The following is a 55690-nucleotide window of genomic DNA, read 5'->3' on the forward strand; positions in this document are numbered from 1 at the left end:
GGCGGGCCGCTGCGCGCGCATCACGCCGATCAGCGGTGACAGGAACCCGCCCAGGCCCCCGAGCAGCAGCGACAGGCGGTGGTCGAGGGCCAGGCCGAGCAGCAGTACCGCGCCGAGGCCGGTCAGGGCCAGCCACAGGGCGATCCGCTGGAGCTCGTACTCCCGCTCGAACGCGTCGTCCTCCTGCCGGGACAGCTGCTCGGTGACGGCGATCAGCAGGGCCCGCCCGGCGGCGGGGTCACCGGAGGCCGCGGCGAGTTCCGCCGCGAGGGAGCGGTGCGCCGGGTCGTGCTCCGAGGCGAGCCGCAGCCGCAGGGCGGTGACGCGCAGGGCGATCTCCTCCGGCCCCTCCAGCCGCAGCAGCTGGCTCTCGGCCTCGTGCAGCACCCGCCAGGCGGAGGCGAGTTTGGACAGCGGGATGGCGACCACCCAGCGCCGGGGCAGCAGCCGCCAGACCACCTGCCCGTTCCTCTCCAGCCGGTCCAGCCGGTCGCCGACCGCCTTGAGCGCGGCCGACCCCTGGGCCGCCCCGGCCGCGCACACGTCGATCCGGGCGCGGCAGTCGTGGATGCGTGCCTGGAGCAGGCGGTAGCGGGGAGCGGCGATCAGTCCCCGGCTGGTGATGTACACCACCACCAGATAGCAGCCGCAGACCAGCCACAGCGCCCAGCGCCCCTCCCGGACGAGGTACTCCGCCATGCCATCCCCCCTTCGGCGCCCGGCCGTTGACCATGGCCGCCGCCCCAGGGGCATCTTCCTACGCGCGGCCGACCGCTGTCAGGGTTTCCGGACCGGCGGGCACGTGGACTTCGGGCAGGTCCCGCATCACCGGCCCCGGGAGCGAGCGATGCGCGGCGGCGTCGGCGGCCAGGCCCTCGAGGACGGGGTGCACCGTCCGCCCCACCGTTCCCCGCCCGGGTGGCGTTCCAAGGGGGTTGCTACCGCCGAGTTGCTCACACTGAAGGTGACGCTCCCGGCTCGGTACCGGTCGTCCGACCACTCGATCGGGCGCCCCGTGCGGGTGGCCGAGACATGTCGCTGACGCAGCAGGGGGCTGCCGCGCCGGATCTCCAGCAGGCGGGCGTCCTCGCTGCCCGCCGGGAGGGCGTCGATGAGGTGTTCGCCGCCAGGCTGTCCATCACCGAGCGGCAGTCGGCCGGGAGGGCCTCGACGGCGGCCTCGACCCAGTCGGCGTAGACCCGTGCTCGTCGAGGCGGCCACCGCGTGAGGGCGCCGGCCGCCGTCCTCTTCGACATGGACGGCACCCTCGTCGACACCGAGGTGCTGTGGTGGCGGACCACCGAGGAGACCGCCGCCCGGCTCGGCCACGCGCTCGGACCGGCGGACGCCCCCGAGGTCGTCGGCCGGGCCGTCGCGGACACCGCCGCGCACCTCGTACGGACCGCCGGCGCCGGCGCGGGAGCCGCCGGCGCCGTGGCCGCGGAACCCACCGAGGGGTTCTTCCGCCGGGTCGCCGCAGGGGCCCCCGTCCGCCCCGGCGCCCGGCGGCTGCTGGCCGCCCTGGAGGCCGAGGGCGTGCCCTTCGCCCTGGTCAGCGCCTCCCCCAGGGTGGTCGTCGACCAGGTCGTGACGGGTGCGCCGGCCCAGGTGCCCTTCGCCTTCACCCTCTCGGCCGACGACACGGACCGGACCAAGCCGCACCCCGACCCCTACCGGGCGGCCGCGGAGCGCCTGGGACTCGCGCCGGGGGAGTGCGTGGCGGTGGAGGACTCCCCGGACGGCGCCGCCTCGGCCGAGGCCGCCGGCTGCCCGGTTCTGGGCGTGCCCTCGCTGCTCGGGGTGCCGTCCTCGTCGGCCCGGACCTTCGCGGCCTCCCTGGAGGAGGTCACCCCGGCCCTGCTGGGCGGCCTCACGCGCACAGCGCGATGAGGTCCACGATCCCCTCGGCGTAGGCCGCCGACACCGAACCGGGCGGGCCGGCCAGGCCGCCGCGCAGCAGCGGCAGGCCGGCCCGGACGTGGGCGGCGCACTGGCCGTAGAGCCCCGCCTCGTACGGGGTGCCGTCGTCCTCCGAGTTCAGCAGCGCCAGCAGCGTCCACAGCAGGGCCTCGCGGGTCGCCAGCCGGGGCGGCCCGGCCGACCAGATCGCCATCAGCACCGCGCAGGCCGCCGGGGCCGGGGGCCACAGCCGCGACCGGGCGAAGACGTGCCCCTCCAGCGCGTGGTACGCCGCCGGGTGCCCCTCGGCCGCGTCCCACAGGGTGCCCTCCAGATGCCCGGCCGAGCGGCCGCAGCCGCAGACGACGGACTCCCAGTCGTACCGCGCGATGGTCTCCAGCACGGCGCCGGGCACCAGCGGGCTGGTGCGCGGCGGTTCCTTCCCTCTCATGGGGCCCAAGTATGGGAGTGCGGGGGGAACCGGTCGAGATCCGGCCACGTCTGAGAGCCCGTGTGGATGAAGAGAAGAATCCTGGGCCTGCTGTTCGCCCTCCTCGCGACCCAGTTGGGGTCCCTGATCAGCCCCGCGTACGCGTGCGGCTGCGGGGCGATGATCCCCGAGGAGGCCTACCGGATCGGGGTCGACCGGGAGAGCTCCGTGGTGCGCTGGGACGGCCGGTCCGAAGAGATCGTCATGCGCTTCACCGTGGGCGGCGACGCCCGCCGCGCCGCCTGGATCATGCCGGTCCCCGGCCGGGCCACCGTGGAACTCGGCGATCCCGCCCTCTTCCCCCAGCTGACCGAACTCACCCGGCCCGAACGCAGGACCCGTACGTACTTCTGGCCGCGGGACAGGGACTGGCCCTTCTCCTCCGGGCCGGGGGACCGCGAGGCCGGCGCCGCCCCCGGCGCGGGCGCACCGGTCGGCGTGGTCGGCCGCGAGCGGCTCGGCGACTTCGACGTGGCCCGGCTGACGGCCACCGACCCGGAGGCGCTGCGCACCTGGCTGGAGGCCAACGGCTTCAAGATGCCCGACCGGCTCGCCCCCGAGCTGAAGCCGTACGTGGAGCAGAAGTGGGAGTACGTCGCCGTCCGCCTGGTTCCCCGGGAGCAGGACCGGAGCCTGCGCGGCGAACTCGACCCGCTGCGCATCCGCTTCGACAGCACCCGCTTCGTCTACCCGATGCGGCTGTCCCGGCTGGCCCGGACCCCGCAGTCCCTCGGCCTGTACGTCCTCGGCGACCACCGGATGGAGCCCGCGTCCGCGATCGGCGGCGCGACACCCGAGGTGACCTTCGCCGGGAAGATCGCCCCGGAGGGCGCACTCGGCGAGCTCACGGGAGGCAAGCCGGTGTTCCTGACCGCCATCGACCAGCGGTTCCCGGACCCATCCCGCATCGACGGGGACCACGAACTGCGCGCCACCGCCCGGGACACCCCCTTCCGGCGGGCCGTCTACCACGACGAACTCCTCACGGCGGGCGGGGTCCCGGTCTGGCTGCTGACGGTGGGCGGCGTCTCGGCGGCCGTGGCGGCCGGGGCCGTCCTGCTGGCGACGCGCCGGCGCCGGCCGGCCCGCTCGCACGGCCGGGGAATACCGCTTGACCTGCCGGAACGCGGCTGACAGGGTCCCGACCGTGATCACCTTCTCCGCATTCGACGGAACCCGCCTCGCCTGCCACGTCCGTGGCGGCGACGGGGCCCCGCTGGTCTGCCTCCCCGGCGGCCCCATGCAGGACTCCGCCTACCTGGCCGGCCTCGACGGCCTCTTCCCGCACCGCCGCCCGGTCCGGCTCGACCTGCGCGGCACCGGCGGCTCGGCGTCCTGCGAGGACCCCGCCGCCTACCGCTGCGACCGGCTCGTCGACGACGTCGAGGCCCTGCGCGAGCACCTCGGGCTCGACACGGTCGACCTGCTCGCGCACTCCGCCGGCGCGAACCTGGCCGCCCTGTACGCCGCCCGCCACCCCGGACGCGTCGGCCGGCTGCTGCTGGTCACGCCCAGCGTCTTCGCCGTCGGCATCCCCGTCACCGGGGAGGACCGGCTGGAGGCCGCCCGGCTGCGCGCCGCGGAGCCCTGGTTCGCCCCGGCGTACGCGGCCCTGGAGGAACTCGTCGCGGGCCGGGCCACGGCCGGCACCATGGGGGCCGTCGCCCCGTTCTGGTACGGCCGCTGGGACGACGCGGCCCGCGCCCACCGGGCCGCCGAGGCGGGCCAGAAGAACCAGGAGGCGGCCGCCGCGTACGGAGCCGAGGGCGCCTTCGACCCGGAGGCCACCCGCGAGGCCCTCGCCGGGCTCGCCGCCCCGGTGCTGCTGCTCGCGGGCGAGGCCGACCTGGCGGCCCCGCCGCGCGCGATGGCCGCGTACGCCGCCCTGTTCCCGAACGCGGAAGTCACCGTCCAGCCGGGAGCCGGCCACTTCCCGTGGCTCGACGATCCGGCCGCCTTCGGCGACGCCGTCGCCGAGTTCCTCCGTTAGACCAGAATTCCGGATCCACCGCTCAGGCGGCCCGGTCCTCCCAGGTCGCCGTCAGCCCGTCGAGCCACGAGGGCGGCAGTTCGGCGGCGTCCCACTCCTCGCGCAGCGCCGACGGTGACGCGGCGAGCCGTTCCAGTACGGCGATGCTGGTGGGGGAGTGCAGCAGGGAGTAGCGGCCGTGGAGGGTGATGGTGCTGCCCGGGCCGTACTCCGCGTACAGCCGGGCCAGGTGGGGACGGTGGGAGTCGGCGAACCGGGTGAGCCGGCCGGCGTAGGCGGCCCGCTGCCGGGGGCTCATCGTCCCGAGGACGGCGGTGAGCACCTGCTCGGTGACCTCCGGGTCGAGGTCGGAAACGGTGCTGAAGGACAGGTAGAGGGGTGTCACTGCCACCTTCGCCCGTTCCACCTCCATCCTGCGGACGGGCGGCCAGGCTCCGGGGGAGTCCTCCGCCGGCCCGGCGCCGACGGCCCGGCCCAGGGCCCGTTCGGCGATGTCACCGAGTTCACCGGTGAGGGCGCGGGCGCCGTCGAGCCAGCCCGACGCGTAGAGCTCGCCCTTCCCGCCGGGGGCGGTCGTCGTGGACGCCTCGATCTCCCGGTGGGCGGTGGCGAGTACGCCGGCCTCGACGAGCCCGATCAGCTCCTCGGCGGAGCCGGAGGGAACCCCCGCCCGGCCGAGGAGCTGGACGATCGTCGTCCTCGCGTTGTGGAGGCTGGCCGGGTCCAGCCGCTGCGGGTCTTCGTCGGCGGGGTGCATGGAATCCTCGTCGTCATGGGTCGCGCCGATGCGAGTCTACGCACACCGCCCCCCGGACCGGCCGTCCTCCGGCCGGCCCGGCCCGGCCGTCCCGCCGGCTACCCGGCGCGGAGCAGGGCCAGGGCCGCGAGGGCTTCCGGGGCACCGGACTGGCCGCGGATGCCGGGGAAGGCGTTGACGTCGACGATGAGCGGTCCGCCGCCGTCCGTGGCGATGACGTCCACGCCGTACACGTCCAGGGCGAAGACGGCGCCCACCCGCAGGGCCAGTTCGGTCCAGCCGTCGGGCAGCGGCCCGGGCGGGCGGGCCGGCTCCTTCTCCCCGGCGGCCAGTTCGGAACGCCGCAGGCCCGCGAAGACCCGGTCGCCGATCACCCACAGCTTGTGGTCCCAGCCGTCGTTGGGGGCGAACGGCTGCACCACCACCGGCTCCCGCTCCCAGCCCGCGGCGGCCAGTGCGCGCAGCTCCCCGGGGCCGTCCACGCGGGCGACCAGGTCGTGCTTGCGGCTGAGCCGGCTCTTGACCACCACCGGCCGGCCGGGCCGCACCTGCGCCCCCAGCGCGGCGAGCGAGGCGTAGGTGCGGGTGGCCGCGAAGGGCAGTCCGGCCCGCAGCGCCAGCCCGGCCATGCCGGTGCGGTCCTGGCAGCGTTCGGTGGCCGCCGCCGAGTTCAGTACGGGCGCCCCGCGCCGTTCCAGCTCCCGGGCGAGCGCCAGGGCCGAGGGGGTCCGCGCCTTCAGCAGGTACACGTCGGCCCGCGCCCCGGCCGCCGCGGCGGCCCCGGCCCCCGGGTCCAGCACCCGTACCTCGTGCTCGGGCGCGAGCAGCGCGGCGGTGGCCGCCAGCAGCGGGTGTCCGGCGTCGGGGGTGATCAGGCCGACCCTCACGCCCCGTCCCCCGCCCCGGCCGCCGCCTGCGCGGGAACGGCCACCGGCCGGGGGTACGGGCGCACGGGCGGGAGGGGTGCGGCGGCCGGGCGTTCGCCGCCCGAGCGGGCCAGGTCCAGTACGGCGCGCGCGACCCGCGCGGCCGCGTCCGGCACCTGGCGGAAACTCGGGAAGTCGTTCACGTCGACCACGACGGGCCCGTCGGGACCCAGCAGCACATCGACCCCGTAGAGGTCCAGCCCGTACACCTCGCCCACCCGGGCGGCGATCCGCGCCACCTCGGCCGGCAGCCGCACCCGGCGTTCCCGGACGGGGGCGTCCGGGTGCAGGGGGGAGCGGCGCTCGGTGGCGTACAGCTCCCCGCCGACGCAGTACACCTTGAGGTCGGTACCGGAGTTCGGTACGTAGGGCTGTGCGATGAGCATGCCCTCGCCGGCGAGTTCGGGGAGCAGCGCGGCGAGCCGGTCGGGCGAGGGCACCAGGTGCACGCCCCGCCCGGAGCTGCCGTCGGCGGGCTTGACCACGAGCGGGTACGCGCCGTCCGGTACGCCCGCCAGGAGTTCGGGCCGGGCGAGGGCGTAGGTGGGCGGCAGCGGCAGCCCCCGGGCGCTGCCGAGGGCGGCGGCCAGCGCCTTGTCCCGTACCCCGCGGATGGAGCGGGCGTCGTTGACGGTGGTCGTGCCCGCGGCGGCCGCGGCTTCCAGCAGGGTGAGCCCGGGGCCGCCGGACACCGTCTTGAGCACCCAGGCGTCGTGCGCGCCGGCCCGGACCAGGCCGTCCATGCGCAGCAGGGAGCCGCCCGGGCGGATCACGTCCACCCGGTGGCCCCAGGCGGTCAGTTGCCGGACGACTTCATTGGGCATGCCGTCGTGGCGGTAGTGCTCCTCCACCAGGAAGCAGAGCCTCATGGACCTTCCCCGTTTTCCCGGACGTCCGCCGATTCCGTCCGGCGAGTTGTGACGTCACAGGATGCCATGGCATCGCCCCGAAACCGCTCCAGAAGGATCCTAAGTGGGCACTACTCAACGTAATGTTTATCAAGGCCGTTCCTAAACGATCACCAATCCTCTTATAGTTGTGCCCCGTTGCCACGGGAACCTTCTCTTCCATTTACGCCCGGTTTGAGGCCTTGATTGATGACGGCGTCGCCCTCCCCCCTCCGCCCCTCCGCACTCGCCCTGCTGGTCACCGCAGCGGCCGCGGGTGCTCTGTCCACGGCGGCGGTGGCCGCGGCCCCGTCGGCCGTCCGAACCCCCCTCGCCTGGTTCTCCTTCTCCGGCTCGCTGCTGCTCGCGGTCGCGGCCTGCGCCGTCACCTGGTGGGCGCGCACGGCCCGGGAACTGCGCGGCCGCCTCGCGCACCTGACCGGCGAACTCTCCGCCCGTGACGCCTACATCGGCCGGCTGTCGGCCGACGGCGCCCGCGACGCGGCGGCCCGCACCGCCGCCCACACCCGGCTCACCACGGACCACGCCGCCGAGGTGGAGCGCCTGACGACGGCCCACGCGGCCGAACTGCTCCACCTCACCACCGCCCACGCCGCCGAGCTGGACCGGCTCGCCGCCGCCCAGCAGGCCACCCGCGAGCGGCTCGGCGAGGAACTGCGCCGCGCCCAGTCGGGCCGGGCCGCCGCCATGGCCGCCGCCGCCAACGCGGCCGGCCGGATGCAGGCCCTCGCCACCGGAATGCTGGCCGACCTGCGGGAGATGGAGCACAGGCACGCCGACGAGGAGGTCCTCGGCGACCTGCTCCACCTCGACCACCGCACCGCCCAGGCCGGCCGCCTCGCCGACTCCATCGCCGTCCTCACCGGAGCCCGCTCCGGCCGCCGCTGGGCCAAGCCCATCGTCATGGAGTCCATCCTGCGCGGCGCCATGGGCCGCATCGGCGGCTACCAGCGGGTCAGGCTGCACTCCACCAGCGAGGCCGCCGTCGCCGGGCACGCCGCCGAGGGCGTCATGCACGCCCTCGCCGAACTCCTCGACAACGCCGCCAACTTCTCGCCGCCCACCGCCGAGGTCCACGTCTACGTGGAGGAGGTGCCGGCCGGGGTCATCATCACCGTCGAGGACAGCGGCCTCGTCATGAGCGAGGTCCAGCTGCGCCGCGCCGAACAGGCCGTGACCGCCGAGTCCCTGGACCTCGCCGGACTCTCCGGCACCCGCCTCGGCCTCGCCGTCGTCGGCCGCCTCGCCCGCAAGCACGCCCTGACCGTCTCCTTCCGCCCCTCCGCGCGCGGCGGCACCGGCGCGCTGATGATGATCCCGGAAGAGCTGATCAGCCACGCCCCGGCCGAACCGGTGCCCGCCCCGGCCCTCCTGACGGCCCCCCAGTCGGCCCCGGCCCCCGCCGTGGCGGCCGTACCGGCGCGGCGGACCGGGGCCGAGCCCGTCCACGACACCCCCGTAGACTCCGGGGCGTCCGAGACCACCGGCCGCAACCCGGTGCTCGGCGAGAGCGGACTGCCCCAGCGGCGGCGCGGCCGGACCCTGGCAGCCGCCCAGTCCCAGTTCGGGCCCGCGCCCGACGCCGCGAGCGCGGCGGCCCCCACCCCGGCCGCCCCCGGCGGGGCCTCCCGGTCCGCCGCCCGCTTCGGCAGCTTCCGCCAAGCCGTGCGTGGCAACACGGCCCCGGCTCCGCAGCAGCCCACGAACCCCCCGCACCCGGAAGGCAACGACACCCCATGACCGGCCCCACCACCGACGAGACGCTCAGCTGGCTCCTGGACGGACTCCTGGAGCGCACCCCCGGCGCCCGGCACGCCCTCGTGCTCTCCCGCGACGGCCTCAAGCTGTGCCGCACCCCCGAGCTGTCCGTCGACCAGGCCGACCAGCTCGCCGCGATCTCCGCCGGCATCCAGAGCCTGTCCCACGGGGCGTCCATCGAATTCGGCGACGGCACCGGCGGGGTCCGCTCCGCCATGGCCGAGTTCTACGGCGGGATCCTCTTCATCGTCGAGGCCGGGGAGGGCGCGCACCTCGCGCTCGTCGCCGCCGAGGACGCCGACGCGGGCCTCGTCGGCCACAACATGTCCGAGCTGGTGGAGCAGCTGAGCGAGCATCTGATCGCCAGGCCCCGGGGATGAGCCGCGTCAGGCCGGGCCGGGACGACTCCCCGGACCGGCTGTACACCCTCACCGGCGGCCGCAGCAGCTCCGGGAGCGACGCCTTCGACCTGGTGACCCTGATCGTCGCCGAGTGCGACCCGGTCCCCGGCATCCAGTCCGAGCACGCGGCGATCCTGCGGATGTGCCGCTACCCGGCCGCCGTCGTGGAGGTCGCGGCCGAACTGGGCCTGCCCGTCTCGATCGTACGGATCCTCCTGGCCGACCTCCTCGCAGCCGGGCGCATCAGCGCCCGGCACCCGCGCGTCACGACGTACCGCCTTCCCGACCCCGACATCCTGGAGCAGGTGCTCGTTGGACTCCGCAACCTCTGACCCGGGCGAGCCCCGGCAGAACCTCAGCAGCACCGCCGACAACGGCCTCAAGATCGTGATCGTGGGCGGCTTCGGCGTCGGCAAGACCACCATGGTCCGCTCGGTCAGCGAGATCCGCCCGCTGAACACCGAGGAGACGATGACCAAGGCGGGCGAGGCCGTCGACGACACCGACGGCATCGGTGCCAAGACCGCCACCACCGTCGCCTTCGACTTCGGCCGGATCACCCTCGACGCCCACAACGTGCTCTACCTGTTCGGCGCCCCCGGCCAGGAGCGGTTCTGGTTCCTGTGGGACCGGCTCTTCTCCGGCACCCTCGGCGCGGTCGTCCTCGTCGACACCCGCCGCCTCGCGGACTCCTGGTACGCCATCGACCGCCTCGAACACCACGGCACGCCCTTCGTCGTCGCCTGCAACGACTTCGGCGGGCCCGCCCACACCGCCGAACAGGTCCGCACCGCCCTCGACCTCCCCTCCGAGGTGCCCCTGCTGTTCTGCGACGCCCGCTCCCGCGAGTCCAGCAAGCAGGTCCTCATCTCGCTCGTCGAGCACCTCCAGCACCTCCCGCACCTCCACCGGCCCGACCGGCCGGAAGCCGTCCCGCACCCCATCCCGGAGCCCGCCCCGTGACCACCCCCGAGCCGCAGCCCGTCTACCTCGGCGGCCCCCGCTTCCAGAGCGATCCCGTCGAGCTCTACCGGGAGATGCGCCGCGACCACGGCCCCGTCGCCCCGGTCGTCCTCGACGGGGACGTGCCCGCCTGGCTGGTCCTCGGCTACCGCGAGCTGCACCAGGTCACCAGCGACCCCCAGCTCTTCTCCCGCGACTCCGACCTGTGGAACCAGTGGGACCGCATCCCGGCCGACTGGCCGCTGCTCCCGATGATCGGCCGCAAGCAGCCGTCCATCCTCTACACCGTCGGCGAACGCCACCGCGAGCGCGCCGCCGTCATCTCCGACGCGCTGGAGTCCGTCGACCCCTTCGAACTCAAGGGCCACGCCGAGCGCTTCGCCGACGAGCTGATCGACGGGCTCTGCGGCAAGGGCGGCTGCGACATCGTCGGCGAGTACGCCATGCTCCTGCCCCTGCGCGTCCTCGCCCGCATCTACGGGTTCCCCGACGAGCAGGGACCCGGCCTCGTCACCGCCATGAACGACATGATCAACGGCCGGGAGGGCGCCCTCGACGGCCAGCGCCACCTCGCCGAGTCCATGTACGCGCTCCTCGCCGCCAAGGCCGCCGAGCCCGGCCCCGACGTCGCCTCCCGGATGCTGGCCAACACCGCCGGCTTCACCGTCGACGAGATCGCCCAGGACCTGATGGTGATGATGGCCGCCGGCCACCAGCCCACCGCGGACTGGATCGGCAACTCGCTGCGCCTGATGCTCACCGACGACCGCTTCGCCGCCTCCCTGGCGGGCGGCCGGCACAGCGTCGGAGAGGCCATGAACGAAGTGCTCTGGGAGGACACCCCGACCCAGAACGTCGCCGGCCGCTGGACCACCCGGGACACCAACCTCGGCGGCCGGCGCATCGGCAGCGGCGACCTGGTCCTGCTGGGCCTGGCCGCCGCCAACGGGGACCCGCACGTACGCACCGACGCGGGCGCCCTCACCGGCGGCAACAACGCCTTCTTCTCCTTCGGTCACGGGGAACACCGCTGCCCCTTCCCCGCCCAGGAGGTCGCCGAGGCCATCGCCCGGACCGGCATCGAGGTCCTCCTCGACCGGCTCCCCGACGTCGACCTCGCCGGGCCCGCCGAGGGGCTCACCCGGCGGCCCTCGCCCTGGCTGCGCGGCCTCACCGCCCTCCCCGTGACCTACACCCCGACCCCCGCGCTTGGAGCCACCCCGTGACCTGCCCGATCGACCACGCCGGCCCCGCCCCCCTCACCCTCGACCCCTTCGTCACCGACCTCGACGCCGAGAGCGCCGCACTGCGCGCCGCCGGCCCGCTGGCCCGCGTCGTCCTCCCCGGCGGCGTCGCCGTGTACGCCGTCACGCACCACGCCGAGGCCCGCAAGCTCCTCACCGACCCCCGGGTCGTCAAGGACATCGGTGTCTGGGGCGCCTGGCAGCGCGGCGAGATCCCCCTGGACTGGCCGCTCATAGGCCTCGCCAACCCCGGCCGCTCCATGCTGACCGTCGACGGCGACGAGCACCGCCGGCTGCGCACCCTCGTCGCCCAGGCCCTGACCGCCCGCCGGGTGGAGAAGCTGCGCGCCGGCATCGAGGCCCTGACCGCCCGTTCGCTCGACGAGCTGGCCGCCCTCCCCGCCGGCGAGACCGTCGACCTCAAGGCGCACTTCGCCTACCCGCTGCCGATGAACGTCATCAGCGAGCTGATGGGCGTCGACCCCGCCGAACACCCGCGCCTGAAGGCCCTCTTCGAGAAGTTCTTCTCCACCCAGACCCTCCCCGAGGAGGTCCCCCAGATGATGGCGGACCTCGGCGCGCTCTTCTCCCGGATCGTCGAGTCCAAGCGCGCCAACCCGGGCGACGACCTCACCAGCGCGCTGATCGCCGCCTCCGAGGACGGCGACCACCTCAGCACCGAGGAGATCACCAACACCCTCCAGCTGATGGTCGCCGCCGGACACGAGACCACCATCAGCCTGATCGTCAACGCCGTCGTCGCCCTGGAGACCCACCCCGAGCAGCGGGCCCTCGTCCTGAAGGGGGAGGTCCCCTGGGAGAACGTCATCGAGGAGACCCTGCGCTGGTCCACCCCTACCTCGCACGTGCTGATCCGCTTCGCCACCGAGGACATCGAGGTCGGTGACCGGATCCTGCCCGCCGGCGAGGGCCTGATCGTCTCCTTCGGCGCGCTCGGCCGCGACGAGGCCCAGCACGGCGAGGACGCGGGGGAGTTCGACATCACCCGCACCCCCAACCGGCACATCGCCTTCGGCCACGGCCCCCACGTCTGCCCCGGCGCGGCGCTCTCCCGCCTGGAGGCCCTGGTGGCCCTCCCGGCCCTGTACACCCGCTTCCCCGGCCTCACCCTGGCCGTCGCGCGCGAGGAGCTGCGCAACAAGCCGGTCCTCACCCAGAACGACCTGCACGACCTCCCGGTGCGGCTGGGCGCGTAGGGCACCCGGCCGTTCGGCCCGCCGCCCGGGAACGGAACGCGTTCCCGGGCCCGGCCGGCCTCAACCCCCCCTGCCTCATGCGGCCGTACGATTTCAGGCAGGGCGCACTGCGACCAGAGGCTGACGCCGGATCAGCCCGCGAGCGGACGAGGGGCCGGGGCCGCACGCCTAGCGTTGATCACATGAAGATCCGACGCCGTACCGCGGCCGCCGCGGCCGCCGCGGCCCTGAGCACCCTCCTGCTCGCCGTCCCGCCGGCGGCGGCATCCACCGCCTCCGCCGCCACCGGGGCAGCCGCCGGGACCCGCACGACCGCGGCCCCCGAACTTCCCGCGCCCACCGGCCGGTTCGCGGTCGGCCAGGAGGACATCCACCTGACCGACCGCACCAGGACCGACCCCTGGGCGCACACCGGCCCCCGCGAGCTGATGGTCACCCTGCGCTTTCCGGCGCAGCGCGGTACCGGCCGCGCCCCGGCGCCGTACCTGAGCACCGAGGAGGCCCGGCTGATCCTCGCCGACAAGCACCTCGACCAGCTGATCGACCCCGCCGTCTTCGCCGCCACCCGGTCCCACGCCCGGGTCGGCGCCCGGCCCGTCCAGGGCCGCTACCCGCTGATCGTGCTGTCGCCCGGCTTCACCGTGCCCCGCGCCACCATCAGCTCGCTCGCCGAGGACCTGGCCTCCCGGGGCTATGTGGTGGCCGCCGTGGACCACGCGTACGAGAGCGCAGCCACCGCCTTCCCCGGCGGCCGGATCCTGACCTGCCTGGCCTGCGACCAGTCCCAGGGCCCGGGGGGCCACGCGGCCGTCGCGAAGGTCCGGGCCGAGGACGTCTCCTTCCTCCTGGACCGCCTCACCGGCCGCCACCCGGCCTGGCGCCACGCCGGGCTCATCGACCAGCGCCGCATCGCCATGGGGGGCCACTCCATGGGCGGCACCGCCGCCCTGACGGCCATGGCCGCCGACCAGCGGATCCGTGCGGGCTTCGACATGGACGGGGGCCTGCCCGATCCCCTTCCGGCCGCCGGGACCGGCGGCCGCCCCTTCATGCTGTTCGGCTCGGCCGCCAGCGTGCCCGGGAGCCCGTTGAACGGCGACTGGTCGCGGGCGTGGCCGCACCTCGACGGCTGGAAGCGCTGGATCACCGTCGACGGCACCGACCACTTCGGCCCCACCGACTTCCCCGCCATCCGCGACCAGCTCGGCCTACCCCACCCCGAGGCGCCGCTGTCCGGCTCCCGCACCATCGAGCTGACCCGGACCTACGCGGCAGCCTTCTTCGACCGGCACCTCAAGGGGCAGCCCGGGCCGGTCCTGGACGGCCCCCGCGCCGACACCCCCGAGGTCCGCTTCCACAACCCCTGAGCGGCCGGTACGGGGACCCGCGCGGGACCCCGTACCGCACCCGGCGGCTACACCGGGACGGACACGTACGTCCGGCCCGCCTCGTTCACCACCAGGACCTCCTTGACGTCCGAGGGGTCCACGGCCGCGGAGCCGTCCAGGGCCGCGCCCTTGCCCTCGCCGTGCTCCGCCGTGCCCACCACCCAGCCGCCGGCCGTGGACCGCGTACCGTCCCGGGAGACCACCACCAGACGGCACCGCTCGCCCGCCGGCACCCCGGTGACCGCCGCGTGCAGCCGCACCCACTTGGCGGCCGGCGTCAGCTGTACGGTCATCCGCGCGCCCGTACCCGCGTCCGTCGCGGAGGCCACCCGGGTCCCCGCCACCGGCGGCGAGGGCACCGCGGACGCGGTCGGCGCCGGGGGCGGGGGCAGCGCCCCGGTGCTCCCGGTGTCCGCGCCCACGCGGGCCCCGGCCCAGAACACGGCCGCCAGCGAGGCCGCCGCCGCCAGACCCACCACACCGGCCCGCCACCGCGCGGCCGCCGCCCGTTCCCCGCGCACCTGCCGCAGGGTCCGCTGGAGCATCAGGTCCCCGCCCTGCGGGGGCCCGTCCAGGAACGCCTCCTCCGGCACCTCCCCGAGCGCCCTCTCCATCTCGACCAACGCGGCCACCTCCTCCCGGCACCGCACGCAGTCGCCGAGGTGCTCCTCGACGCGCCGTACCTCCTCCTCGTCCAGGACGCCGAGCACGTACGGGCCGAGCAGTTCCACTTCCTCCTCGTGCCGCTGCCGGTTCACGCCACCACCTCCCGCAGTCCGCCGGGCTGCTGGGGCGGCCGGCCGGTTCCTCTCCTCCTGGCGCCGTCACCGACGCCGTCCCCGAACACCTCGCGCAGGGCCTTCAGCGCGTAGTGCGAGCGCGACTTGACCGTGCCCGCCGGGATGCCCAGCCGGTCGGCCGCCTCGGCGACGCTGTGCTGGCGGTAGTACAACTCCGTCAGCACGTCCCGGTGTTCCGGCGACAGCCGGTCCAGGGCGCCGAGCACCGTCATGGTGTCCACCACCGAGTCCGCGTGGTCCCCCTCGACGGGAGGAGCGGCCGCGGAGCCGGAGACCTCCGGCGGCCGGGCGGCCTTGGCCCGGTACCGGTCCGTGATGATGTTGCGGGTCACGGTGAGCAGCCAGCCGCGCACCGAGCCCTTCCCGTTGACCAGCACCTCGGAATGCCGCCACGCCCGGATCAGGGTCTCCTGGACGACGTCCTCGGCAGCGGCCCGGTCCCCGGTCAGCCGGGTGGCGTAGGCGAGGAGGGCGTTGCCGTGCTCCTCGTACACCGCCCTGATCAGCGCCTCGTCGGTCGAGCCCCGCCGGTTGCGGGGCCGCAGTGGTCCGGGCATACAGGTTCTCCGTCCGCCTCGTGTCGCGTCGTGCGGTCGGAACACGCTCGCGGGGCCCGGCCGGTTCATGTGACCCGCGTCACTCACTTCCGGCAGGTGCGGCCCTCGTTGAGGCAGGCGACCAGTTCGCCCATCTGCCCGTCGGTCATCACGTCCACGAACATCGCGTGGTCCGTCCTCGGGCTGTGCCGCTGCTCCGGGAAGGAGTCGAGGGCGATCGGCACCCCCGGCCCCACCGCGTAGGCCAGCGAGAGCCGCAGCTCGGGCACCGCGAACATGCCCTGGGGGCACACCCCCTGGGCGGAGGGGAACGCGAGGTGGGAGCGGTGGTCGGCGGCGGCCGTGTCCAGCCCGTTCCAGCAGGAGGGGAAGACGAGCGTACGGGTCACCAGCTCGCCGGCCGGGCAGCGCGGGTAGCTCGTCGTGGACCGGCCGGGGGAGCCCGAACAGCCCCAGCGGGCCCGGACGGCGGCGTCCGTCGCGGCCGTGTACGCCACGGCGTCGCCCGTCATCGCGCGCAGGAAGCGGGGCATCGCCACCACCTTGCCCACCGGGCTGCCCCGGAACTCCACCCGCACCGAGGCCTCGGGCAGGATCTCCCCCGTGTTGCCGTGCCCGGCGGCACCCTCGTGGGCGCGGCCGCCCGGCCGGTCGGTGCGCCGCAGGACCGGCCAGTAGTACGTGGAACGGTCGCCGCCCGCGCAGCTCGTGGCGGCGGCGGACAGCGAGGCGTCGGTGGACAGGGCGTCCGTGGACAGATTGCCCACGTACGCGTGGGTGTGGTGGGCGCCGGCCCGCAGTCCCGGCGAGACCACCAGGTTGTCCTCGTTCCAGTGCCCCTGTTCGTTGCGCCCGCAGTCCACCGTCACGGTGCCCGTGGAGGCGTCCGGTCCGGGCGGCGGCGGGGCCGGTCCGGGCGGGACGCCGGCGGGGTCCACGCGGTCCCCGGCGGCTGAGGCGAGGCGCGGGCCGGCCGCCCGGGAGGCGCCCAGCACGGCGGCGGCCAGCCCGGCGCCCAGCACCAGGCAGACCAGCAGCACCAGCAGGCGGTTTCCGTTCCCCATGACGGTCACGGTCGCCGCTGCCGCGCCGGAGAGTCAACCGGGCGTCCGCACCAGGGCGCTGCCGCGATTTCGGAGGTGTCCCGCGGTTCCCTGCTCAGCGGGGCCCGGCCCCGGAGCGCGGTCCCTGCGTCCGCCCGGAGTCCGGTCCGGAGTCGGCCCCGGAGTCCGGTCCGGAGTCCGGTCCGGGCGGTGTCCCGCTCCCGGCGTTCCGGCCCGGATCCCGGCGCAGGTTGGCCCGTCAGGTGCTTGTCCGGCCGCGGGCCCGCCCCCGAGAGTTCTCGTATGACACCGGAAGAGCTCCTGCACGCCTTCGCCCGCACCCGCGCCTCCCTCGACGGCGGGGACACGGTCTTCTGGTGGACCGGCGACATCCACTCCTGGGCCCCCGGCGAGCCCTACCGCCGCCTGTTCGGCTTCGAGGGCCTCAACGCCGCCCGGCTGGAGGCCGACGAGGAGGGCGGCGGCTACCGGATGCTCTCCCGCGAGGCCGCCTTCTACCTCGACCCCGCCAGTCGGGACATCCTGGAGACCTGGCAGGGGAAGCCCGTGGTCCACGTCTGGAACGATCCGGCCAACCAGCGGTGGCGGCCCTTCCCCGTCCCGCGCACCGAACTGGGCGACCAGGTCTGCTTCAGCCTGGAGATCCCGCTCGCCTACCCCTCCCCGCTGCCGGTCGCCGACTACCCGCTGAACTCCGCCGACGACACCTACCGGGCCCTGGAGCTCTTCCAGTTCTTCACCTCCGCCGCCGCCCTGGCCGGTGACGCCCCGAGCGTCCCCGCCACCATGTCGTGGACCCGGATGTCCCCCTGGCTGCCCTGGATGGAGCAGGGGCAGCGCCCTGGCGGCCTCACCTTCCACTGCCGCGGCGTGAAGCTCGCCTCCTACGCCGAGGTACCCGAGCGCACCCGCGCGTACATCGCCGCACACCACCCGGAGTTCGCCGGCGCCCCCGAGAAGTGGGCCGAGCCCAACGAGTCCAGCTGGACGTACTTCCGCAGGCTCAACCCGCGCTGACCCCGCTGACCCCGCGGACCCCGCTGACCCCGCGGACCCCGCCGGCCTCCGCCGACCCCCGGTAACCCCCGGGCGGGGGAGGGGCCCACAGGGTCCGGACAAGGGTTTTCCCCGTATCGGGTTCACTCCCGCGTTGCCTACTGTCTGCCCACCGGCGATCTTCCGCGCCCCGGGCGGCCCCGCACCAACCCCACATGGTGTGAAACGACCGCGGACGCGCTGACCGCCGGGTACGCCGTCGCCCTGCCCCGCCGTTGCGGCCGGGCGACGTGGCGCGCGGCGGTGCCGGGGCGGGTTCGACCAGCCCGTCCAGGCCCCGCTTCCGCCGGTTCCACCTCCCACACTGCACCGACCGGCCGCTCCCGTCTGCCCGGAAGCGGCCCGTAAAGGGGAACAACGTGCACGCACCCAGACGTCGGCTCATATCCGTCGTGGCCATGTCCGTCACCCTGCTCGCCGGCGCCGCCACCTCCGCGGTGGCCGTGACCCCCGCGAACGACCCGGCCGCCTCCACCCTGCCGGCCGCCGCGGCCCCCGCCGCCCCCGCCGCCGCTCCGGTCGAGAACCTGATCGTCGGCTACAAGTCCTCGGCGTCCGAGGCCAGCTCCAACGACGCGGCCGCCAACGACGCCGCCGCCAAGGCCCAGAAGGCCGGCAAGAAGGCCAAGTTCGACCGCCGTCTCGGCACCGGAGCCGCGCTCGTCAACCTCGGCGGTGCGACCGCCCCGGCCGACGCCGCGAAGGTGATGGACCAGTTCCGCGCCGACCCGGACGTCGCCTACGTCGAGCCGGACTCCCGCGCCTACGCCATGGCCACCCCGGACGACACCGAGTACGCCAAGCAGTGGGACCTCTTCGAGCCCACCGCCGGCATGAACGTGCCCGCCGCCTGGGACAAGACCACCGGCTCCGGCGTCACCGTCGCCGTCATCGACACCGGCTACGTGGCCCACTCCGACGTCGCCCCCAACGTCGTCGCCGGCTACGACTTCATCAGCAGCTCCACCGCCGCCCGTGACGGCAACGGCCGCGACAACAACCCGGCCGACCAGGGCGACTGGTCCGCGGCCGGCGAGTGCGGCACCGGCTCCAAGGCCAGCGACTCCTCCTGGCACGGCACCCACGTCGCCGGCACCATCGCCGCCGCGACCAACAACGCCAAGGGCGTCGCGGGCATCGCGTACAACGCCAAGATCCAGCCCGTCCGCGTGCTCGGCAAGTGCGGCGGCGCCACCTCGGACATCGTCGACGCCATCACCTGGGCCTCCGGCGGCACCGTCTCGGGCGTCCCGGCGAACGCCACCCCCGCCAAGGTCATCAACATGAGCCTCGGCGGCTCCGGCGCCTGCACCGCCACCTACCAGAACGCCATCAACGCGGCCGTCGCCCGCGGCACCACCGTCGTGGTCGCCGCCGGCAACAGCAACGCCGACGCGTCCGGCTTCTCGCCCGCCAGCTGCAACAACGTGATCAACGTGGCCGCCAGCAACCGCACCGGCGACCGCTCCTTCTACTCGAACTACGGCGCGATCATCGACGTCGCCGCCCCGGGCGGTGAGACCCGCCGCGCCACCGACACGCCCGGCACCGTCACCACCCCCGAGAACGGCATCCTCTCCACGCTGAACGGTGGCACCACCACCCCCGGCGCCGAGATCTACAAGCCGTACCAGGGCACCAGCATGGCCGCCCCGCACGTCGCGGGCCTCGCCGCCCTCCTCGTCGGCGCCAAGCCCTCGCTCACCCCGGCGCAGATCGAGTCGGCCATCAAGGCCAACGCCCGCCCGCTGGCCGGCACCTGCACCGGCGGCTGCGGCTCCGGCCTCGCCGACGCGGCCGCGACCGTCAACGCCGTGACCTCGACCCAGCCCACCCCGGCCTTCGAGAACACCGCGGACTTCGCCATCGGCGACAACGCCACGGTCGAGAGCCCCATCACCGTCACCGGCGTGACCGGCAACGCCCCGGCCGCCCTCCAGGTGGGCGTGAACATCACGCACACCTACATCGGTGACCTGAAGGTCGACCTGGTCGCCCCCGACGGCACCGTCTACACCCTGCACAACCGGGCCGGCGGCAGCGCGGACAACATCAACCAGACCTACACCGTCAACGCCTCCTCCGAGGTCGCGAACGGCACCTGGAAGCTCCGTGTGAACGACAACGCGGGCGGCGACACCGGCAAGATCGACTCCTGGAGCCTCGGCTTCTGACCCGGTTCGCACCGGTCCCGGCGGAGCCCCCCAACTCCGTCCTGACGGGCCGATAGTACGGACCAATCCAGTGCGCTGGCCTGCCGGTACCTCCCGTACCGGCAGGCCGGCGGCGCTTTCCTGTCACCTGACTGAATTCTGCGTCACAATCCGGGTCCGTCGGGGGGCTGACCTCGTATTGTCGCGTCTCACAGGAAGGGCACAGGAGCAGGGGCGCGAAAGGCTGGTGGCTGTGCGTGGCGGCGACGGGGAACGCTGACACCAACGTCGGACACGGTGCACTCATCGAGGCGGTCGACCGGGCGCTCACCACGCACGGCCGCGCCGTCCTCACGGGAGTCGCCGGGTCGGGAAAGACCGAGGTGGCGCGGGCCGTCGCGGCCGCCGCCGCCCGGCGGCGCGAAACCGTCCTGCGCCTCGCCCCCGAAGCCGCCGACCGGGAGATACCCGAGGCCGCGGCCGCGGCCCTCCTCGCCTCCGTCCCCCGCACCGCCCTCGACCGCCTCGCCGGACCCCAGCGCACGGCCATCGCCCTGCTCCGCCGCGAGGCCGACGCCCCCCGCGCCGGCCGCGACCACGTCGCCCTGCGCCTGGCCGTCGTCGAAGTGCTCCGCGGCCTCGCCGCCACCGGCCCCGTCCTGCTCGTCCTCGACAACGCCCAGTGGCTCGACCCCGAGAGCACCGACCTGCTCCGCTTCGTCCTGCGCCTGACCCCGCCGCGCGTCCGGGTCCTCGCCGCCGAGTGCGTCCAGGCGGCACCCGTCGCCGAATCCCTCTGCGGCCCCGGCACCCCCGTCGTCCACGTCCCCGCGCTCGGCGCCGACGAGGTCGCCGAGCTGCTGCTCCGCCACGGCCTGCCCGCCCGCCTGGCCGGCCGCATCCACCAGGCCAGCGGCGGCAACCCGCGCCTCGCCCTCGCGCTGGGCCACTCCCTCGCCGAAGCCGCCGCCGGCCAGGGCGGCGGCGCCCACCACGCCGACACCCTGCCCGTCACCGGCCAGGCCCGCGAGGTCGCCCGCCGGCTCCTCGCCGCCGCCCCCGGCCGGACCCGCCCGACCCTGCTGCTCGCCGCCCTCGCCGCCCGCCCCACCACCGCCCTGCTGCGCCGGGCCGGACGCCCCTACGCCGAGGCGGAACTCGCGCAGGCCGAACGGGCCGCACTGGTCACCGTCGCCGAGGACGGCACCGTCGCCTTCACCGCCGGCGCCCTGCCGGCCGCCCTGGCCGCCGACGCCGGCTGGCCCGAGCGGGCCGCCGGGCACGCCGCGCTCGCCGCCGCCGTGGACGACCCCGTCCAGGCCGTACGCCACCGCGCGCTCGCCGTCGACACCCCGGACGCGGACCTCGCCGCCGAGATCACCCGGGCCGCCGACGCCTGCCGCCGCCGGGGCCAGCGGGCCCTGGCCGCCGAGCTCGGGCTGCTCGCCGCCGAACGGACCCCCGCCGCCCTCCCGCAGGAGGAGCTCGCCCGCCTCGTCGGCGCCGCCGAGGACGCCGGCTGGGCCGGCCGCGCCGACCTCGCCCGCCGCGCCACCCGTGCCGTCCTCGCCCGCGACGCCTCGCCCGCCCAGCGGGTACGGGCCCGGCTCGCGGTGATCGACGCCGCCGGGCAGGCCCTGGCCGACCTCGACGAGACCATCGCCCACGCCGTCGCCGACGCCGCCGGGGACCCCTCCCTGCAGGCCGCCGTCCAGCTGCGGATCGCCTGGAAGCACAACATCGGCGACGGCGACCCCGTCCGCGCCCGCGACGCCGCCGCCGAGGCCGGAGCGCTCGCGAAGGCCGGGGGAGACCAGGTCGCCGAAGCCATGGCCCTGACCGTCCGGGCCCGGATGGGCCGCATCCTCGGCGACCCCGACGCCGAGGACATCCTGGCCGAGGCCCTCGCCCTGCCCGCCCCCGACGTCCCCCTCGGCATGCGCAACGCCCCCCAGTTCCTCGCCGTCCGCCACGCCCTCTTCGACGACCGGCTCCCCGACGCCCGCCGCCAGCTCCTCGTCCTGCTGCCCGCCGTCCAGCGCACCGGCTCGGCCGAGGACGTCTTCGAGGTGCTGCGCAGCATGACCGAGGCCGAACTGCGCCGCGGCCGCTGCGTCCGCGGTACCGCCCACGCCCGGCGCGCCCTGGAGCTCACCATCGAGGCGGGCCTCTCACCCGGTCCGGCCTGGTACGTGGCCGCCACCGCCGAGGCCGCCGCCGGCAGCTTCGCCCGCGCCGCCGCGTACGCCCGCCGGGGCATCCGGGCCTCGGAGGAGGAGGGCGACCAGGTCTTCCTCTCCCGGGGGCTGTACGCGCTCGGCACCGTGGAACTCGCCACCGGCGAGGCCGCGAAGGCGGTCGCCACCCTGAGCCGGGTAGCCGCCCTGGAGGAGGCCCAGCAGGTGGTGGACCCCTCCGTCCTGCGCTGGCACGGGGAGCTCGCCGAGGCGCTGGTCGCCGCCGACGCGCCCGTCGAGGCCGCCGAGCTGCTGGACCGGGTCACCCCGGTCGCCCGCTCCCTCGGCCGGACCACCGTGCTCGCGGCCCTGGACCGGGCCCGCGGGCTGTGGCTGTCCGCGCGGGGCGAGCCGGACCCGGCCGTCGCCCTGCTGGAGGCCACCGCCGAGCGGTTCGCCGCCTTCGGACTGCCCCTCGAACACGGCCGTACCCTGCTGGCGCTGGCCCGCGTGGAACGCCGGCGCCGCCGCCGCGCCCCCGCCCGCGCCGCCCTGCGGGCCGCCGCCGGGCTGTTCGAGGCCGCCGGGGCCGGGCCCTGGCTGGAACTGGCCCGGGAGAACACGCCCGAGAGCTGCGGCCCGCACCCCGGCGTGGCGGCCCTGACCGAGGCGGAGGCCCGGCTCGCCCTCCTGGTCGCGGGGGGAGCCAGCAACCAGGAGGCGGCGGCGAAGCTCTTCCTGAGCGTCAAGACGGTGGAGGCCCGGCTCACCCGGATCTACCAGAAGCTCGACGTCCGCTCCCGCGCCCAGCTGGCCACGGCGCTGCGCGGCCAGTGACGCGGGCCGGCCGGCGAGCCGGGGTCTCCCTCCGCGCCGTCAGCAGCCCAGGTCGTTCCCCGGGGTGACGCCCAGCAGCTGGGTGAAGCTCTGGTACTTGCTCACCCGGCTCTGCACCTGCGCCGGATTCCCGCCGTTGCACTCCAGGGCCCCGTTGATGGAGCGGATCGTCTCGCCGAAGCCCGCGCCGTTGACCATGGCCGCGTGCGCGGTCATCGTGCCGGGGCCGTTCTGGGTGTTCCAGTACCAGAGCGCCGTCTTCATCGCGACGGCCGGGTCCTGCTCCACCAGGTAGGGGTTGGCGAGCAGGTTGATGCCGAGGGCGTCGCCCGCCGCCTTGTAGTTGAAGTTCCAGCTGAGCTGGATGGGGCCGCGGCCGTAGTAGGCGGCCTGGCCGGCGGGACAGCCGTAGGGCTGGGAGGCGTCGCAGTAGTGCGGGTAGTTGGCGGTGTTCTGCTCCACTATGTGGACCAGCCCGCCCGTCTCGTGCGAGACGTTCGCGAGGAAGGCGGCGGCCTCGCGCCGCTTGACGGTGTCGTCGCCGGTGCCGGCGAAGCCGGGGTACGCGGAGAGCGCCGCCACCAGGCCGTTGTAGGTGTAGAAGGGGTTCCGGTCCGGGAACATCTGGTTGAACTGGGCCTCGCTGACCACGAAGCCGGACGGGTTGCCGGTGCCCGGGTCGGGGTCCTGGCCCCCGCCGCCGCAGGCGCCCTGGTCCGACCAGACGCCCCACTGGCCGGTGGTGCCGGGCGTCTCGCCCTGGGTCCACCACTTGGCCTGCCAGTTGTGGCCGCCGTACGCGGCGCTCGCGCCGCCCGTGTAGACGGCGGAGGAGCTCCAGGACCCGGCGCAGGCGGGGGCCGCGGCGGCGGGGGAGACGGGCAGGGCGACGGCCAGGCCGAGCGTCGCGGCGGCGGCCGCGGCGAGGGAGAGGGCGCGGCGGCGAAGCGTGCGTATCACGTAACTGCTCCTGGGGTGGGGGGAATTGTCGCGGGAAGGCGGGGGTGACGACTACCGCCACTGAAGCGACAGTGGTCTGGACCTGTCAAGGTCTAGACCAAATCCTTTGCCCTGGGGCCCGGAACGTGCCGGAGCGGCGTGGCGGCCGGACCGCCACGCCGCTCCGGGGCCGCTGGGTCAGCTGCCGGCCGAGAGGTTGCCGGACAGGACCGGGATGTTCTCCACGAGGTGCGAAAGGGTCTCGTCGCCCTTGGCCTGGGTGGAGTTCTCGGTGCACTGCTGGTTCTGCGGGTTGGAGGCGATCGGGATGTCCTGGACGCCGATGTTGATCAGGGCGAACACCGACTGGACGTTGACCTTGGCGGGCAGGCCGATGCAGAGCTTGTTCAGCGAGCCCTGGACCGCGGAGAGCTGCGGGCTCATCTTGCCCGCGGTCTCCTGGTTGCCGTAGATCTGGTCGGCGTTGTTGCCGTTGACCGTGTTGATGCCGTTGTCATTGCCGATCGCCATCGCCGGGGAGGCCGCGAGGGCACCCGTCCCCAGGATGGAGGCGGTGACGGCGGCGGTGGCCATGAACTTCTTGAGCATCGTGAGGATCCTTCTGTCGCATGTGCTGTCCCCGGCGGGACGACCTGCCCAACTGCCTCCCGGGCCTGGGGTTATCGCCGGTCACCCGAGCGGCCCAACGGGTCCGCGGGGGCGCAGGCGCCGCCCCCGGCGCGGATCGCGCGCAGCGCGGCCGTGTGGAGGGTGCGGGGGTCGCCGTGGGCCACGGGGCTGCCGGTGAGCGTGTACCACTCGTCGGCGTCCGTGTACTGGACCTCGAAGCGGACCTTGCCGTCCGCCCCGCCGGTGGTGCGCAGCGTGAGCGGGCCCGTGATGACGCCGACCTCGTCGGTCATGGCGCCGCCGGGACCCGCGAGGACCTCGTCCTGCCACTGCCGGGGAGCGGTCATGAGGCGCAGCTGTCGATCATGGTGGTGAGCACGGCCCTTTCGGCATCGGTGACGGTCAGACCGTAATGGGACTTCACGGTGGTCCAGGCGCGCCCGTACTGGCACCAGCTCGACTTGTCCGTCGGCTGCCACAGATCGGGACTCTGGTCGCCCTTGGAGCGGTTGGACGAGGCGGAGACGGCCAGCAGCTGCGGCCGCGTCAGGTCGTTGGCGAAGGCCTTGCGCTTCGCGGCGTCCCACCCCGAGGCGCCGGAACGCCAGGCTTCGGCCAGCGGCACCATGTGGTCGATGTCCAGCTTCGCGGCCTCGTTGACCACCACGCCGTCGTACAGGCTCTTCCAGCTGCCCGACAGGGCGCGGCACTCGGAGTCCTGGGTGACGTCCGCCCCGTCACGCCTCAGAACGGTCTCGCGGGTGTCGCACTTGTCGCCCTGCTCGGCCCAGTGGGTGAACTTGGCCCGGCTGTACCCGGCCATCGTGCCGGGCTTGCCGGTGGTCAGCGCGGCCAGCTGCGTCCGGGCGACGGCCGCGCTGACCATTCCCGGCAGCACGTCCCCGGAGGCCGGCTTGGCGTCGCCCCCGGAGGGGGGCGCCGGCGCGGAGGGCGCGGGGGCCGACGCCTGTGCGGAGGGACTGACGCCGGCCGGCTTCCCCGCCGGTTTGCCGTCCCCGGAGTTCCCCGTTCCCCCGCACCCGCCCAGACCGAGCAGCAGCGCCACGGCCACCACCCCGCCGCGTACACCTGTGTGACGATTCATGACCCCACCCCGGACGAGACGCTTCGCGAACTGACCCGGGAAGACTACCCATATCCGGACATCCAACCACGCACCGGCCCCACAGTCGGAGCGGATCAGGAACAACCGGGCAACGATTCACGCCACTTGTTGAGTCGATCAGCCGTCCGCGGGACGCTACGCCATGGCTGGAGTCAGACCTTGCGGACGTGTCGGAGGCGACATGATGCGGCGTGGTGTGCGGGCGGTGGCCGTGGCGGCGGTGCTCGTTCTGGCGGTGACCGGATCCTCCTGCGACGAAGACGGCGGCGGGGACGACGGACGGCCGAAGCCGTCGGCCGACGCGAAGCCGACGGGCGGCGGCGGGAGGACCGTCAAACCGACGCCCACGCCCGGGAAGTCCTCGCCCCGGCCGACTCCGCCGACGCCGACGCCCACGCCGACCCCCGAGGACAGGAACACCGGGCACGTCCGGGTGGACCGGACACGTCCGCTGGTGGACTACAAGACCGGCGTGATCCGCGCCGCCTGCTCCGCCCTGGACATCGAGCTGACGCTGTCCGCGGACCACGCCCCGGCCCGCTGGGAGGCCGTCGCGCTCGACTACCACCCGGGCGAGGCGCGGTACACCGACGGCAACGTCCCGCGGGGGGTGGTGATCGAGCCGGCGGCCGGAGTGGTGTCGCCGGGCGGCACCAGGACGGTGCGGGTGCGGGGGGCCTTCACGGGACGCCTCCAGCGCTTCTGGATCGTCGTGCAGTACCCGGACTTCCCGCAGTCCGTGGCAGGCGGGACCGTGCGGGTCACCCTCCCCGTCGAGTGCATCCGCTAGGCCGTCTCTTTCGGATCTTGTCGGCCTTGCCCGCGGTGGCTGGTGCCGTGCATGGCAAGGCGGAGGGGCGCCCGTGTACTTGGACGTACTCGGGCGCTCCGACAACGCGGCCAGGTGCGGTGCCAGGCGCCGCGGGCCCCGACAAGATCCGAAAGGGACGGCCTAGAGGCGGAGGGTGACCCGGCTCCGGGCCGGGGTCAGGCCCAGGAGGCGGCGACCAGGGAGCGGTGCGCGGCCTCCAGGTGGGCCGACGCCGCCAGCCAGGCCCAGGCGTAGCCCTCGGACGAGGCTTCGGTGAGCCGGCCGAAGGCGTCGCGGGGGCGGCGGCCGGCCTCCGCCACGAGGGCGCCGGCCAGGTCGGCCGCCGTCCCGAAGCCGGCCCGGCGCAGCGGCCCGTACGCCCCGAGCGGCTCAGGACCCCGGCCGGACTCCGCCACCGCCCGGCGGCCGCCGGCCACACCCGTCTCCAGCAGCCGGCGCACCCGCCACAGCGGCGAGTCGGCCACCGCGTCCGGACCCGGCTCGCCGGCGGCCACCGGCCCGGCGGGCGCCCCGCCCTCCGGGAAGTGGCCGCCCTGCAGCCGGTCGTAGCCCAGGTCGGCCCGGTCGCGCCACTCGGGCGGCAGCCGCAGCGTGTACGCCGCCCCGGGCACCGGCCCCACCGCCAGCGGGCTCAGGGTGGCGGCCCGGTCCGGGTCGGGGCGGCCCAGGACGCGCACCACCAGCCCCGGATACCCGGCCAGGCGGCGCAGGTTGGCGGTGTGCGCCAGCTCTGGGTGCGGATGCGCCGGGCGCAGCCGCAGCAGCGGCGCGTCCGCGCGCGGCTCCCGCACCAGCAGGTGCTCGCCGGCCGCGCCGACCACCTGGACGTCGCAGCCCAGCAGGCCCGGTTCGGCGTCCTGCGCCAGCAGTTCCCGTACGGCCTCGGCCGCCGGGCGGGCGAACAGCCCGGCGAGCGGCTCCTCGTCCCAGGCGGCGCCCGGCGCCGGCACCGCCCGGACCCCGCGCCCGGCGCCGAGCCGCCCGTCGGCGGAGACCGTCGCACCGGTGATGCGCAGGCCCGCGCGCGCCAGCCCCGCGTGGTCGAGGGCGGCTCCGCCCAGGGCCACCGAGGCCGCCCCCGCGCCCCGGGCGCGGGCGAGCCCGCCGGGGCGGACGTCCGAGAGCGTGTAGCGGGCGCCGTCGGCGCCGAGGAGGTGGGTGACCACGCCGCCGTAGCCGGTCGCGGTCAGCACGGGCTCCCGGCACAGGCCGTGGACGCGCAGGGCGCCCCCGGCGCCGTAGGCGCGCCGGCCGCCGCCGGTCAGTCCGGGGCCGCCCGTCCCGGCCGCCAGCAGCGCGGCGGTGCGCAGCAGTTCCGAGAAGGCGGCGGCCAGGTCGGTGAGCCGCTGGCCGGCCCGGCGCTCCCGCGCGGCCCGCAGTCCCCGTACCACGCGCAGGGCGGCGGCCTCCGCGCGCGGCAGCCCGGCGAGCCGTGCGGTGTGTGCGGCGCGCAGCAGTTCCGCCTGCACCACCGCACCCCCCGCGACGACCCCGGCGGCCAGGGCCTCGGCCGAGACGGCCCACAGCGCGGCCCCGGCCCGCACCTGGGCCGGCGTCGGCGGTGACTCGCCGTCGTCCGCCACATCGGCCTTCGGCGGCGTCCCGGTACCGGGGTCCCCCGCCGAACGGTCCGCCGCTCCGGCAGCCGGACCGGCCACCTCCCCGGCCGGCGGTCCGGCCGGGGAGGTGGCGAGGGGCTCGGTGAGGGGTTCGGCCAGCGGCGCCGCCCCCAGTACCGCCGCCCGGTGCAGGCAGCGCGGCGCCAACAGGCAGCCGCAGACGGCCTGTCCGGGCTCCGTGACCGCCCCCGACGGCCCCGGCCGCAGCGTGACCACCGCGTCCTCACCGAAACGGAAGGTGACGGCCCCGTCCGCGCCGGCACCCTCCGGGCAGCCCTCGATCGCGGCGTCCAGCTTCTTGCGCAGCCGGGCGCTCAGGTTCTCCACCGCGTCCGCGACCACCTCGGCGGTGACGGGCGGCAACAGCGGGCTGGTCATCGGGGCTCCCCACGGAGTCGGTCGCCCACCCAGCGGGCGAGGGCGAGAGGGCTGAGGGCGGCCACCGGCATCCCGGCGGCGACGAGTTGCCGCGCGACCGGCACCGAGTAGCGGGGCGCGCCCGAGTCGTCGAGCGCGGCACAGCCCAGCAGATGGGCGCCGGAGGCGGCCAGCGCCCGCACCTCGCCGAGCAGGCCCCCGACCGGGGCGCCCTCCTCGAAGTCGCTGACCACGACGACCAGCGTGCGGCTCGGCACCGTGATCAGGCTCCGGGCGTGCGCGAGGCCCGCGGCGATGTGCGTACCGCCGCCGACCCGGACCTCCAGCAGCAGCGAGAGGGGGTCGTCGACGCGGCCGCTGAGGTCCACGACCTGGGTGGAGAAGGCGAGGAAGTGCGTGGACAGGGTCGGCACCCCGCCCAGCACCGCCGCCGTCAGCGCCGACCAGACCACGGACGCCTCCATCGAGCCGGAGACGTCCACCACCAGGATCAGCCGCCAGTCCGCCTCCTTCGACGTCCGCGTGCTGAACACGGGACGCTCCGGGACCACCACCACCCGGCCGTCGTCCAGCCGCCGGGTGTGCGCCAGGTTGGCCCGCAGGGTGCGCGCCAGGTCGAGCGGGCCGCCCGGCCGGCGGGTCGGGCGCGGGGTGGCCACGCCCGAGAGGGCCGGGCGCAGCCGGGTGGCCAGCTCCTTGGCCAGCTCGTCGACGAGCCGCCGCACCAGCGGCCGCAGCCGGGCCAGGTGGGCCTCGGACATGCCGCCGGCCAGCGAGAGCACCGAGGTCAGCAGTTCCACGGAGGGGCGTACCGCCGCCGGGTCGAGCTGGGCCAGCACATCGGTGCGGCCCGCCCCGGCCGCGTCGGCGAGCACCTCCTCGCGCACGTCGGCTCCGAACAGGGACTCCAGTTCCGCCGACCACTCCCGGGCCGTCGGGAAGGAGGCCTCGTCCCCGCCGCCGGAGCCGGCCCGGCCCACGTCCGCGGATCCCTCCCCGCGGCCGGCGCCGTACAGCTCGTCCAGCGCGCGGGCGTAGGGCCGCGCGCCGGCCGGGAGCCGGTCGCGCTGGCGGCCCAGCAGCAGCCGCCACCGGTCGGCGGGCGCCAGCCGCTCCCGCGCCGGCCGGGCGGGGGGCACGGGCGCCGCCGCGTCGGAGGACACCGGGACGGTGGCCGCGTCCGGCGGCCCCCCGGGCAGCGGCAGTTCCTTCAGCGCGGCCAGCCCGGCCGCGTCGGCGGCGGCCCACAGGGCGAGCAGCGCGGGCGGCGCGTCGAGCGACAGGTCGACGCGGTCGCCGAGCCGCTCGGTGACGGTGTCCAGCAGCCGCTCCCGGGCGGCCGGGGTCAGTACGTCGAACCCGGCGCGCAGCGCGGGAAGCCGCTCCAGGAACGCCGCGTCGGCCAGCGAGTCCACCCGGTCCAGCAGCGGGACGAGGGCGGCCGGGGAGGCGCCCAGCAGCGGACCGGCGGCCGTGAGGAGCCCCGTGAGGCGGCGGGCCAGCGCGCGCCGCGCCTCGGGGGTGGCCGCCCCGTCCACCCAGGCGGCGGCGCGGGAGCCGAGCCCGGCCGCCGTATCCAGGTCGAGCAGCACCCGTACGGCCAGGGCCGCACCCCGCATCAACGGGCCCGCGCCGGAGGCGAGTTCGGCGAGGGAGGCGTCCATGCGCAGCCCCAGCCGGCGGGCGGCGGCCCGGTCGGCGAGGGCCACCAGCGCGCCCGCGTCCGCGGGGTCGTCGCTGCCGGCGAGGCCGGGCAGGGACCGCAGCGCAGCGTCGAGCAGCTCGCCGGTCAGCTCCTCGGCGACGGCCCGCGCCCCGTCCCCCGCGCCGGGCAGGTGGCCGCGGCGCAGCCCCTCCAGCAGGTCCACGGCCTCCAGGAGTTCCGGCACGGTGGCGGTGTCCGGCAGTACGGCCGCCATCTCCTCCAGTCGTACGCCGACCAGTTCGGGCAGGTCGCAGCGCGCGGCGGCGTCGAGCCCGGCCAGCACCTGGGCCGCCGTCGGGCCGCCTTCGGCCGCCTGGCGGCGCGCGGTGTCACGCAGCGTCCCGGCGGCCGCCTGGGCGGCGCTCACGCCGCGGACCCCCGCCAGGTCGAGGCGGGCCGGGACGGACGGGGTCCAGGACAGCCGCCACCTGCTCCCCAGGGCGGTGCCGTCGCCGGTGCCGGCCACCCCCAGGGGCTCCCCGTAGGAGGCCCCGCAGACCACCAGCCGCCGCAGCAGCACCTCCCGGCGCCCGTCGAGCTCGGAGCGCAGGGGGTCCAGGCGCACCTCCCGCGGCTCCGGGTCCCCGGGACACGGCAGCCGCAGCGCGGCCAGCTCCGCCTCCACGGAGGGGCCGAGCCCGGAGCGCGGGGCGTGCGGGGTGGTCCGGCCGCGGCCGGTGCCGACGAAGACGGCCTCCAGGGCACGGGCCAGCGCCCGCCCCCGGCCCAGGGGTTCGCCCTGCCCGAGCACCGTGGTGACGGCCTCCAGCAGTTCGCCCCGGCCGGGGGCGGGCAGTCCCCGCAGCACCGCCAGGTCGCAGGCCAGCCGCAGCGTCTCGGCGGCCTCCCCGGTGCCCGCCGTGTGCCCGGCGCGGCGCAGCTCCCGGCAGAGCCGGGTGAGGGCGGCCGCGGCCGCCTCCCGCAGCCGGCCGGGGTCCCCGCCCGCCTCGAACACGGCCTGCTGCCAGAGCGGGTCCCGGATTCCGGCGGGGTAGCCGGAGCGCGAGTCGAGCAGGTCGTGGGAGTAGGCCACGAACGACGTGACGACGGCCTCGGCCTCGGCCTCGGTAGCCGTACCGGCATCCGCCGCAGCGCCACCGTCCGCGCCCGCCGCGCCCGCCGCGCCCGCCGCGCCCGTCGTGAGCGCCGGGGCGTGGAAGGCACCGATCACGGCGGCGACCCGGCGGCCGGCGAACCGCGCGAGCACGCCCCGCATGTGCGACTCCCGCGCCAGGTCCACCGCCGCCACCGCGCCCGCGTCGGCCCGCAGCGCCCAGCCGACCCCGAGCGCGGCACGGCGTACGGCCTCGGGAGAGCAGCCCGGGGCCAGGACCTCGACGGCCCGGTCCCACAGGTCCTCGCCCTCGCGCCCGGTCCCCGCCGCGGCGAGCGCCCCGGCGTAGGACGGGCCCCCCGACGGTCCGGCGGCCGTCGGCGCGGTCTCCGGAGCCCAGCCCCGGTCGGACAGCGGCAGGTCGCAGCAGACGACCTCCACGCCCCGCCCGCGCGCCCAGCGGACCGCCGCCAGCTCGGGGGAGAAGTCCGCGAACGGGTAGAAGGCGAGGCGCCCGTCGGCCCCCAGGCCCGCCAGGGCGACCGGCGCGAGGGTCTCCGGGTCGGCCAGGTGGGGCAGCCACGACTGGAACTCGGCCGGCAGCTCCACGCAGACGACCTCGGGGTCGGCCGCGTCCAGCAGCGCGGGGACCACCGCGGCCAGCGCGGGACTGTGGTGCCGCACCCCCAGCAGGTACGGCTCGCGGCAGGCGGCCAGCTCCTCGACGGCCGCCCGCGGTTCGGCGGTGAGCGTCAACGCAGGCTCCCGCGCAGGTCCCACAGCCGGCGCCACGTCGCCGAGCCGTCCTCGGCGCGGCGGCGGACCGGGCCGTCCCAGTAGCCCAGCAGCCGCCCGTGGTCGGCGGGGTCGTCCTTGCGCACCACGCCCAGCAGGTGCCCCGGCAGCAGGTCCAGCACGTCGCCGCCCGGCAGGTACGCGGCGGACACCCCCAGGGAGGCCGCCACCTGGACGGCCTCGGCGGTGGACATGACCGTCCCGGGCCGCTCCACGTCCCAGCCCTCGGCGCTGCGCCCCGAGCGCAGGTCCCGGAAGACGGTGACGAGCGCGTCGAGGACGGAGTCGTCGACCCCGAAGGCGGCGCCGGCGCGCTCGACGGCGGCGACGGCCTGCCGGCGGATCAGCGCGGTCTCGGCGTCCGGGTCGGCGATCGGGCCGACGGTCTCGAAGTTGAAGCGCCGCTTGAGGGCGGCGGACATCTCCGAGACGCCCCGGTCGCGCAGGTTGGCGGTGGCGATGACCGTGAAACCGGGGGCGGCCGGGACCACCGCGTCCTCGGTGGCGGTCAGCTCGGGCACGCTGACCCGCCGGTCGGACAGGATCGACACGAGCGCGTCCTGCACCTCGGGCAGGCAGCGGGTGATCTCCTCGACCCGCGCCACCCGGCCCGTCCGCATCGCGGAGAGCACGGGGGAGTCGACCAGGGCCTGCGAGGTGGGGCCCTGGGCGAGCAGCAGCGCGTAGTTCCAGCCGTACCGGAAGGCGTCCTCGGTGGTGCCGGCGGTGCCCTGGACGGTGAGCTCGCTGGTGCCGCACACGGCGGCCGACAGCAGCTCGGACAGCATCGACTTGGCGGTGCCCGGCTCACCGGTGAGCAGCAGTCCGCGCTCCCCGGCCAGGGTCACCACGCAGCGCTCCACCAGGGCGCGTTCGCCGACGAACTTCGGGGCGATCACCAGCTTCGACGGGAGTCCGGCACGGCGCCTGGGCAGGGCCAGCTCCTCGCCCGCGCTGCCGCACACGAAGGTCACCACCGCGCGCGGGGTGAGCGCCCAGCCAGGAGGGCGGGGGCCCGTGTCCTGGGCGGCGAGGAAGGCGAGTTCGGCGGCGTACCGCTCCTCGGCGGGCATCGCCTGCCGGACGGGGGCGGACTGTTCGGTGACGGTCATCGGGTATCGGGTCCTCTGGTTGTCAGAAGTTCAGAAGTTCAGAAGTTGAGGAGTCCAGGAATTCAGGAATTCAGGAGCTCGCAAGTGCGGCAGGAAGGGCCGGCGGGGGCGCGGCGGCGGTACCGCGCCCCCACCGGTTCAGCGCCTGCGGGCGCCGGTCCGCTTCACCTTCAGCTCCTCGAAGCGCGGTACGTCGCCCTCGCGGACCCGCGCCCAGGCCCGGCGGTACAGGTCCGCGGCCGGCTCGGCGGGCACCAGCACGCCCAGCGTCGGAAGGCCGCCCGCGGCGAGGGCGTACATGGGCAGCTTCCACGCCTCGACCGGCAGGACGGGCGAGCCGGGCTCGGTCCAGCCGCCGGGCAGGAACAGGGAGCGCCCGGCCCGGGAGCGGACGGCCGCCACCACCAGGTCGGTGGCGGCCAGTTCGGCCCGGGCGGCCTTCATCCGGGCCGGCTTCCAGCCCGTCCAGCGCGCCGTGTTGCGGTCGGTGGGGTCGGGCATCGCCAGCAGCGCCAGGTACAGCGCGGCCGCGTCGGCGCCCAGCCCGTACGCCCCGGAAACCTCCGCGACCAGCTCGGGGACGCTGCGCGACGGGTCCTGCGGCCACCAGGTCCCCTCCTTGTCGAGGGCACCCGCGACGGGCGCCCCCGGGTCGGCGAGCAGCGCGGCGAACGCCGGGTCCTGGACCAGGCGCAGCGCCGACTCGGCCCCGGAGGGCCGCTGTTCCGTGCCGCGCAGCAGTGGCAGGTACGGGTCGGAGCCGGTCGAGTCCAGCAGCGCGGGGCGCACCGCGGGCCGGGGCTGCGAGTCCTGCGTGGCCAGCACCACCGCGCCGTACCGCTCGTAGCCCTCGCCGCTCTCGGTGGGGGTGCCGGCCGCCTTGCGGAAATCGGGCAGCCGGACGTAGTGCCCGACGCTCAGCAGCAGTTCGGGCGAGGCCAGCCGCTGGCGCAGCGCGCTGAGCGCCGGCGGCAGGCAGGCCCGTACCGGATGTCCGGCGGGCAGCCGGTGCGCGAGCCAGGCCGTCAGGGCGGCGGCCCCGGTCAGCACTCCCGCGTCGAAGGGCTGCGCCACCGGGACGGCGGGCTCCACGTGGTCGCCCTTGACGGTCCACGGGACATCGGCGGACAGCACCTCGGAGGCCGCCGCGTCGAGCAGCGCGGGCAGTGCCCGGTGCGGGGCCCAGCCGCCGCGCACCTCCTTGGCGGCCTCGGCGAGCAGCCACTCGGGCACGGGGGTACGACGGCCCACGCGCTCGTTCCACACCCGCGCGGCGGCGGCCGCGTCCGGGCCGTCCGTCCACAGCCGCGCCGGGTCGGCGGGCAGCAGCGCCGCGACCAGGGCGCGCCGGACGCCGACGCCGAGCTCCTTGAGGTCGTCGCGGGCGTTCACGGCGTCCGAGGCCTTCAGCCCGAGGGTCTCGCGCAGCTCGGCGGGCAGGAAGCCGCGGTCGTACGTGTCCAGGTGCGGCAGGCCCGCGAGGACCATCCGGGCCACGGCGGAGGAGACCCCGGTGAGGCGCCCGAACTCCTCGGCGGCCTCCGGGAACCAGGGTGCCGGGCCGCGTTCGGCGGCCTCCTTCAGGAAGGCGGCGGTCCAGTCCGCGCCGCGCACGCGGTCGCCGGCCGGCTCGGCCGTTCCGGCCGCGGTGTAGGGGGCGGGCACGGCGAAGGCACCGGCCGGGTCGTGGAGCAGCGCGTCGAACTCGCGGCCCTTCGGGAACTCCTGGGTCTGCTCGTTGAGGGCGAGTACGGCTCCGCCGCCGAGCGGGACGACGGCCCGGTGCCGGCTGCCCCGGCCGCGCTCGCGGCCGTCGGTACCGAGCAGGTGGGCGGTGTCGATCCGCACGCGGACGCGCCGCCACCGCGCGGCGGACGCCGCGGCGGAGGCCAGACCCAGGGCGTCCACCTCGGCGAGCATCCGCAGCAGCCCCGCCCTCTCCTCCTCCGTGGTGTCGCCGGTGGTGACCGCGCGGTAGGCGACCGCCGCGGGGGCGTCCAGGAACAGCCCGGCCCAGGGGAGGGAGGAGTGGGCGATCTTCGGCGTGTCCACGTGCAGCCGCCCCGGGACCGCCTCGGCGGCGGTGTCGGCGACGGCCGCCGCGAGCCGGCGCAGGAACTGGAACGTCCCGTCCGCGTCCCCGCCGAAGTAGCGGTGGTAGGGAGTGCCCGTCAGCCCGTGCAGCGGGCGGTCGAGCAGGAAATCGGACGGGCCCCGGTCCACCGGGGTCTTCGGCCGTGCCTCCGGGGCCGGCTTCAGAGCCTCCGCCACCTTGGCCAGGGCCTTGCGCTGGGTCAGTGCCGAGCGGACGGTGTCGACCACCCCGCCGAGCAGGGCGGGCGCGCTGACGGTGGGCAGGGCCGCGCTGACCAGCGCCGGCAGGTCCGTGCGCTTCTCCGCCCGGGCGGCGGCCGCCAGCAGGGCCCCGGCGGCGTGAGCGTCGATCGCGCGCAGCGCCTTCGAACCCTCGGGGTCGCGGGGCCGCAGGCAGTACCAGTAGGCGAGCCGCGGGAGTTCGGCGTGGCCGGTCCAGAAGAGGCCGCCGTTGTGGTCGGAGGTGACCCGGCAGGTGACGGCGCCCTCGGGGTCGGTGAGGGCCAGGGTCCGCCAGTCCCGGGACACGGCGCGCGGCCGGTCGTCACCGGGGAAGGCGACGGCCGCGCGCGGGAGGGGGCCGCCCTCGCGCACGGTGACGGAGCGCCCGGTGTTGTCGGAGCCGTGCCAGCCCTCGCCCCGGACGTGCACGACCCGCCAGCCGAGCAGCCCGTCCACGGGCGCGCCCAGCACGGAGCCCTCGACGGCGGGCGTCGGCCGCAGCCAGTTCTGGCCGACGTGGTCGTTCAGGACGCTGCCGCTCGGGTGGCCGTCCAGGGCGTCGGCGAGGAAGCCCGGCAGGGAACGCCGCCCCAGGACGCCCGTGGCCGGGTCGTACTCGGCCCAGCCCCAGTCGCCCGGGCGGCCGCCCTGGTCCCACACCCAGTACGAGGTCCCGTCGGTGATGACCGCCCGCTCGGCCGGCAGCCTGCTGTCGCCCGCGTGCAGCGGGGCGGCGCCGCCGGTGGTGCGGCCGCCGCCGGGCAGCGCGAGGCTGACGTGTTCGGAGCGCACCGACCAGTAGGTGGCGGCGGAGTCCAGGGTGAGGACGTCGTCGGGGGCGCTCAGCCAGTAGCCCTGGACCGGGCCGTCGTAGGAGGCCCAGAAGACGAGCAGGTCGCCGTCGGTGTAGTGGAAGCCGTGGTGGTACCGGTCGCCCGGGGGGATCCGCAGGTCGTGGGTGAGCACGGTGGAGTCGGCGCCGATGACGCGGACCTGCGTGGAGTTGGCGACGATGACGTACGGCCAGGCGTCCATGACGGTCAGCGGCGTCCGGCCCCGGCCGGGCGACAGCTCGGTGACGGCGGCCTCCCAGGCCGGCCAGACCAGTTCCTCGAACAGGCCGCCCCGCAGGGTGCGGGCCAGGATCCCGCCCAGGTCGACGGAGGCCGCCCGGGTCACCTCCTCGGGGGCGAGGGCCAGGGCCTCGGACGGCAGCCAGGTGAGCCGGCGCAGCGCCTCGGGGAGCTCCGGCAGTGCCGCCGCCGTGGACTCGCCGGCCACCCGGCGGACCCACTCGGCCACCAGCGGGGCGCTGCCGGGGGCCGCGGCGAGGTGCCGCACCGTCCCGCGGTCGGTCGACATGTGGGTGTTGAAGCGGTCCAGGGTGCGGAAGAAGGCGGGACGCATCCGCTCGTCCGTGCACAGCGCCCGCAGGTCGCGCCGCCCGGCCGAACGGGCCCAGCCGTCCAGGCCCAGCACCTCGCTCGGCCCCGGGTCGGCCACGGTCAGGCCGAACGAGAGCAGCAGGTCGAGCAGGTCCACGTCCTGGAGGCCCAGGCGCAGGCCCTCCTCCCGCCCCGGCAGGGCGAGTTCGGCGCGCAGCACGTCGGCGCAGCGGTCGATCAGGGGGAGCAGCGCGGGCAGCGGCGGGGGAGTGCCCCAGCCGGTGTGCCGGGCGGTGTGGAAGCGCTCCAGCCAGCCCGCGGTGCCGTCGGCGCAGCGCTCCTCGGCCGGCAGGTCCGCGTCCGCCAGCCCGGCGGTGGCGCCCGACTCCTCCAGCACCTCCAGCCACAGGGCGGCCAGTTCCCCGGCGTCGCCGCCGCCGGACGGGGTGATGCCGAGCAGGGTCCCGCGTACCGCGGGCACGCGCTCGGCGAGGGCGACCAGGGCCGTGCGGTGGGCCTTCCACCAGCCGGCCGCGGCGCGCAGGGTGGCGGGCAGGGGCAGCAGCTCGGCGAGGTAGTCCTGCTCGGGCACGTTGCCGGTCAGCCCGGCCGCGCGGGCCAGCCGGCGCAGCTCGACGGCGGCCTGCGCGGAGGGTGCGAGCCCGCCCGCGGTGCGGCGTACGCACAGCCGCCGGAAGCGCTCGAAGGCCTCGGCGGGGGAGACCCGCTGGGCCAGCTCCTTGCCGTAGCCGGTGAGCACCTTCACCGGCAGGGCGCCGGCCAGGGCGAACTCCAGGAACACGGCGTCGAGCCGGTCCTCGTCGACGGCCAGGCCGTAGCGGGCCTCGCTGGTGCGGGCGCGGCCGAACAGCTGGGCCGCGTAGGTGGTGTTCTCGACGGCGAGGAAGACGCGCGCGGCCTGCTCGTAGAAGACGGGCAGGAAGTGCGGGACGGCGGCGGCGAGCCGGTCGGCCAGCTCGGTGCAGGCGTCGAGGGCGGCCTTGGGCTTGGTCTTGGCCTGCCGGGCCAGCCGGTCCAGTTCGGGTACCACGGCCAGCGCGTGGTGTCCGTCCTCGGGGTGGTGCACCAGCACCCACTCCGGGAAGCCGAGCGCCTGGCGCCGGCCGAGGCCGACGACCTGCGGCTCGCCGTCCGGTACGAGGCCCAGGAAGCCCGCGGCGAGGTCCTCCGCGGCGCCGAGCTCGGCCGCGGCGAGGCGGACCACGACGCGCTCGTCCCCGAGGGCCGGGTGGCGGTACGCCCGCGCGGTGAGGGGGACGGCCGAGGCGCCCGCCCCGGTGGTGCCGGCGGGCAGGACGGCACCCGCCGCCAGCAGTCCGGCGGCCTCTCCCAGGGCCTGCCCGGCCGTGCCCGTGGTGCCGGTGGTGTCGGTGGTGCTCACGCTTCGTCCCCGCCCTCTTCGATCCTGCGCCCGGCGTACAGCGCCGCGGCCATCCGCATGCCCTCGGACCACGCCACCGGTCCGACCTCGCCGAGGCGTACCGCCCGGCCGTCCTCGTCGTGCCAGTTCAGCGCCCCGGTGGCGGTCTCGTCGTCCCAGTAGGGCTCGCCGATCCACACGGCCGCCTCCACGGCCCGGCCCGAGTCGCGCACCTTGCAGGTGGCGTAGCCGCCGGAGACCCGGTAGCCGAGGTTCGTGGCGCGGGCCGCGAGGCCGAACCGGGTGGGGAACACCCCGCCCGCGTAGTCGCGCACCTCGGTCGCGGCCGGCTCCAGGTCCGCGGGCTTCTCCCAGGTGGGCCGGTGGATCTGCTCGACCCGCTGGGTGATGTCCAGCTCGGCCGCGAACTCCCGTACGTCGTCCAGGTCGGGCAGCAGCACCGGGTGCGGCAGGGTCACCGTGCGCGGGGAGAGTCGTACGGTCTCGCCGTCGAGGTTGACCACCTTCAGCTCGCCGCCGGGGGTGGCGTCGCGCAGGAAGCCCACCTCGTCGGGGTCGCTGTCGGGGACGACGGCGAGGTCGCGCAGCGCGGCCTGCCAGGCCTCGTCGGGCCAGACCCTGGCGAGGAGTCCGGTCGGCACGGGCAGCGAGGACACCATCCAGGTGTCCACCTGGGCCACGCAGGCCGCCTCGTGCCGCTCCAGCCACTCGGCGAGCCGGCGCAGCCGGTCCACCTCGGGGTGGTCGCGCAACGCCTTCGGCAGTGCCTTCAACTGCCGTCCCTCGGGCCGCCGTACCGCGACCTTCCCCTCCACGAGGGAGATCTCGTACCCCTCGTCCAACGCCAGCCAACCCATCAGCGCGCGCCCCTCCGCCTGTCCGAAAACGGTCTTGCGCAGCCCGGAACAAGGCGCGGGCGCCTGCCGAGCTGCGGTATGCGGGGAGACTAGCGAGCCCCACTGACAACGCGGAGGGGAGGGCTCCGGGTGAGCGTCCCGGACGCGCCGCCGCCCCCGGTCGGCAGGGACCGGGGGCGGCGGGGGAGCGGTTTGACGGGAGGTCAGTGGGAGTCGGCGGGCTCCGCGGTCTTCGACGGCGCGGGGTTCGCGGCGGCCGACCGGACCACGCGCTCGCCGTGGCCGGAACGCAGTCCGAGCCAGCTGATCAGCGCGACGAGGGCGAAGGCGGCGGCGCCGATCCAGAAGGTGAGGGTGAATCCGGACTCGGCCGGCAGCGGCGGGACGCCCTTGGGGAGGTGCTCGACGGTCTTCGACGCCAGGATGGTGGTGACGATGGCGCTGCCGATCGCGCTGCCCGTGGAGCGGGAGATGGAGTTGATCCCGTTGGCGATGCCGCTCTGGTGGTGCGGGACGCTCGACATGATCACCGCGGGCATGGCGGCGTAGCCGAAGCTGACGGCCGCGCCGACGACGAGGCCCGCGCCGATCACCGAGAAGGTGTGGCCGTGGTCGAGGGCCAGCCAGCCGAAGCCGGCGGCACCGAGCGCGGCGGCCAGGGCGAGCGCGAGGCGGGGTCCGCGGTGGCGCACCAGCTGGCCGCCGACGGGGGAGGCGAGCAGCGAGACGATCGCGCCGGGCAGCAGGAACTGGACGGAGGCGCGCAGGATGGACGCGTCGAAGCCGTATCCGGTGAGCTTCTCGGGCATCTGGACGAGGTAGGAGACGCCCAGGAAGTTCGCGAACATGCCGAAGCCGACGAGGATCCCGGCGAGGTTGGCCATCAGCACCGGGCGGTGGACGAACATCTTCATGTCGACGAGCGGCTCGGCGACCTTGCGTTCGACCAGGACCCAGACGGCCGTCATCACGGCGGCGCCGGCGAAGCTGCCCAGGGTGCGGGCGGAGGACCAGCCCCACTCGTGGCCCTGGGAGATGGGCAGCAGGAGCAGCAGCAGGGCGATGCCGAGGGTCAGCGCGCCGAGGAAGTCGGTGCGTCCGCCGGTCTTGTGCCGGGTGGCGGGGACCAGGAACACCACGGCCAGCAGGGCCACGACGGCGAAGCCGGTCGCCATCCAGAAGGCGTTGCGGTAGTCGGCGCCCTCACCGGAGGTCAGCAGACCGGTGGCGACCAGCGCCAGGCCGCTGCCGAACGCGAGCGTGCCGCTGACCAGTGCCATGGCGCCCGGCAGCTTCTGCGGCCGGACCTCCTCGCGCAGCACGGACAGCGCCAGCGGGAAGATCGCGGTCGCGGAGCCCTGGAGCACCCGGCCCAGGATCAGCAGGGGCAGGGAGGTCGCCAGCGCGGCCACCACGGAACCCGCCACCATCACGCCGAGGACGGCCACCAGGGTGGGCTTCTTGCCGTGCTGGTCGCCGAAGCGGCCGAGCAGCGGGGTGAAGACGGCGGCCGAGAGCAGGGTGGCGGTGGTCACCCAGCTCACGTTGGCGGTGGAGGTGCCGAGGTCGTTGCGGATCAGGCCCAGGATCGGTACGGGCAGGGTCTGCATCATCGACACGACCATGGCGGCGAGGCTCAGGGCGAAGACGATGACCGTCTCGTTGCCCTTCCTCGCTTCGGCGGGGGCGGATGCGGCGGAGCTCATGGAGGGGGGACCTTCTCAATGTTTCAGAACGCAGATGTTTTATGTCATCAAGTACTTCGACGAAGGTAGCCAGAGATGCTTAAGGTGGTCAAGTAAAAGGTTGATAATGTCAACGATTCTCGGCTAGGCTCCCGGGCCATGAGCACCACCGCACCGCACCGTCCCACCAAGCTGGAACTGCTGGAACTCCTCGCGGCCATCGGCACCGCCCAGTGGCGCGACTTCGCCGCCGCGGCGGCCGGCCACGGGCTCACCTCCACGCAGGCCAAGGTCCTCGCCCAGCTGGACGGGCCCGTGCCGATGCGCGGCCTCGCCGCCCTGCTGGCCTGCGACGCCTCGAACGTCACCGGGATCGTGGACCGGCTCCAGGCGCGCGGGCTGGTGCGGCGCGAGCCCGCACCCCGCGACCGCCGGGTCAAGAACGTCGTGGCGACCGACGAGGGCCGCGACGTCATGCGCCGGGTGCGCGAGGAGATGCAGGCCACCCACGGGGCGCTGGACGTGCTGGACGAGGTGGAGGGCGCGACGCTCTACGCCCTGCTGGAGCGCCTGCGCCCCGCCATGGAGCGCGACGCCGCCTCCTGATCGGGGCGCCGCCTCCTGGTCCGGCGCCGCCTCCTGGTCCCGGCCGGCCGGCCGGTCCCGTCCCGGCCGGTCAGTCCCGGGGGGCGGCCTCGACGGCCTCGGCCGACTCGACGGCGGCGTCCAGGGCGGCCGTCAGGCGGCCCAGGCGCTGCTGGAGCTCGCGGATCTCGGCCAGCTCGAACCCGGTCGCCCGCGCGATCCGGCGCGGCACCTCCACGGCCCGCTCGCGCAGGGCCGAGCCCTCCTCGGTGAGCACCGCGTGCACGGACCGTTCGTCCTCGGCGCTGCGCTCGCGCCGGATCAGGCCGGCCGCCTCCAGCCGCTTGAGCAGCGGCGAGAGCGTGCCCGAGTCGAGCCGCAGGTGCTGTCCGAGCTGCTTGACCGGCATCGTGCCGTGCTCCCAGAGCACCAGCATCACCAGGTACTGCGGGTAGGTCAGCCCCAGGTCCTTCAGGACGACCCGGTAGAGGCCCCCGAAGGCGCGGTTCGCGGCGCCCAGCGCGAAGCAGACCTGTCCGTCGAGGCGGAGGAAGTCCTGGTCGCGAAGGGGTTCGCGGAGGATGTCGGCGGGCTGCTCGGTCATGCGCCCCAGTGTACCGGAGTCGACTTGCGAGCCATTGAGTTGTGCACAACTAAATTGTGTGCTCTATTTGTGGTCGAGGGTCGGCCACCGGCCGCCCCGCCCCCTCTGAAAGGACCTCCCGATGGACGCGCTGTACACCGCCGTCGCCACCGCCAACGGCCGCGAGGGCCGCGCCGTCAGCTCCGACGGCCAGATCGACCTGCCCCTCGCCATGCCCCCGGCGCTCGGCGGCAACGGCCAGGGCACCAACCCCGAGCAGCTCTTCGCCGCCGGCTACGCCGCCTGCTTCGCCAGCGCCCTCGGCCTGGTCGGCCGGCAGGCGAAGGTCGACACCGGTGACGTGTCCGTCACGGCGGAGGCCTCCATCGGCCAGGACGCCGGCGGCTTCGGCCTCGCGGTCACCCTGCGCGTCGAGCTCCCCGCCCACCTGGAGGGCGAGACCGGCACCCTGCTGGTCAAGCAGGCCCACGAGGTCTGCCCCTACTCCAAGGCCACCCGGGGCAACATCCCCGTCGAGCTCGTCATCGAGTAGCAGCGCCCCGGGGCCGCCCGTCAGGCGGTGCGCCGCGCGGCCACCACCGCGCAGGCCACCGCCAGCGGCAGCTCCGCGGCGAGCGCCATCAGCACCGCCGCGCCCTGCCCGGCCGTACCCGCCGAGGTGGTGACGTCGAGCCAGGCGTCCGCCGCCAGCAGCGCGGCCGTCGCGCCCGCCACCGCCGGGACCCGGGGGTCGCCCTTGCGCAGCAGCAGCCCCGTCCCGGTCAGGCCGGCGGCCAGCAGCGCGTCGAAGCCGACCCAGGCGGTGGACCAGTGGGACACCTCCGCCGTCTGCGGCAGCGTCCGCGCCAGCACCACCATCCACGGCAGCAGTGCCAGCCCGGCCCCGGTGAGCACCGTCGCCAGCCGCGGGGCCCGTCCGCGCACTCCCCCGGAGCGGGGGCGGGCCTGGAACTGCGGGGCGAGGACGGCCATGGCTGCGGGTCTCCTTCCGGTCCGGCGGTCCGTCCGCCGGGCACACCACAACTCTGCTGGCCCGCAAGGAGAAGATCAGTAGCTCCACCGTCCCGACCGGGGGTGGTGCCAGGTACACCCCCGGCCGGATGCCAGGGTGGTGGTGACCCCATGATCCATCCGATTACCGTACGGACATGGCAATCCGCGGCGCGCTGAGGCGTACGTACACCTGGATCGCGTCGCACACCCCCTGGTCGGCGTGGGCCTGGCGCAACACGGCCTTCGCCACGGCGGCGATCCCGCCCGCCCTCCCCCTCCTGCTCGGCGCCGCCGCCCTCGTGGCCCTCCCCGGCCACAGCTCCCTCCCGCTGCTCCTCGTCCTCGCGCTCCGCCCGCTGCTGACGCTCCTCCAGCGCAGCCGCTTCCGGACGCTGCTCGGCCTGGACGTGCCGCCCGTCGTCCACGAGCATCGCTGGGCGACCGTACGTGGACTCGCCGAGCGGCTGCGCTCCGAGTCGACCTGGCGCCAGTACGGCTACCACCTCGTCGTCAGCCCGCTCGCCGCCGCCGGAGCCGTCGTACTCGTCCTCACCTGGGCCGGCGGCGCCGCCGCGGCCTCCGTCTACGCCTGGTGCTGGGCGCTCCCCTCCGACGGCGAATTCCCCTCCCCGGGCTGGACGGCCCAGTACGACGTCATCACCGGCCTCGGCGTGCTCGCCCTGCTCGCCGCCCCCTGGACGGCCGCGCTCCTCACCCGGCTCGACGCCACCGCCGCGGCCGCCCTCCTCGGCCCCAACCGGGCCCGCGAACTCGAGCGCCGCGTCGAGGACCTCGCCGAGAGCCGGGCCGGCGTACTCGACGCCGCCGACCTCGAACGCCGCCGCATCGAACGCGACCTGCACGACGGCGCCCAGCAGCGCCTGGTCTCCCTCGCCATGAACCTCGGCATCGCCCGCGCCACCCTCACCGACCTGCCGCCCGAGGCCAGGGCCGTCATCGACGAGGCCCACCGCGAGGCGAAGGAGGCCATCGAGGAACTCGGCAACCTGGTACGGGGACTGCACCCGGCCGTACTGGAGGACCGCGGCCTCGACGCCGCCCTCTCCGGGATCGCCGCCCGTGCCCCGCTGCCCGTCGGACTCACCGTGGACCTCGCCGAGCGGCCGGGCCCCACCGTCGAGGCCGTCGCCTACTTCGTCGTCTCCGAAGCCCTCGCCAACGTGGCCAAGCACGCCCGCGCGAAACGCTGTTCGGTCCACGTCAGCCGCCTCGCGGGCGGCCGCCGGGGCGACCTGCTGCGCGTCGTCGTCACCGACGACGGCGTCGGCGGCGCGGATCCGGCGGGCGGCACCGGACTGACCGGCCTGCGCAAGCGCGTAGGGTCGGTCGACGGAACGATTCTGATCAACAGCCCCCTCGGGGGCCCGACCGTCGTCACTGTGGAGCTGCCGTGCGGGCTGTGATCGCGGAGGACTCCGTCCTGCTGCGCATAGGTCTTGTCAAAGTCCTGGAAATGGCCGGATTCGAGGTGGCCGCCGAAACCGGCGACGCCGAAGGTCTGCTGGCCGCCGTCGAGGAACACCGGCCGGACCTCGCGCTCGTGGACGTCCGGATGCCGCCCGGATTCACCGACGAGGGGGTCCGGGCCGCCCTGATGATCCGCAGCCAGCACCCGGGGACCGCCGTCCTGTTGCTCTCCCAGTTCGTGGAGGAGCGCTACGCCGCCGACCTGCTGTCCTCCCGGAGCGGCTCCGGCATCGGCTACCTGCTCAAGCAGCGCGTCGCCGACGTCGAGGAGTTCATCGACGCCCTGCGCCGCGTCGCGGCCGGCGGCACCGCCCTCGACCCGCAGGTCGTCGCCCAGCTCCTGCTGCGCCGCGGCGGCCCCGACCCGCTGGAGCGGCTCACCCCGCGCGAGCGCGACGTACTGGCCCTCATGGCGGAAGGCCGCTCCAACGCGGCGATCGCCGCCGGACTCGTCGTGAGCGAGAGCGCGGTGGCCAAGCACATCAACAACATCTTCGCCAAGCTCGACCTGCCCCCGGCCGCCGAGGCCCACCGCCGGGTCCTCGCCGTACTGCGCTTCCTGGACGGCACGCCGTGACCGGTTCCGCCGCCGGGGACCGCGGGCCGCGCCTCGCCTGGTACACCGCCGCCGGGCTCAGCGCCGTCCTGGTGGTGACGGCGGCCGCCTGGCAGGCGGGGACCGGCGTCGGAGTGCGCAGCGGCACGGCCGTCGGGGGCAGCGGCGGCCGGGCGGTGACCGCCGTGGAGGTGGTGGCGGGCTCGTCCGACGTGGCCGTCACCCCGCGCGGGGACGCGCAGGTCGGCTACCGGGCCGACCTCACCTGGTCGTTCGAGGAGCCCGTCGTCGAGGAGAGCTGGCTGGGCGACACCCTCAGGCTCACCCCGCACTGCCCGGGCGGCTCCTTCACCGTCGCCGCCGGGCTCGGCTGCTCCGTGCGGCTCGCGGTGACCGTGCCCGCCGGGGTCCCGTTGAAGCTCTCCGGCGGCTCGGGCCACATCAGTGTCAGCGGCCTGGCCGGGACGGTCGACGCGGAGGTCGGGGCCGGCACGATGGTCCTGTCCGACCTGCGCGGACCCCTGCGGGCGCGGGTCGGCGACGGCACCCTGCGGGCCACCGGCCTCACCGTCCCGCAGGCCGACATCCGCGCGGGAGCCGGCCGGGCGGACGCCCGCTTCGCGGCACCGCCGGAGCAGGTCACCGCACGCGCCGGCGCCGGCCGCCTGGAGCTCGTCCTGCCCACGGACACCCGCTACCGCGTCAGCTGCAGCGCGGGCCTGGGGCGCTGCGAGGCGGAGGACGCCCTGAACGACCCCTCGGCCGGCGGAGCCCTGGACATCGCCGTCGAGGCGGGCCACGCCACCGCGTCCTACCGCCCGGACACCCCCTGACCCGGTCAGACGATGTGGCGGCCGCCGTCGACGGTGAGGACGTCCCCCGTCGTGTAGGCGGCGTTCACCAGGTAGAGGGCCGCCTCGGCGACGTCCTCCGGGGCGCCCACGCGCCGCAGCGGGGTGTTGTTCGTGATCCACTCGCGGGAGTTCTCCCAGACCTCCCGCTCCCCGTCGTACCAGGGCGTGTCGATCAGTCCGGGCGCCACCGCGTTGACGCGGACGGAGGGGCCGAGCTGGGAGGCCAGCAGCCGCGTCATGTGGTTGACCGCCGCCTTGCTGACGGCGTACGGGATCGAACTCCCCAGGGCGCGCGTGGCCGACACCGACGAGACGTTGACGATGGAACCCGCCCCGGACTCCCGCAGGTGGGGCACGGCGGCGGTGATCATCTGCCAGGCGCCGACCACGTTCACGTCGAAGATCTCCCGCCAGGCGGCGGCGTCCGCGCCCTCCAGGTCGTCGAGCGGCACGAAGCGGGTCACACCGGCGTTGTTGACGAGGATGTCGAGCCGGCCGTAGGCGTCGATCGCGGCGCGGACGATCCGCCGCGCGTCCTCGGCGTCGGAGACGTCGCCCTGGACGTACACGGCGTCCGGAAGGGAGGCGGCCAGTTCCTTGCCCGCCTCCGCGCTGCGGGCGGAGTTGACGACCACGCGGATGCCCTCGTCGGCCAGCCGCCGGGCGACGGCGGCGCCGATTCCCGAGGAAGAGCCGGTGACCAGGGCGACGCGGGACTCGCTCATCATTTCCTCCTGCTGCTGAAGGGCCGGCATGCCGGACCGGACCGATCCGGACCGGCCTTCAACATATCGTAGAACGGAAATGATTTTCCGCTATGCGGATGCGCGCTGGAGGATGCCCCGCACGTAGGCGGCCTGGCCCGCGTGCTGGAGGTCGTCCGTCAGGACGCTGACGAGGCGTACGCCCAGACTGACCGGCGGGTCCCAGCGCTCGTCGACGATCCGGCCGAGGTCTGCGGCGGCCAGGCCCCGCACGAAGCGCAGGCTCTGCTCGTGGACCGCGTCGTAGTAGCCCAGCAGCAGTTCGGGGGAGGCGACGCGGACCTCGCCCACCTCGGCGGCGGTGTGCCCGTAGCCGATGCCGTCGACGGGCAGCGGCAGGGCGAAGCGGTCGGCCCAGCCGCCCGACAGCCAGACCTGGTCCAGCCCCGCGACCTCGGCCACGTGGTCGTCCTGCACCCGGGTCAGGTGCCAGACCAGCCAGGCGATCGAGTTCGCCGCCGGGTCGAGCCGGGCGTTCACCTGCTCGGCCGTGAGCCCCTCGACCGCCTCGTGCACCACCTCCCGGATGCGTCCGAAGCCGTCCGCCAGTACCTCCGTGGCCTTCATGTGCAGTCCCTACGCCGTGAGCCGTTCCGGGGACCACCATGCTCGCCCGCCGCCGGGCCGGGCGGGCGACACTCCGTCAGCGGCGGGAGCGGCGCAGGAAGACGCCGGCCGCCGCGCCGACGAGGGCGATGCCGGCCACCCCGGCGGTGGTCCACCAGGCGCCGGAGCCCTCGGAGGCGCCGGACGGTGCGGGCGTGGGGGAGGCCGGGGAGGCGGGGGAGGCGGGCGGTGCGGCGGGGCCGGAGGGGCTCGCGGGGACCGAGGGGGCCGGCGAGGGGGGCGCGGAGGGGGCGGGGGCCGACGGGGCCGGGTCCACGGCCGGAACCGCGACCTCCTTGTGCGTGTGCCCGAGCGAGGGGAAGCCCGCGTCGACGGTCACCTTCCACGTACCGGGCGGCAGCGCCTCGGCCGTGACCCACCCCGCGGCCCGGCCGGCGTCGCGCACCAGCCGCCACGGGCCCTCGGTACGGCTCCCGTCGGCGCTGACGGCGTTCACGGTGGCGGCCACGGCCTCCTCGACGGCGTCACCGTCGTTCTCCCAGGTGACGTCGGCGGTGACACGGCCGTCCCGCTGACCGGTGATGACCACCTTCAGGGTGTCGCCGTGGGCGTGGGCGGGCCCCGCGGCGCCCATGGCCAGGACGAGGCACAGCAGGGGGAGGGTCAGTGCGGCGAGGGCCAGGGCGGGGAGGTTCGGGAGGTGTCGGCGCATCGGCACGGTGCTCCAGGTGAGGGGAGGTGCGGGAGGGGGAGACGAGGGGGCGGGCGGCCGTAGGGGAGTACGGCCGCCCGCCGGTCCGAAGGGGTGGGGGTGTCCGCGAAGCAGCGCCGTCCGCCCGGGGGCGGGCGCCGCGTCGCGGACACCCCCGGGCTCAGCCGGCCTTGCGGGCCGTCCAGACCTGCGCCTGACGGCCGTCCGCGCGCTGGAGGTCGAGCAGCCAGGTCCCGTAGTAGGGCCGGTTGCTGACCGTCAGGGCGAAGCCGCCGCTCGGGTCGGTGATGGTCACCGCGCCGTCGCGGGAGGTCACCCGCCACTGCTGGGCGGCGGAGTTCCCGCAGGGCTGCTGCGCGACCCACATGCCCGCGGCGGGAGCGCCGCCGGGCTGGAGGCACTTGCCGGTCGCCGCGGACTTGATCCGTACCGTCCCGTTGCCCGCGTCGTCGAAGTACCACTGCTGCTGCGCGTAGCCGTTGGACCGGTTCGCGACGAGCACGGTTCCGTCGGCGGTGCGCCCGCCCCACAGCTCGGCGGCCATGCCGCTGCTGCCGTTGCCGAGCACGTAGCGGGTCCCCGGCGTGGTGGCGCCGCCGCCCGTGTCGGCCGTACGGAACGACGCGGCCTTGCCGGGGCCGCTGTCACGGCCGGAGCCGTCGCGGACCGACACGGCGGCCGTGTACGCGGTGCCGGGCTTGAGGTTGTAGACGCGCAGGGAGGTGGACTGGACCCAGGTCAGGTGCTTGTCGTTCAGCAGCACCTGGTACCAGGCGGCGCCCTCCGCCTTCGGCCAGCTCAGCACCACCGAGTCGGACTGGATCTGGCCCGCCGTCACCGCAGGGGCGCCCGAGGGCTTCTTGGTGGGGGACGGGCTGGGCTTCGCGGTCGGCGACGGGTTCGGGTTCGGGTCCGGGTTGGTGCCGCCACCGCCCGCGTTCCGCATCAGGAACTGGTTGTCGGCGATGTTCCAGTGCGTGGCCAGGTAGCTGCCGGCCTTCGGACTGGTGTGGAAGTAGTCGTCGTGGTTGCAGTCCAGGATGTTCTCGGCGGCCTGGTTGTGGCACACGTCGCGCATCTTCGGGTAGTACGGGGTGTCCGAGTAGCACATGACGTCGAACTCGTCCGTGCAGTGCGCGCCCCGGCTGGTGTTGGGCGCGCTGTTGTTGACCGCGCCCAGGTTGTGGCCGAGTTCGTGCGCGGCGGTGTGGCCGCCCCAGCAGCCCGAGTCGGTACGTCCGTAGGACGGGCCGAAGTTGCTCAGGTTGTTCTGGCCGGGCCGCTCGTCGCCGTTGAAGGTTCCGATGCCGCAGTACACCTGGGTGTCCGCGAAGATCATGTACTTGCGGTCGCGGCGGTCCAGGCCCTTGCCGGCCAGCGCGTTGTTGGTGGCGCTGAACTCCGAGAGCGCCGAGTCGGGGAGCTCGATGTTGAGCACCGAGGGCGTGCAGTCGGCGGCCGTCACGTAGCGGATGTGCCGGACGCCGCCGGTCTCCTTGGCGCTCGCCGCGTAGATGAGGTCGGCGTCGGCCGCCCACTTGCGGAACGAGGCCACGTACTCGGCGTACCGGTCGCGGCCGGGGCCGTGCACGTACACGACCTGGACGCGGTTGCCGGTGCTGCCGTCGCCGTCGCACTGGACGGTCTGTCCGGCGGGCCCGGCTGCGACCGCCTGGCTGCCGGAGGCCGGCGGGGCCGGGGCCTTGGCGCTCGCGGCGGCGGTGCGGGCGTCGGCGGCGGGCGCGTCCTGAGGACGCCCGCCGCCCTCGCCGGCGGCCGGGTCGGCGCTGGCCGGGGAGGCGGGGTCGGCCGCCGGGGCCTTGGTGCGGACGACGGGCTCGACGTCCTTCTTGATGTCGACGCCCCCGGGGGGAGCGTCGGGCCCGTGGGTGCACAGGCCCGCCTTCGTGCGGTAGACGCCGACGCAGCGGTCGCCCTTCGGGGCCGTCTCCAGGCCGTCGTAGACCATGCCGCGCTGGCCCTCATTCGCGGGCGCCTTCGCGAGGGGGGCCGGTTCCGCGTCCCGGGCCGGTGCGGCGGCCGGTTCGGCGGCCGCGGCGGGTGCCTCGGCCAGTGCGGTCGTGGTCGCCTCGGCGTCGCCGCCTATGCGGGAGTAGGCGATGCCTCCCGCGAGTACCGCCGCCGATGCCATGGCGGCGGTGAGGAGTATGAGCTTCCGGGGTTTGCGCCGGTGGCCGGGTTTGCGGCGCCGGCCGGCGGATCGTGCTGTCATGCGCACCTCAAGTCCATGTCAGGAGAGTGGGTGCGCGGAAGCTTGCCAGATGAGCGGCTCGGAGAATTCGGACAAACGGGAGACCGGTCCGAGAAATCTATCCGTTACCTTGTTGCCTGATTTGATGAACTGTCAACTCGCTTTTAAATCAAGCGAGTTACGCGCGTTGCGGATCAAAGGTCCAGGCCTTTTCCGCGATCTCGTTATCAAATCGAGATATGAGGCGGAACCTTGTTGACGGGAATTCAGTCAGGTATTCATTCAAAAACTACCTGCCGAATTCCCCCCGTCACGAGCCGTGAAGCGGACGCGGCCGACGGGCCCCGGCCGTGGGTGCCCAGGCCGCCCGGAAGGTGCGGCGCCGGCTTGGGCACCCGTACGGACTACCGGGCGGCGTCCCGCTCCCAGACGTAGAACCGCTGGGCCATCGCGTCCTTCGGGCTCCGCCACGTCTTCGGGTCGTGGGGGCTGACGAAGGCCGACAGCCGCTCGCTCAGATCGACGAACTCCGGGTGCCGCGTCACCTGGGCGATGGCCGGACCCGGGTCCCGGTCGGCCTCGATCAGGTGCATGTACACGTCCCCGAACTGGAAGAGACTGCGGCGGCTGACCCCCACCAGGTGGGGCAGCTCACCCGCGTCCGAGGCGGCGAACAGGCCGGCGATGTCGGGCGCCGAACCGGGTGCCATACGGGCCACGATGAGGGCTTGGTGCATCGGGAGGTGTGCCTTTCGGGTGGGGGAGCGGGTGGACGGGGAGGAGCCCTCAGCGGCGGCCGGCCGGGGCCTTGCGGCCGCCCCCCTGCTCGATCTTGTCCCGGATGAGTTCCATCTGGATCCGGGAGTTGAGGTTGATGCGGTCGGTCATCCCCGCGTCGTCGATCGGCGCGTCCGGCTTCATCGCGAAGTCCTGCACCCACCGCATCCGGGTCCCGCCCGGCACCTCGCCGTACTCCCAGTGGATGTCCATGTGCGCGAACGGGCCGGTCTCCACCCGGCGGGCCTTCACCGTCAGGCCCGCGCGGTCCACCGTCCGCTCCGAGACCCAGCTCCACACCACGCCGTTCTCGTCCGGGTGCATGGCCAGCCGGAACCGGGTGGTGTTCCCGGTCTTCTCCAGGATCTCGATCGAGGCGTACTCGCTGAACAGCTTCGGCCAGTTGGGCAGGTCGTTGGTCACGTCCCACACGACGTCGACGGGGGCTTTGACCACGATCTCGTTGTCGGTGTGTCCAGGCATGTCAGGCTCCGGTCATGAGGCTGTTGTTGACGAGGTCGACGAACTCGCGCGGGCTCTTGCAGCGGTCCGCGTCCGTGGGCAGCGCGCGGCCCCGCCGGTTCTCCAGCTCACCGACGATGCCGAGCAGGCCCAGCGAGTCCAGGCCGTAGTCGTCGAACCGGGAGTCCGGGCGGCTCGCCAGCTCCGTGGGGTCGACGGTGATGCCGGCGGTCTTCATGAGCGTCGCCAGCTCTTCCAGGGTCAGTCGGTCGGACATGGTGCCTTCTCTCTTTCCTGCTTCCGGGGGGCCGGGCCCTTGCCCGCGCCCGGCCCTGACGAAGGGGGTACCGGTCACGGCGCTCCGGATCCGGGCCCCTTGCGGAGGACGAGGGCCGCGTTCGAACCCATCCGGCCCCGGCTCAGCACGAGCGCGGTCCGCAGGGGGGCGACGCGGGCGCTGCCGGTGACCACGTCGAGGTCGTGGCAGACGTCGAAGACGTTCGGGGTGGGAGGGACGACACCGTGCTCCAGCGCCAGCACGGCGGCGGCCGCGTCGAGGGTGCCGGCCGCGCAGTACGCCCGTCCGGTACCGGTCTTGGGAGCGGTCACGGGCACCTTCGCGCCGTGCGCGCCGAGCGCCTCCCGGATCGCCCTCGCCTCGGCCGCGTCCGCCTCGGGCGTGCCCAGGGCGTCGGCGAAGACCACGTCCACCTCCTCGGGAGCCAGGCCCGCCTCCCGCAGGGCGCCGCGGATCGCGTGGGCCAGGCCCTCTCCCGACTCCTCCCGCCTGCCGGGGCCGGTGAAGGTGGCGGCGTGCCCGGCCAGCAGGGCCCGCACCGGCGCGCCCCGCCGCTCGGCCGCCACGGCGTCCTCGACGGTGAACATGGCGCCGCCCTCGGCCGGGACGAAGCCGCAGGCCTTCGCGGTGAAGGGCCGGTAGGCGCGCTCCGGGTCCTCGGCGGTGCTGAGCCCCTCGTACCCGAGCTGGCAGACCACCGAGTACGGGGCGAGCGGCGCCTCCGTGGCGCCGACCAGCATGGCCCGGCTGCCCTGGCGGATCCCGCGGGCGGCGTGCGCGAAGGCGTCCAGCCCGCCCGCCTCGTCGCTCGCCACCACCCCGCAGGGACCCTTGAACCCGCGCCGGATGGAGACCTGGCCGGTGCTGGCCGCGTAGAACCAGGCGATCGACTGGTACGGGCCGACGTAGCGGGGGCCCTGCCCCCACAGCCGCTGGAGCTCGCGCTGCCCGAACTCGCCGCCGCCCGAACCGGCCGCGGTGACGACGCCCACCGCGTACGGATCGTCCTCGTAGTCCGCCCGGCCCAGCCGGGCGTGCTCCAGCGCCAGGTCCGCCGCGGCCAGCGCGTAATGGCTGAACCGGTCGGTCTGCACGAGGAACCGGTCCTCGACCAGCTCCCCGGGCTCGAAGCCCCGTACCTCGCCGGCGACCCGCACCGGAAGGTGCTCGCACCCCTGCCGGGTCACCCGGTCCAGGACGCTCTCGCCCGCCTGGGTCGCCTTCCAGAAGGCGGCGGCACCGATCCCGTTGGGCGCGACGACCCCGATGCCCGTGACGGCCACCGGCTTGCCGGTGGTAGGTCTGTTCACGCGCGTACCTCCTTGGGCTGGGTCATGACCACGGCGGACTGGAAGCCGCCGAAGCCGCTGCCGACGGACAGCACGCTGCGCAGGGTGTGGCTGCGGGCGGTGCGCGGCACGTAGTCCAGGTCGCATTCGGGGTCGGGGGTCTCGTAGTTCGCGGTCGGCGGCACCACCTGGTGCTTCATGGCCAGCACGCAGGCCGCGAGTTCGATCGCCCCGATGGCGCCGAGCGAGTGCCCCACCATGGACTTGATGGAGGTCATCGGCGTCTTGTAGGCGTGGGCGCCGAGCACCCGCTTGACCGCCGCCGTCTCGTGGCGGTCGTTCTGCTTGGTGCCGGAGCCGTGCGCGTTGACGTAGTCGACGTCCGTGGCGTCGATCCTGGCCTGCGCCAGGGCGGTCGATATCGCCCGGGCCATCTCCAGGCCCTCGGTGGTCAGCCCGGTCATGTGGTGGGCGTTGCCGAAGGTGGCGTAGCCGCCTATCTCGCAGTAGACGCGGGCCCCGCGGGCCCGGGCGTGCTCCAGCTCCTCCAGGACCAGCACCGCGCCGCCCTCGCCGAGGACGAAACCGTCCCGGTCGGCGTCGAAGGGGCGGGAGGCGTGCGCCGGGTCCTCGTTGTTCGCCGAGGTCGCCTTGATGGCGTCGAAGCAGGCCACCGTGATGGGGGAGACGGGGGAGTCCGACGCGCCGGCGAAGCACACGTCCATCCGGCCCTCCTGGATGGAGTGCACCGCGTACCCGACGGCGTCGAGTCCGGACGTGCAGCCGGTGGAGACGGTCTGTACGGGGCCGCGCGCCCCGGTCTGCTCCGCCACCGCCGAGGCGAGGGTGGCGGGGGTGAACGCGCGGTGCAGGAAGGGGGAGGAGAGACGGTGGTCCACGTCCCACCACGCCCCGTGCTGGCTGACCGCGACGTAGTCGTGCTCCAGCCGGGTGGTACCGCCGACCGCGGTGCCGAGGGAGACGCCGGTGCGCCAGGCGCCCTCGCCGTCGAGCTCCAGCCCGGCATCGGCCATCGCCTCGCGGGCGGCGACCAGGGCGAACTGGATGTAGCGGTCGGCCCGGGCCGACTCGTCCTCGGTGAGGCCGTGCTCACGGGGGTCGAAGTCGACCTCGGCGGCTATCCGGGAGCGGAACCCGGAGGGGTCGAAGAGGGTGATGCCACGGGTCGCCGTACGCCCGTTGGACAGCAGGTCCCAGAAGGCGGCGGTGCCGATGCCGCCCGGGGCGACGACGCCCACCCCGGTGACGGCCACCCGCCGGCGCGTCACGAGACCACCCCTGAGCGCTCCGGCGGACGCTCCGCCCAGGCGGAGGCGTCCGGGTTCGGCGCCTCCTCGGTGTCCACGTGCCCGAGCTTCGGATCCGGGGCGAGGGGGCCGAGGTGGAACACCATCCGGGCCTCGGTGCCGCCGACGTTGCGGAACCGGTGGCGCACGTTCAGCGGGACCAGCAGTCCCTGGTCGGTGCGCAGCGGGTGGGTCTCGCCGTCGAGGTCGACCTCCAGGGTCCCGGCGACCACGTACACGAACTCCTCGGAGTACGGATGGTAGTGCTCGGCGATCGACTCGCCGGGGGCCATCACCGCCAGACCCATGAAGCCGCTGGTCGAGCCCACCGAGGTCGGGGTGAGCACGGCGCGCAGGTCCCCTCCGCGCCTGCGGTTGGGCTGGGTCTCGCTGAGGTCGACGATGCGCGGCTGATGTCTGGTCATGCTGACTTCCTCCTGGCGGATCGGAGCCTTGGCGTGCGCGTGGGCTGCCGGGTCGTGACGGGGGTGGTGCGGGGGCCGGGTCCGGGGCGTGCCCGGGGCGGGCCCGTCCGGATCAGGACTGCGCCGGGGCCCGGCGGTCGGTGATCAGGTCCATGGGGTGGGGGGCGGCCGGCCCGCCGCCGGGCGTTCCGGCCAGCAGGCGGTTCAGGACCGCCGCCTTGCGGGGCCCCTCGATGCCGAAGCCGGCCGCGAAACGGCCGTCGGCCGGGCCCTTGACGTCGAGGAGGCGCACCACCACGTCGTCGCGCTGGAAGATGCTGCTGCTCAGCACCGGGGAGGTGGGGACCTTCGCGGCCGTCTCGTCCTGGCGGGCCAGGAAGCGGGCGACGAGCGGCCCGCAGCCCGGCTTCGCCGGGTAGAACAGCGCGTGCCGCGTCACCTCGTCGGGCCGCGGTCCGTGCGCGGCCACGTGGTGGACGGCCGGCAGGCCCGCGCGCATGAAGAACATCCGCGCCGACTCCGGGTCGGACAGGTCCCGGTCCTGTTCCAGATAAGGGTTGATGGCCTGCTCGACGGCCCGCACCTCGGGCTGCTCCGACACGTGCCGCAGCGCCGCCGTCAGGTCGCCCTGCACCTCCACGGCCCGCACGACCCGGTTGCCGTGCATGAACAGCGAGGTGCGCAGGAGCCGGGTGTGGTCGTCGACGCGGGCGGCGGGCGAGGAGTACGAGGAGAGGATCTCCGCGACCTTCTCCTCGCTGCCCGGCTTCACCGTGAAGGTCAGCGCGTGCCGGACGACGCCCTCGCCCAGCCGGGGCGCGCCCTGGAGCCGGCCCGACGCCCGCTCGGGCGCCTCGTACCGCTTGCCGGTCTCGCGCAGGACGGTGAAGGTCAGCGGCCGCATCGAGCGGGCGCAGGCGCCCAGCGGCTTCACCTGCGCGACGTGCTCCTCGCTGTTCACCCAGGCGAGGTACTGCGGGGCGCTCTCCCACTCGCTGGTGATCAGCCACTGGGAAGGGTTCGCGAAGGACTGGCAGAGCTGGTCGCCGAGGTGGCCCGGCACCGAGGCGATGTCGTGGCGCAGCTGCTCGTAGGCGTCGAAGAACCGCTGCTGGGCGCCTTCGTGGAGGTCCATCAGCAGGACGACCCGCAGCATGGAGCCGTCGAACGCGGACTGAGACACCCGTTCGGACAGGGTGGTTGTCATCTGCTCACTCCTTCGTGAGGGCCTGGGGCCGGCGCGGGGTCGGTTCGGTGCCCGTGGGCGGCTACCGCCGGTGGCGCGGGCCCGGCGGGCCACGCGGGCCTGCGCGGTGGGGAACGGCGGACGGTGTGGCCCAAGTGGGTCCGCCGCTGTCGCTCATCGTCATCCGGCCG

The 55690-nt window shown here is 75.2% G+C and carries 50 protein-coding genes and 1 pseudogene (1 of these 51 only partly in view); 19 read left to right on the plus strand and 32 right to left on the minus strand.

The annotated features are described in order from the left end of the window. Positions 1 to 699, minus strand: partial view of a hypothetical protein gene (locus tag ACZ518_RS11515; protein WP_469112814.1) — the 5' portion only. It extends 345 nt beyond the left edge of the window; only the first 699 of its 1044 coding nucleotides appear in the window; the start codon lies at positions 697 to 699; its stop codon lies off the left edge, out of view. Positions 700 to 912: 213 nt separating this feature from the next. Further along, positions 913 to 1199, minus strand: a pseudogene (locus tag ACZ518_RS11520) (UTRA domain-containing protein); the annotation flags it as partial. A gap of 55 nt (positions 1200 to 1254) precedes the next feature. On the opposite strand from ACZ518_RS11520, the gene ACZ518_RS11525 reads away from it, so the two are divergent. Then, complete coding sequence (locus tag ACZ518_RS11525) at positions 1255 to 1890, plus strand: HAD family hydrolase (protein WP_469112957.1); 636 nt, start codon at positions 1255 to 1257, stop codon at positions 1888 to 1890. Here ACZ518_RS11525 and ACZ518_RS11530 read toward each other — a convergent pair. After that, complete coding sequence (locus ACZ518_RS11530) at positions 1871 to 2350, minus strand: hypothetical protein (protein ID WP_469112815.1); 480 nt, start codon at positions 2348 to 2350, stop codon at positions 1871 to 1873. The genes ACZ518_RS11525 and ACZ518_RS11530 overlap by 20 nt on opposite strands. Before the next feature lie 66 nt (positions 2351 to 2416). Here ACZ518_RS11530 and ACZ518_RS11535 point away from each other — a divergent pair, with 66 nt between their 5' ends. Both ACZ518_RS11535 and ACZ518_RS11540 read left to right on the plus strand, forming a co-directional pair. Then, positions 2417 to 3523: a DUF2330 domain-containing protein gene (locus ACZ518_RS11535; RefSeq protein ID WP_469112816.1), complete on the plus strand. Its 1107-nt coding sequence runs from the start codon at positions 2417 to 2419 to the stop codon at positions 3521 to 3523. A 13-nt stretch (positions 3524 to 3536) separates the two neighbouring features. Next, on the plus strand, positions 3537 to 4379 hold the full coding sequence (locus ACZ518_RS11540) for an alpha/beta fold hydrolase (RefSeq protein ID WP_469112817.1): 843 nt from the start codon (positions 3537 to 3539) through the stop codon (positions 4377 to 4379). Positions 4380 to 4401: 22 nt separating this feature from the next. Here ACZ518_RS11540 and ACZ518_RS11545 read toward each other — a convergent pair whose 3' ends face one another. The 3 genes from ACZ518_RS11545 to ACZ518_RS11555 all read right to left on the minus strand — a co-directional run bounded on the left by ACZ518_RS11545 (position 4402) and on the right by ACZ518_RS11555 (position 6931). After that, positions 4402 to 5136: a hypothetical protein gene (locus ACZ518_RS11545; protein WP_469112818.1), complete on the minus strand. Its 735-nt coding sequence runs from the start codon at positions 5134 to 5136 to the stop codon at positions 4402 to 4404. Between the two features lie 98 nt (positions 5137 to 5234). Continuing rightward, entirely contained in the window at positions 5235 to 6023 is a 789-nt protein-coding gene (locus tag ACZ518_RS11550; RefSeq protein ID WP_469112819.1) for an ATP-grasp domain-containing protein, read from the minus strand. Then, a complete protein-coding gene (locus ACZ518_RS11555) occupies positions 6020 to 6931 on the minus strand; it encodes an ATP-grasp domain-containing protein (RefSeq protein WP_469112820.1) in 912 nt (303 codons plus the stop codon). Before ACZ518_RS11555 ends, ACZ518_RS11550 begins: the two co-directional genes overlap by 4 nt. Positions 6932 to 7159: 228 nt before the next feature. On the opposite strand from ACZ518_RS11555, the gene ACZ518_RS11560 reads away from it, so the two are divergent. The 7 genes from ACZ518_RS11560 (at position 7160) to ACZ518_RS11590 (ending at position 13920) form a co-directional block, all read left to right on the plus strand. After that, complete coding sequence (locus ACZ518_RS11560; RefSeq protein ID WP_469112821.1) at positions 7160 to 8710, plus strand: sensor histidine kinase; 1551 nt, start codon at positions 7160 to 7162, stop codon at positions 8708 to 8710. Then, positions 8707 to 9108 (plus strand): roadblock/LC7 domain-containing protein, encoded by a 402-nt coding sequence (locus ACZ518_RS11565; RefSeq protein ID WP_469112822.1) that lies wholly within the window; start codon positions 8707 to 8709, stop codon positions 9106 to 9108. The genes ACZ518_RS11560 and ACZ518_RS11565 overlap by 4 nt, the downstream gene beginning before the upstream one ends. Continuing rightward, positions 9105 to 9461 (plus strand): DUF742 domain-containing protein, encoded by a 357-nt coding sequence (locus ACZ518_RS11570; protein ID WP_469112823.1) that lies wholly within the window; start codon positions 9105 to 9107, stop codon positions 9459 to 9461. Before ACZ518_RS11565 ends, ACZ518_RS11570 begins: the two co-directional genes overlap by 4 nt. Then, complete coding sequence (locus tag ACZ518_RS11575; RefSeq protein ID WP_469112824.1) at positions 9442 to 10092, plus strand: GTP-binding protein; 651 nt, start codon at positions 9442 to 9444, stop codon at positions 10090 to 10092. The genes ACZ518_RS11570 and ACZ518_RS11575 overlap by 20 nt, the downstream gene beginning before the upstream one ends. Continuing rightward, the gene (locus ACZ518_RS11580; RefSeq protein WP_469112825.1) at positions 10089 to 11318 is read left to right on the plus strand and encodes a cytochrome P450; all 1230 of its coding nucleotides are present in this window, start codon (positions 10089 to 10091) and stop codon (positions 11316 to 11318) included. Before ACZ518_RS11575 ends, ACZ518_RS11580 begins: the two co-directional genes overlap by 4 nt. Next, positions 11315 to 12553 carry a cytochrome P450 family protein gene (locus tag ACZ518_RS11585; RefSeq protein WP_469112826.1) on the plus strand — a complete coding sequence of 413 codons (1239 nt, stop codon included), beginning with the start codon at positions 11315 to 11317 and terminating at the stop codon, positions 12551 to 12553. The genes ACZ518_RS11580 and ACZ518_RS11585 overlap by 4 nt, the downstream gene beginning before the upstream one ends. 182 nt (positions 12554 to 12735) lie before the next feature. Continuing rightward, entirely contained in the window at positions 12736 to 13920 is a 1185-nt protein-coding gene (locus tag ACZ518_RS11590) for an alpha/beta hydrolase family protein (protein WP_469112827.1), read from the plus strand. Between the two features lie 47 nt (positions 13921 to 13967). Here ACZ518_RS11590 and ACZ518_RS11595 read toward each other — a convergent pair whose 3' ends face one another. From ACZ518_RS11595 to ACZ518_RS11605, 3 genes are all read right to left on the minus strand, one after another. Next, positions 13968 to 14699, minus strand: a complete 732-nt coding sequence (locus ACZ518_RS11595) for a zf-HC2 domain-containing protein (protein ID WP_469112828.1) — start codon at positions 14697 to 14699, stop codon at positions 13968 to 13970. Continuing rightward, positions 14696 to 15298: a sigma-70 family RNA polymerase sigma factor gene (locus ACZ518_RS11600; RefSeq protein ID WP_469112829.1), complete on the minus strand. Its 603-nt coding sequence runs from the start codon at positions 15296 to 15298 to the stop codon at positions 14696 to 14698. The genes ACZ518_RS11595 and ACZ518_RS11600 overlap by 4 nt, the downstream gene beginning before the upstream one ends. Before the next feature lie 83 nt (positions 15299 to 15381). Next, positions 15382 to 16362, minus strand: coding sequence for a DUF1996 domain-containing protein (locus tag ACZ518_RS11605; RefSeq protein ID WP_469112830.1), 981 nt, complete (start codon positions 16360 to 16362; stop codon positions 15382 to 15384). 282 nt (positions 16363 to 16644) lie between these two features. Between ACZ518_RS11605 and ACZ518_RS11610 the strand changes: the two genes are divergently transcribed. The 3 genes from ACZ518_RS11610 (at position 16645) to ACZ518_RS11620 (ending at position 22585) form a co-directional block, all read left to right on the plus strand. Beyond that, positions 16645 to 17379 carry a DUF1838 family protein gene (locus ACZ518_RS11610; protein WP_469112831.1) on the plus strand — a complete coding sequence of 245 codons (735 nt, stop codon included), beginning with the start codon at positions 16645 to 16647 and terminating at the stop codon, positions 17377 to 17379. 437 nt (positions 17380 to 17816) lie between these two features. Beyond that, on the plus strand, positions 17817 to 19592 hold the full coding sequence (locus ACZ518_RS11615) for a S8 family peptidase (protein ID WP_469112958.1): 1776 nt from the start codon (positions 17817 to 17819) through the stop codon (positions 19590 to 19592). Between the two features lie 236 nt (positions 19593 to 19828). Further along, complete coding sequence (locus ACZ518_RS11620; protein ID WP_469112832.1) at positions 19829 to 22585, plus strand: helix-turn-helix transcriptional regulator; 2757 nt, start codon at positions 19829 to 19831, stop codon at positions 22583 to 22585. A 39-nt stretch (positions 22586 to 22624) separates the two neighbouring features. Here the strand turns inward: ACZ518_RS11620 and ACZ518_RS11625 are convergent, their stop codons facing one another. The 4 genes from ACZ518_RS11625 to ACZ518_RS11640 form a co-directional block, all read right to left on the minus strand. Next, a complete protein-coding gene (locus tag ACZ518_RS11625) occupies positions 22625 to 23545 on the minus strand; it encodes a glycoside hydrolase family 19 protein (protein ID WP_469112833.1) in 921 nt (306 codons plus the stop codon). 177 nt (positions 23546 to 23722) lie between these two features. Further along, positions 23723 to 24133: a rodlin gene (locus tag ACZ518_RS11630; protein WP_469112834.1), complete on the minus strand. Its 411-nt coding sequence runs from the start codon at positions 24131 to 24133 to the stop codon at positions 23723 to 23725. Positions 24134 to 24204: 71 nt separating this feature from the next. Then, positions 24205 to 24501: a hypothetical protein gene (locus ACZ518_RS11635; protein WP_469112835.1), complete on the minus strand. Its 297-nt coding sequence runs from the start codon at positions 24499 to 24501 to the stop codon at positions 24205 to 24207. Then, a complete protein-coding gene (locus ACZ518_RS11640; protein WP_469112836.1) occupies positions 24498 to 25259 on the minus strand; it encodes an HNH endonuclease family protein in 762 nt (253 codons plus the stop codon). Before ACZ518_RS11640 ends, ACZ518_RS11635 begins: the two co-directional genes overlap by 4 nt. Before the next feature lie 202 nt (positions 25260 to 25461). Between ACZ518_RS11640 and ACZ518_RS11645 the strand changes: the two genes are divergently transcribed. Further along, the gene (locus ACZ518_RS11645) at positions 25462 to 26070 is read left to right on the plus strand and encodes a hypothetical protein (protein ID WP_469112837.1); all 609 of its coding nucleotides are present in this window, start codon (positions 25462 to 25464) and stop codon (positions 26068 to 26070) included. Positions 26071 to 26267: 197 nt separating this feature from the next. Here ACZ518_RS11645 and ACZ518_RS11650 read toward each other — a convergent pair whose 3' ends face one another. The 6 genes from ACZ518_RS11650 to ACZ518_RS11675 form a co-directional block, all read right to left on the minus strand. Next, a complete protein-coding gene (locus ACZ518_RS11650) occupies positions 26268 to 28109 on the minus strand; it encodes a hypothetical protein (protein WP_469112838.1) in 1842 nt (613 codons plus the stop codon). Continuing rightward, complete coding sequence (locus ACZ518_RS11655) at positions 28106 to 31624, minus strand: DUF5682 family protein (protein WP_469112839.1); 3519 nt, start codon at positions 31622 to 31624, stop codon at positions 28106 to 28108. The genes ACZ518_RS11650 and ACZ518_RS11655 overlap by 4 nt, the downstream gene beginning before the upstream one ends. Then, positions 31621 to 32775, minus strand: a complete 1155-nt coding sequence (locus ACZ518_RS11660; protein ID WP_469112840.1) for an ATP-binding protein — start codon at positions 32773 to 32775, stop codon at positions 31621 to 31623. The genes ACZ518_RS11655 and ACZ518_RS11660 overlap by 4 nt, the downstream gene beginning before the upstream one ends. A 138-nt stretch (positions 32776 to 32913) precedes the next feature. Next, positions 32914 to 37878 (minus strand): DNA-binding protein, encoded by a 4965-nt coding sequence (locus tag ACZ518_RS11665; protein ID WP_469112841.1) that lies wholly within the window; start codon positions 37876 to 37878, stop codon positions 32914 to 32916. Then, entirely contained in the window at positions 37875 to 38735 is an 861-nt protein-coding gene (locus ACZ518_RS11670) for a DUF4132 domain-containing protein (RefSeq protein WP_469112842.1), read from the minus strand. Before ACZ518_RS11670 ends, ACZ518_RS11665 begins: the two co-directional genes overlap by 4 nt. 203 nt (positions 38736 to 38938) lie before the next feature. Next, on the minus strand, positions 38939 to 40441 hold the full coding sequence (locus ACZ518_RS11675; RefSeq protein WP_469112843.1) for an MFS transporter: 1503 nt from the start codon (positions 40439 to 40441) through the stop codon (positions 38939 to 38941). A 138-nt stretch (positions 40442 to 40579) separates the two neighbouring features. Between ACZ518_RS11675 and ACZ518_RS11680 the strand changes: the two genes are divergently transcribed. Then, positions 40580 to 41026 (plus strand): MarR family winged helix-turn-helix transcriptional regulator, encoded by a 447-nt coding sequence (locus ACZ518_RS11680; RefSeq protein WP_469112844.1) that lies wholly within the window; start codon positions 40580 to 40582, stop codon positions 41024 to 41026. 70 nt (positions 41027 to 41096) lie between these two features. On the opposite strand, the gene ACZ518_RS11685 is transcribed toward ACZ518_RS11680, so the two are convergent. Next, a complete protein-coding gene (locus ACZ518_RS11685) occupies positions 41097 to 41609 on the minus strand; it encodes a MarR family winged helix-turn-helix transcriptional regulator (RefSeq protein WP_469112845.1) in 513 nt (170 codons plus the stop codon). A gap of 121 nt (positions 41610 to 41730) precedes the next feature. On the opposite strand from ACZ518_RS11685, the gene ACZ518_RS11690 reads away from it, so the two are divergent. Next, a complete protein-coding gene (locus ACZ518_RS11690) occupies positions 41731 to 42141 on the plus strand; it encodes an organic hydroperoxide resistance protein (protein ID WP_007262362.1) in 411 nt (136 codons plus the stop codon). Between the two features lie 20 nt (positions 42142 to 42161). On the opposite strand, the gene ACZ518_RS11695 is transcribed toward ACZ518_RS11690, so the two are convergent. Then, the gene (locus ACZ518_RS11695; RefSeq protein WP_469112846.1) at positions 42162 to 42581 is read right to left on the minus strand and encodes an LPXTG cell wall anchor domain-containing protein; all 420 of its coding nucleotides are present in this window, start codon (positions 42579 to 42581) and stop codon (positions 42162 to 42164) included. 176 nt (positions 42582 to 42757) lie between these two features. Between ACZ518_RS11695 and ACZ518_RS11700 the strand changes: the two genes are divergently transcribed. The 3 genes from ACZ518_RS11700 to ACZ518_RS11710 are packed head-to-tail and all read left to right on the plus strand — an operon-like array spanning position 42758 to position 45479. Next, entirely contained in the window at positions 42758 to 44026 is a 1269-nt protein-coding gene (locus tag ACZ518_RS11700; protein WP_469112847.1) for a sensor histidine kinase, read from the plus strand. Continuing rightward, positions 44014 to 44667, plus strand: a complete 654-nt coding sequence (locus ACZ518_RS11705; RefSeq protein ID WP_469112848.1) for a response regulator transcription factor — start codon at positions 44014 to 44016, stop codon at positions 44665 to 44667. Before ACZ518_RS11700 ends, ACZ518_RS11705 begins: the two co-directional genes overlap by 13 nt. Then, entirely contained in the window at positions 44664 to 45479 is an 816-nt protein-coding gene (locus ACZ518_RS11710; protein ID WP_469112849.1) for a DUF4097 family beta strand repeat-containing protein, read from the plus strand. The genes ACZ518_RS11705 and ACZ518_RS11710 overlap by 4 nt, the downstream gene beginning before the upstream one ends. A gap of 5 nt (positions 45480 to 45484) precedes the next feature. On the opposite strand, the gene ACZ518_RS11715 is transcribed toward ACZ518_RS11710, so the two are convergent. From ACZ518_RS11715 to ACZ518_RS11765, 11 genes are all read right to left on the minus strand, one after another. Further along, positions 45485 to 46225: an SDR family NAD(P)-dependent oxidoreductase gene (locus tag ACZ518_RS11715; protein ID WP_469112850.1), complete on the minus strand. Its 741-nt coding sequence runs from the start codon at positions 46223 to 46225 to the stop codon at positions 45485 to 45487. A 90-nt stretch (positions 46226 to 46315) separates the two neighbouring features. Continuing rightward, positions 46316 to 46831 carry a mycothiol transferase gene (locus tag ACZ518_RS11720; protein ID WP_469112851.1) on the minus strand — a complete coding sequence of 172 codons (516 nt, stop codon included), beginning with the start codon at positions 46829 to 46831 and terminating at the stop codon, positions 46316 to 46318. 76 nt (positions 46832 to 46907) lie between these two features. Beyond that, entirely contained in the window at positions 46908 to 47543 is a 636-nt protein-coding gene (locus ACZ518_RS11725) for a hypothetical protein (protein WP_469112852.1), read from the minus strand. A 160-nt stretch (positions 47544 to 47703) separates the two neighbouring features. Continuing rightward, positions 47704 to 49776, minus strand: a complete 2073-nt coding sequence (locus tag ACZ518_RS11730) for an RICIN domain-containing protein (protein WP_469112853.1) — start codon at positions 49774 to 49776, stop codon at positions 47704 to 47706. A 383-nt stretch (positions 49777 to 50159) separates the two neighbouring features. Then, positions 50160 to 50492, minus strand: a complete 333-nt coding sequence (locus tag ACZ518_RS11735; RefSeq protein ID WP_007262355.1) for a TcmI family type II polyketide cyclase — start codon at positions 50490 to 50492, stop codon at positions 50160 to 50162. A gap of 49 nt (positions 50493 to 50541) precedes the next feature. Further along, positions 50542 to 51015 carry an SRPBCC family protein gene (locus ACZ518_RS11740; RefSeq protein ID WP_469112854.1) on the minus strand — a complete coding sequence of 158 codons (474 nt, stop codon included), beginning with the start codon at positions 51013 to 51015 and terminating at the stop codon, positions 50542 to 50544. Between the two features lies 1 nt (position 51016). Beyond that, the gene (locus ACZ518_RS11745; protein WP_007262353.1) at positions 51017 to 51271 is read right to left on the minus strand and encodes an acyl carrier protein; all 255 of its coding nucleotides are present in this window, start codon (positions 51269 to 51271) and stop codon (positions 51017 to 51019) included. A 74-nt stretch (positions 51272 to 51345) separates the two neighbouring features. Beyond that, positions 51346 to 52602 carry a beta-ketoacyl synthase N-terminal-like domain-containing protein gene (locus tag ACZ518_RS11750; RefSeq protein WP_469112855.1) on the minus strand — a complete coding sequence of 419 codons (1257 nt, stop codon included), beginning with the start codon at positions 52600 to 52602 and terminating at the stop codon, positions 51346 to 51348. Continuing rightward, positions 52599 to 53870, minus strand: a complete 1272-nt coding sequence (locus tag ACZ518_RS11755; RefSeq protein WP_469112856.1) for a beta-ketoacyl-[acyl-carrier-protein] synthase family protein — start codon at positions 53868 to 53870, stop codon at positions 52599 to 52601. Before ACZ518_RS11755 ends, ACZ518_RS11750 begins: the two co-directional genes overlap by 4 nt. Continuing rightward, positions 53867 to 54313, minus strand: a complete 447-nt coding sequence (locus ACZ518_RS11760; RefSeq protein WP_469112857.1) for a cupin domain-containing protein — start codon at positions 54311 to 54313, stop codon at positions 53867 to 53869. Before ACZ518_RS11760 ends, ACZ518_RS11755 begins: the two co-directional genes overlap by 4 nt. A 112-nt stretch (positions 54314 to 54425) precedes the next feature. Next, on the minus strand, positions 54426 to 55520 hold the full coding sequence (locus tag ACZ518_RS11765) for a SchA/CurD-like domain-containing protein (RefSeq protein WP_469112858.1): 1095 nt from the start codon (positions 55518 to 55520) through the stop codon (positions 54426 to 54428). Positions 55521 to 55690: the final 170 nt, after the last annotated feature.

The organism is Streptomyces sp. NPDC033966 (assembly GCF_055575955.1).

What these genes read in the sequence shown, in the direction of transcription:
- ACZ518_RS11525 (WP_469112957.1), top strand. Translation starts at nt 1,255, where the DNA reads ATGGACGGCACCCTCGTCGACACCGAGGTGCTGTGGTGGCGGACCACC.
- ACZ518_RS11530 (WP_469112815.1), bottom strand. Translation starts at nt 2,350, where the DNA reads ATGAGAGGGAAGGAACCGCCGCGCACCAGCCCGCTGGTGCCCGGCGCC.
- ACZ518_RS11535 (WP_469112816.1), top strand. Translation starts at nt 2,417, where the DNA reads ATGAAGAGAAGAATCCTGGGCCTGCTGTTCGCCCTCCTCGCGACCCAG.
- ACZ518_RS11545 (WP_469112818.1), bottom strand. Translation starts at nt 5,136, where the DNA reads ATGCACCCCGCCGACGAAGACCCGCAGCGGCTGGACCCGGCCAGCCTC.
- ACZ518_RS11555 (WP_469112820.1), bottom strand. Translation starts at nt 6,931, where the DNA reads ATGAGGCTCTGCTTCCTGGTGGAGGAGCACTACCGCCACGACGGCATG.
- ACZ518_RS11560 (WP_469112821.1), top strand. Translation starts at nt 7,160, where the DNA reads ATGACGGCGTCGCCCTCCCCCCTCCGCCCCTCCGCACTCGCCCTGCTG.
- ACZ518_RS11565 (WP_469112822.1), top strand. Translation starts at nt 8,707, where the DNA reads ATGACCGGCCCCACCACCGACGAGACGCTCAGCTGGCTCCTGGACGGA.
- ACZ518_RS11570 (WP_469112823.1), top strand. Translation starts at nt 9,105, where the DNA reads ATGAGCCGCGTCAGGCCGGGCCGGGACGACTCCCCGGACCGGCTGTAC.
- ACZ518_RS11590 (WP_469112827.1), top strand. Translation starts at nt 12,736, where the DNA reads ATGAAGATCCGACGCCGTACCGCGGCCGCCGCGGCCGCCGCGGCCCTG.
- ACZ518_RS11600 (WP_469112829.1), bottom strand. Translation starts at nt 15,298, where the DNA reads ATGCCCGGACCACTGCGGCCCCGCAACCGGCGGGGCTCGACCGACGAG.
- ACZ518_RS11605 (WP_469112830.1), bottom strand. Translation starts at nt 16,362, where the DNA reads ATGGGGAACGGAAACCGCCTGCTGGTGCTGCTGGTCTGCCTGGTGCTG.
- ACZ518_RS11610 (WP_469112831.1), top strand. Translation starts at nt 16,645, where the DNA reads ATGACACCGGAAGAGCTCCTGCACGCCTTCGCCCGCACCCGCGCCTCC.
- ACZ518_RS11615 (WP_469112958.1), top strand. Translation starts at nt 17,817, where the DNA reads ATGTCCGTCACCCTGCTCGCCGGCGCCGCCACCTCCGCGGTGGCCGTG.
- ACZ518_RS11630 (WP_469112834.1), bottom strand. Translation starts at nt 24,133, where the DNA reads ATGCTCAAGAAGTTCATGGCCACCGCCGCCGTCACCGCCTCCATCCTG.
- ACZ518_RS11635 (WP_469112835.1), bottom strand. Translation starts at nt 24,501, where the DNA reads ATGACCGCTCCCCGGCAGTGGCAGGACGAGGTCCTCGCGGGTCCCGGC.
- ACZ518_RS11640 (WP_469112836.1), bottom strand. Translation starts at nt 25,259, where the DNA reads ATGAATCGTCACACAGGTGTACGCGGCGGGGTGGTGGCCGTGGCGCTG.
- ACZ518_RS11645 (WP_469112837.1), top strand. Translation starts at nt 25,462, where the DNA reads ATGATGCGGCGTGGTGTGCGGGCGGTGGCCGTGGCGGCGGTGCTCGTT.
- ACZ518_RS11650 (WP_469112838.1), bottom strand. Translation starts at nt 28,109, where the DNA reads ATGACCAGCCCGCTGTTGCCGCCCGTCACCGCCGAGGTGGTCGCGGAC.
- ACZ518_RS11660 (WP_469112840.1), bottom strand. Translation starts at nt 32,775, where the DNA reads ATGACCGTCACCGAACAGTCCGCCCCCGTCCGGCAGGCGATGCCCGCC.
- ACZ518_RS11670 (WP_469112842.1), bottom strand. Translation starts at nt 38,735, where the DNA reads ATGGGTTGGCTGGCGTTGGACGAGGGGTACGAGATCTCCCTCGTGGAG.
- ACZ518_RS11675 (WP_469112843.1), bottom strand. Translation starts at nt 40,441, where the DNA reads ATGAGCTCCGCCGCATCCGCCCCCGCCGAAGCGAGGAAGGGCAACGAG.
- ACZ518_RS11680 (WP_469112844.1), top strand. Translation starts at nt 40,580, where the DNA reads ATGAGCACCACCGCACCGCACCGTCCCACCAAGCTGGAACTGCTGGAA.
- ACZ518_RS11685 (WP_469112845.1), bottom strand. Translation starts at nt 41,609, where the DNA reads ATGACCGAGCAGCCCGCCGACATCCTCCGCGAACCCCTTCGCGACCAG.
- ACZ518_RS11690 (WP_007262362.1), top strand. Translation starts at nt 41,731, where the DNA reads ATGGACGCGCTGTACACCGCCGTCGCCACCGCCAACGGCCGCGAGGGC.
- ACZ518_RS11695 (WP_469112846.1), bottom strand. Translation starts at nt 42,581, where the DNA reads ATGGCCGTCCTCGCCCCGCAGTTCCAGGCCCGCCCCCGCTCCGGGGGA.
- ACZ518_RS11700 (WP_469112847.1), top strand. Translation starts at nt 42,758, where the DNA reads ATGGCAATCCGCGGCGCGCTGAGGCGTACGTACACCTGGATCGCGTCG.
- ACZ518_RS11715 (WP_469112850.1), bottom strand. Translation starts at nt 46,225, where the DNA reads ATGAGCGAGTCCCGCGTCGCCCTGGTCACCGGCTCTTCCTCGGGAATC.
- ACZ518_RS11720 (WP_469112851.1), bottom strand. Translation starts at nt 46,831, where the DNA reads ATGAAGGCCACGGAGGTACTGGCGGACGGCTTCGGACGCATCCGGGAG.
- ACZ518_RS11725 (WP_469112852.1), bottom strand. Translation starts at nt 47,543, where the DNA reads ATGCGCCGACACCTCCCGAACCTCCCCGCCCTGGCCCTCGCCGCACTG.
- ACZ518_RS11730 (WP_469112853.1), bottom strand. Translation starts at nt 49,776, where the DNA reads ATGACAGCACGATCCGCCGGCCGGCGCCGCAAACCCGGCCACCGGCGC.
- ACZ518_RS11735 (WP_007262355.1), bottom strand. Translation starts at nt 50,492, where the DNA reads ATGCACCAAGCCCTCATCGTGGCCCGTATGGCACCCGGTTCGGCGCCC.
- ACZ518_RS11740 (WP_469112854.1), bottom strand. Translation starts at nt 51,015, where the DNA reads ATGCCTGGACACACCGACAACGAGATCGTGGTCAAAGCCCCCGTCGAC.
- ACZ518_RS11745 (WP_007262353.1), bottom strand. Translation starts at nt 51,271, where the DNA reads ATGTCCGACCGACTGACCCTGGAAGAGCTGGCGACGCTCATGAAGACC.
- ACZ518_RS11760 (WP_469112857.1), bottom strand. Translation starts at nt 54,313, where the DNA reads ATGACCAGACATCAGCCGCGCATCGTCGACCTCAGCGAGACCCAGCCC.
- ACZ518_RS11765 (WP_469112858.1), bottom strand. Translation starts at nt 55,520, where the DNA reads ATGACAACCACCCTGTCCGAACGGGTGTCTCAGTCCGCGTTCGACGGC.